Genomic DNA, 56,900 nt, shown 5'->3' on the forward strand with positions numbered 1-56,900 from the left:
AACTCGCGGCGTAGCAACCAACCGAGGAACTGTCCAAGATCCTTGACACAGCTCAGCGGTGGGTGTGCTGGTCGTTCCGGCCGTGCCGGCATATGCGGCGGCCTCGCAGCCGTTGGCCATCGGGCAGGCGGAGCCGGGCGACACCAACGTCCTCACGGTTGACGACACCGCGGCCGGCACCCCGGTGCTGGTACGGCCGTACCGGGTGGGCGTTGGCGCCGACGTGGCTAAACAGCGTTGGACATTCGAGGCGATACCGGCTGGCGGCAGTATCCCGCCGCTGACGTACCGGATCAGAAACGCCGCCGCCAACCGGTGCCTGGAGAAGCCGCTGTCGGAGGGCGATGTGGACGGCGCCGCGCTGGTGAGCTGAGCCTTGTCCTTGTGGGTGCCGAAAAACCCGTGCGGCCTGGTTACGCGCTTGTTGTTCTCACGGATGACGCGCCGAGTCGATCACGGCGGCGTACGCCGAGTCGGGCAAGTCGGCGCGGTCTATGCCCGCGTCGGGCAGCGGCCGCAGTGATCTGGCGTGGGAGAGTCGGCGGTGCGGTTAGTGGTCGTTCCAGCCGAGCGCCAGGTTCGGGGCTCGCCGTCTACTCTTTGGGGGTGCTGTCAGCGAAGCCGCTTCTGGCGCTCGTCGCGGCCGTGCTGCTCGCCGTCGTGGGCGCGTTGTTCGGGTCTGCCTGGGCGACCGGTATAGGCGGCGTCGTCGCGCTGGGCGTCGTCGCCCTTCATCCGGCGGTGGCCAGTCCCGCTGTGCCTCGGTCGACACGCCTGCTGCTGCGGGGCGGCCTGCTTTTGCTCACCCTTGCGGGCATTGTGGAATTGTGGGGATGGGTGGCGTTGCCGTTCGGCAACACACCACCGAGCGCGAACGACCTGATCGCGCTGGTGACCGACCCGGTAGGGCAGTGGGAGCAGTTCCTGCGACAGTTGGCTGTGGCCTGTTGCTTGGTCCTGAGTTGCTTCTGCTTCGGCGCAGTCATCGGCAGATTGCCTCGGGAGCAGCTGCGCCGGTTCGGCAGGGCCGCGCTGACTGTTATCCCGGCCACGCTGATCACCTTGGCGCTCGTCACCTTCCTCCCGTTGAGGCCGACCGTAGGGTTGACCGGCTCGTTTACCGATGTTGCCATGGCGACGTTGCTTGTGCTTGGCGGGTATGCCTGGGCATGCGCCGCGCGGCCCGGCGTTACGGCACCGCTACCTCGATCGCGGTGGTGGGCGCCACGATACTGGGCACGGCGGTCTGGTTCGCCGTGGACGCGGCGTGGCCGAGCTGGCCGCAGCCGCGCGACAGCGATGCCCTCTACAAGGCCAGCATCATTTCCGTGGCCGTCGACACGGGACCCGAGGTCGGGACCGGCTTGGCCGTCGCGGCACTGCTGCTCGGATCTGTCCTGACGGTGCTGGCATGCGCGAGGCTCAGCGCTGCCAACAACGAAACTTGCTGAGCTGGATCGGCCGGGGTGTCGAACCCGGGGCATCTGCATTGAGTTCAGCCACCACTTCCCATCCGTCCTTGCCACCGGTGTGCTGGCCGCGATTGGACAACCAATGGCCGGACGTGAACAGCCGGCGCAGGTAGGCGCAGTGTTTGTCGCTTTGGCCATGTCTTGAGATCCGGAGCGGTCTGGCGGCGAGGCTGCGGTTGAGCTAACGGCGCTCGGTTGGCAACGGCAGAAACCTAGCGATCTCCGATCGGTTCCGGCCAGCCTTAGTAACGTGATATTCCTTCCAAAACCAGGCAGAACGCGGGTACTCAGTTGGCCTCTGGCAGGGTGGTGGCCAGTTGTTCGACGCGCTGGCGCAGGGCGGTGTAGGCGGGATGCTCCAGCTTGCCGTCCTCGTACGCCTCATCGAGTTTCTCGCGGAAGTCGGCGGTCTTCTCGCCCGCCTTGTCCGCCTCATCTTTGTCGATCGCGCGCCGGATCTCGTCGAGCCGCCTGTCGAGCTCGCGGGCGGTCTTCGCGTCGAGCTGACCGTCGCGTCGCTGCGTGTCGAATTCAGCGGTGAGCGCGGCGAGAGCGTCCGGCGCGTCCAGCGCGTCGGTGGGGGACGCCACTGACGGTTCGGTCCGGCTGGGCACCGCGTGGGTGGGGCTACTGGTCGGCGGCACGGCCAGCTGTTTAGCGGGGTCCGGCCGGAGGGCGAGGAACAGCGCGAAGCTGATGGCCACGACCGCTGCGGCGGTGAGGGCGACGAGCGCCGCCCCGGCCGGCCCGATGCGCAAGCCGTCCGGTCGCTGGGCGGGGTCGGCCGCGGGCCGGAGGACCGGCATGGTCCGGGTGGGATGCGGCACGGTCGCGCTGGCGCGGATTGCCCGGGGCGCGAGGGGTGGGGCCGCGGTCGCGTGCGGGACGGAGGCGAGTCGGGCGAGGGTGGCGCGGACCTGGGTGGCCGTGGCCGGCCGGTCGGTGGGCTGCTTGGCGAGCAGCTGCGCCACGAGGGTGTCGACGGCGGGTGTCAGGCCCGGCCGCCGGCTTGACGGCGGTGGGGCGGTGTCGCGGACGTGTTGCACGGCCACGTGAAACGGGTTGTCGCCGGCGAATGGCGGGTCGCCGGTGAGCATGGCGTAGAGGACGCAGCCGAGGGCGTACAGGTCGGTGCGGGCGTCGACGGGTTCGCCGTTGATCTGTTCGGGCGCCATGTAGGCGCTGGTCCCGACTGTCTGCGCTGAGCCTGTCAGGTGTACCTGGTCGGCCGTCGTGATGCGGGCGATGCCGAAGTCGCACACCTTCACCTGGCCGTGCTCGGTGAGCAGGAGGTTGGCCGGCTTGATGTCGCGGTGGATGATGCCGGCGGCGTGTGCCGCGGTGAGCGCGTCGCAGATCTGTGTCGCGATGTCGATCGCGTGGGGTACCTCGATCGGGCCGGCGGCGAGCAGGTCGGCAACGCTCGGGCCGGTCACGAGCTCCATGACGAGGAACGGCGTCCCACTGTCCGCGCCGACGTCGTGTACGGCCACGATGTTGGGGTGGGACAGTCGTGCGACGATGCGCGCTTCGCGGTCGAATCGCGTCAGCGCGGACGGGTCGCGTAGGCCGGCGGGGTCCATCATCTTGACCGCGACCTCGCGATCGAGTCGGCGGTCGTACGCCGACCAGACCTCCGCCATACCGCCGCGGCCGAGGGCGGAGCGCAGCTCGTACCGGCTGGCCAGAATGCGTACGGTCACGCTGGACACCCTCACACACGGGTGGCCGGAGAACCACCTGGCTTCGAGGCGACCGTGCGGAGGACGGAAGTGAACGCGGACGGGTCGCCGCCTGAGCTCTGTTACGCGCTTTAAATGAATCCGCTGAACGCCGTAACAAACCGGCCGTTGATCAGGTATCCGAGCTAGTTACCTGGCTCACGATCGTTCCTCGGTGGCCGGGCCGCGACGCTACCTTTGGCCTTTCGGCCCTCGCGGCACGTCTCCTCCCCCCGAGGTAACCCCCCCGTGTCCCATCACGCCTCACCGGTCACCGCCCGGCGGCTGCGGCTGGTCCTCGCCCTCGTGGCGCTGGTCACGGCCGGCCTGGCCCTGCGGTTCGTGCCAGGCTCGCCGCTCGCCCCGGCGAGCGCGGCCGAGGTCACCCCGACACCGCCGGTCAGCGACGCTGCCGCCGCCTCGACGCCCGCCGAGAAGACCACCCCGCAGAAGACCAGCCCGAAGAAGGCCACCCCGAAGAAGGCCACCCCGGAGAAGACGACCGCGAAGAAGACCAGCCCGAGAAAGGCCAGCAAGCCCACGCCGACGACCGTGCGCGTCGGGACGGACGGGTTCTGGAGCTGGGCGCTGCTCGACCGCACCACCGGCAGGATCGTCGGTTCGGCCAACATCGCCGCGCAGAGCACCACCGCTTCGATGATCAAGGCGTGGCTCGCCTCGGACTACCTGCGCATGGCCGCCGCGCGGGGCGTGACGCCCAGCGAGAGCACGCTGCATGACCTGGAGATCATGATCCGGGACAGCGACAACGCCGCCGCCGCCAAGATTTTCGCGGCTAACGGCAGGACCGCCTCCATCCAGCGGCTGATCAGCGTCTGTGGGCTGACCGACTCGACCGTCGTGCCGAACGAGTGGGGCACCACGCGGGTCTCCGCCCGCGACGCGGTCCGGATGGGCAACTGCATCGCCACCGGCAAGGCCGCCGGCGCGCGGTGGACGCCGTGGGTGCTGAACATGATGCGCGAGGTGCGCGGCGACGGCGACTTCGGCATCCGCGACGCCCTGCCCGCCGCGACGGCCGCCAGGGTGGCTATCAAGAACGGCTGGCTGCTGCGCGACGAGGACAATCACTGGCACGTGTCGTGCCTGGCCATCGGCGACACCTGGGTGATGTCCGTGCTGCAGCGCTACCCGAGCACCGGCGATGCTGAAAGCGACTTCGCCCACACGCGGGATGTCTGCGAGCGGGTCGCCGACCAGGTCCTGCCATCAACCGGGGGTTGATCAGAACTCGGCCACGGCCGGGATGATGTCGCGGCCGATGATCTCCAGCGGGGTCAGCGTGTACGCGTCGCGGACCTGCCCGATGGCCATATCGATGCCGAGCTTGCCGAGCTGTTCCAGTTCGGCGACGATCGTGCCGGTCCGCTCGCCCGCGGTGCCGAGGTCGAAGCGGTAGTACACGGTCTTGTGGATCTCGTCGTAGTCGCGGCCCACCGCGTCGCAGTGCGCCCGCAGGACGTCGAGCTTGCGCTCCAGGTCGGGTCCGGGGAACAGGTTGCAGGCGTCCGCGTACTGGGCGACGAGCCGCAGGGTCTTCTTCTCCCCGCCGCCGCCAATCATGATCGGCGGGTACGGGCGGGTCAGCGGCAGCGGCCGGTTGAGCGGCCGATCGAGCTGGTAGTAGCGACCGGTGAACGGCGTCTCGTCGCCCAGGCACATCTGCTGGTAGATCCGCAGCGTCTCCTCCAGGCGCTCGAACCGCTCCGCGACCGGCGGGAAGGGGATGCCGAGGCCGCGCGACTCCTCCTCGTTCCAGGCGGCGCCGATGCCGAGCCACGCACGCCCGCCGGAGAGCACGTCCAGGGTGGTGACGGTCTTGGCGAGGATTCCCGGGTGCCGGTAGACCGTTCCGGTGACCAACGTCAGCAGGCAGGCCCGCGTCGTCACCGCGGCCACGTAGCCGAGGGTGGTGTAGGCCTCGAGCATGTCGTTCTCCGGCGGCCCGACCACGGAGATCTGGAAGAAGTGGTCCATCACGGCGATGGTGTCGAAGCCGGCCTCGTCGGCCGTGCGGGCGATGCGGGCCAGGTCGACGCCCAACGTGGCGGGCCCGCCGGGATAGGTGAAATCAGGGATCTGCACGCCTATCTTCATGCTGTCGACCCTACGCTTCAGGCCAAGCTCAGCACGGTCGCCAGCGTGAGCCGCCCACCCGGCGGGTCGCGCCGCACGGTGCCGTTGTGGTGCAGTTCCGTCGCGGCGCGGGTCACGTCGTCGGCCCGGTAGATGGTCGCCCCCAGCGCCCAGGTGCGCAGCGCGCCCAGCGTCAGCGGCCCCTCGCCGAGCCGCGCGCACACCGCCCGCCGCAGGGGTCCCAGGGCCGGGCGCAGCGAGATGTCGAGCGGCGTCCGTTCCGGATCGCCCGGGTCGACGTACCGGATCCCGGCGTACTCGTCCAGCGCCCACAGCTCGTCCTTGAACACCGTGAGCGCCCGCTCGTCGCCCGCGCCGAAGCTGACCGTCTCGACGGATCCCGTCCGGTCGACAAGGTCGACCGATGCCCACCACGCCCACGCGTCCAGCGCCACGGCGGGCCCGCGCACGAGCACCTCCAGGCCGCGACGCTCGCCGAGCGCGGCGAGGGTCGCGGCCGTGGGTGGTTCCTCCCCGCGGTGGTCCAGGTACGCGAACACGTTCGCGTTGTCATCGAGTACGGGCTGGGAGCGCGCCGACACGTCGATCGTCACGTCGGCGGGCGCCTCGGCGGCGAGCGCGGCCCGCACGCGCCCGGCGGTCGCGTCATCGGGGCAGGCGACACGCACGGTCATTGCCTGGCCCCGCGCCCGGTCGGCGAACTCCGCGAACACCCGCACGGCGGCAAGCGCGGCCCCGGCCGCGTCGTCGCCGGTCGCGCTGAGTTGCGCGTACGCGACGGCGCGGGCGCCGTGCAGCGCCCGCGCCGTCCACGCGTCCAGGTAGCGCACGAGTAACTCGTGCACCACCGTGGCGTGGAAGTCCGCCATACCTCGGTTGTACTCCGCCGTGCCGGTTCCCGCTCCGGAACGCGGGACGGTGAGCGTCAGACGGGGGTGGAGATGCCGACGCCGCCGCGGGTGTCCGCGCCGTAGCGGGCCTGCTCGCGGCGCAGGTCCAGCGGGCGGATCCGCTTGCGGTTGTCGCGGGCGGCGTCGTCGAGCAGGTCGGCCGGGATCAGCCAGACGATCTCGAACTCCAGCCCGTCGGGGTCCTTGCCGTAGAGGCTCTTGGTGGTGCCGTGGTCGGAGGTGCCGACGAGCGCGCCCGCCTCGGACAGGGCGAGCGCCGTGCGCTCGAGTTCGGCGAGTGTGTCGACCTCCCAGGCGAGGTGGTAGAGGCCGACCGTCCCGCGGCCGGCGCCGGAGGGCCCTGCGCCGGGGCCGATCTCGAACAGTCCGAGGTCGTGGTCGTTCGTGGAGTCGGGCGCCTGGAGGAACGCGGCACCGGCGAAGCCATCGGGCGTCATCGGGATGCGCCGGAAGCCCAGCACGTTGGTGTAGAAGTCGACGCTGCGGGCCAGGTCGGAGACGAACAGGACGGCGTGGTTGAGGCGGTGGATTCCCATGCCACTCACAACTTAATTGACTGGACAACTATTCCGGCGACGCAACGAACTTGCCGTCAAAAGAGCCAAGCGCGCAATGATTCGCGCATCAATTGCATGATCTGGCCCTGTCCGTTGCATCAGCGAGTGCCATAACGTTCGACGCATGAGCCGCCGTTACCTGATGTGCCGCCCAACCTTCTTCGCGGTCGACTACGCGATCAACCCGTGGATGGACCCGAGCGCGCCGGTCGACGCCGACCTGGCGGTCGCCCAGTGGACCCACCTGCGCGACACGTACCGCGAGCTGGGCCACACGGTCGACGAGATCGAGCCGATCCCGGGCCTGCCCGACATGGTCTTCGCCGCCAACGGCGCGACCGTGGTGGACGGCATCGCATACGGGGCTCAGTTCGCCTTCCCCGAGCGGGCCGCCGAGGGGCCCGCGTACCTCGACTGGCTGGCCGCGCACGGGTTCACCCCGCACGCCGCCAAGGAGATCAACGAGGGGGAGGGCGACATCCTGCTCGCCGGGCGGTTCGTGCTCGCCGGCACCGGGTTCCGCACGGCCCACGACGCGCACGCCGAGGCGCAGGAGCTCTTCGGCCGTCCCGTCGTCACGCTGCAGCTCGTCGACCCGCGCTTCTACCACCTGGACACCGCGCTGACCGTGCTCGCCGAGAACCAGATCGCGTACCTGCCGGAGGCCTTCAGCGAGGGCAGCCGGCGCGTGCTCGCGCGCCTGTTCCCGGACGCCCTGCTGGCGAGCGCCGAGGACGCCGCCGTGCTGGGACTCAACGCGGTCAGCGACGGCCGCCACGTGGTGCTGCCGACCCAGGCGGTCGGGCTGGCGTCCCAGCTGGCCGGGCGCGGCTTCCAACCCGTCCCCGTGGACCTGTCTGAGCTGCTCAAGGCCGGTGGCGGGCCGAAGTGCTGCACACTGGAACTGAGGAGCTGAGCCGATGACCTCGATCATGGAACACCTCGCCTCGACCGCCGCGATCGCGGAGGCGGAGCGGTGGACGGCGCACAACTACCACCCGCTGCCCGTGGTGATCGCCGAGGGCTCCGGGGCCTGGGTGACCGACATCGAGGGCAACCGGTACCTCGACTGCCTCGCCGGTTACTCCGCGCTGAACTTCGGCCACCGCCACCCCACGCTCATCTCCGCCGCCCAGGAGCAGCTCAACCGCGTCACGCTGACCAGCCGCGCGTTCCTGCACGACCAGTTCGGGCCCTTCTGTCGCGAGCTCGCCGAACTGTCCGGGCTGGGCGACGACGCCATGGTGCTGCCGATGAACACCGGCGCCGAGGCGGTCGAGACCGCGATCAAGGTCGCCCGCAAGTGGGGCTACAAGACCAAGGGCGTACCCCGCGACGAGGCCACCATCATCGTGGCCGCGAACAACTTCCACGGGCGTACGACCACGATCATCAGCTTCTCGACCGACCCGGAGGCGCGCGCGGACTTCGGCCCGTACACGCCGGGGTTCGTGATCGTGCCCTACGGCGACCTGGACGCGCTGACGGACGCCATCGACGCGAGCACGGTCGCGGTTCTTCTCGAACCCATTCAGGGCGAGGCCGGCGTGCTGGTGCCCCCGGACGGCTACCTCGCGGGCGTGCGCGAGGCGTGCACGCGCCACAACGTGCTGTTCATCGCCGACGAGATCCAGTCGGGGCTCGGCCGGACGGGCGCGACCTTCGCGGTGGAGCACGAGGGCGTCACCCCGGACATGTACCTGCTGGGCAAGGCGCTCGGTGGCGGCATCGTCCCGGTGAGCGCCGTGCTCGCGCGCTCGGACGTGCTCGGCGTACTGCGGCCGGGGGAGCACGGCTCCACCTTCGGTGGCAACCCGCTGGCCTGCGCGGTCGCGCGGGCGGTGGTCGGACTGCTGCGCACGGGCGAGTTCCAGCGTGCCGGTCGCGACCGCGGCGACGTGCTGCACCGGCGGCTGAACGGGCTCGTCGGGCACGGCGTGACCGCGGTGCGCGGCCGCGGCCTGTGGGCCGGCGTCGACATCGACCCGGCGCTGATGACCGGCCGCCAGGCGTGCGAGCGCCTGCTGCGCGCCGGGGTGCTGGTCAAGGACACGCACGGCTCGACGGTCCGCTTCGCGCCGCCGCTCGTCGTCTCCGACGACGACGTCAACTGGGCGGTCGACCGTTTCGCGGACGTGCTCGCTGGTTGACGCCGGCACCGGTTGATCCGCTGACGCCCGCCCGCCGGGAGGCCGAGTCGCCCCCGGCGGGCGGTTGCCGCAACGGGTCGACAACGCGTCCACAGCGGTTCCACAGATTGTCCACGCGGCCCGAGCGGGCCATCCCCGTCCGAGGGGTGGCCGGCCGGCGCGCCGACCGGCCGCAACCGCGCGCGGCCCGCGGCCGTTGTCCCGGTGCGGGGCGGAATCCGCCCGCAGACGGGAGTTCGGCGGATGCGCGCGCAACAGCTCGTGTTCAAGGTCGCCGCCGTGGCGATCCTCGCCGCGGCCGGCGCGGGCGCCGGCATGGCGCTCGGCGACCTGACCGACGCCGGGCAGCCGGCCATCGTGGTGGCGCCGTCGCCGATGGAACCGCCCGTTCCGCGTCCCGCGCCGGCGCCCGCGTCAGCCTTCCGGGCGCCGCTGTACTACCAGCCGCTCGGCTCCGATGTGGACCTCGTCGGCCGGGCCCTCGACGCCTCCGGGGCCCGCGACCTGATCCTGGCGTTCGTCCTCGACGCGGGCGGCTGCCGGCCCGCCTGGCAGGGCGATCCCGCCCGGCCGGTGGGCGCCGACGCCGCCGTGACCGCCACGATCGACAGCGTCCGGCGGCGCGGCGGCGACGTCGCCGTGTCGTTCGGCGGGGCCGCCGGCACGGAGCTGGGCGCGGGGTGCGCCAGCGAACGCGCGCTCGCCGACGCGTACCAGAAGGTGGTTGAGGCCTATGACCTCACGCGCATCGACCTGGACTACGAGGTCGACGACCTGGCCGTCGGCATCGGTCGGCGGATGCGCGCCGTGCGGCTGCTGCTCGACCGGGCCCGCGCGGCACACCGGCCACTGCGGATCAGCCTGACCCTGCCGGTCGCGCGCACCGGCCTGCCGCCCGAAGCGGTCGGCGCGCTCAAGGCCGCGCTGGACGCGGGCGTACGCCCCGACATCGTGAACCTGATGGCGTTCAACCTGGGCGCGGGCACCACGACAGCCGACATCCGGGGCGCCGTCGAGGCGGCCAGCGGGCAGGTGAAAGGGCTCACCGGCGGGACGGACGCGGACGTGTACGCGCGGCTGGGGCTGCAGCTGATGATCGGTCACGCGGACCTGCGGGGTGAGGAGCTGTCGCCGGCTCAGGCGCGCTCCCTCGTGGACTACGCGCGGTCGCGGCGGCTGGGCTGGGTGTCGTTCTGGTCGCTCAACCGCGACCGGGCGTGCCCGACGCCGGCGCTGGCGCAGTGGGCGGTGGCGACCTGCAGCGGCGTGGCCCAGCGGCCGTACGAGTTCGCCTCGATCGTGGCCGGATATGCCGGCTGAGCCAGCCCAGGAGCGGGCTCAGCCGGACGGGTGGACTAGCGGCGCAGGACGAGCGGGTCCCCAGCGTTGAGGGTGTACACCTGGCCGCGGACGTTGATGTCGAGGGGTTCGCCCTTGTCGAGGGTGTAGGTCTCCTCGTCGTGACGCAGGTGCAGCCGCAGCTGGCGGTCCTGGATGAGCAACGAGAACTCCAGGTCCGTCCAGATCTTCGGCAGGGCGGGCGAGAAGTACGGCGTCTCGTTGATGTTGCGGAAGCCGCCGAAGCCGCCCACGAGCGCCGCCCACACGCCGCCGGTCGAGGCGATGTGCACCCCGTTCTCGGCGTTGCCGGCCACGTCGGCGAGGTCCATCAGCAGCGCGTAGTTGAAGTAGCGCAGCGCGCGGGTCTGGTCCCCGATCTCCGCCGCGATGATCGACTGCACGCACGCCGACAGCGACGAGTCACCCGTGGTCAGCGGGTCGTAGTAGTCGAAGTTGCGCCGCTTCTGGTTCTCCGAGAACTCGTCGCCCAGCAGGTACATCGCCAGCACGATGTCGGCCTGCTTGATGACCTGGTACCGGTAGATGACCAGCGGGTGGTAGTGCAGCAGCAGCGGGAACTTGTCCTTCGGCGTGGTCTTGAGGTCCCAGACCTCGCGCTCCAGGAACGTGCTGTCCTGCGGATGGATGCCGCGGACCTCGTCGAACGGCACGTGCATCGCCGCGGCGGCCTGCTCCCAGGACTCCACCTCGTCCTTGCGCAGCCCCACGGCGTGCGCCAGCACGGTGTAGTCCTCGGGCTGCTCCTCCCGCAGCCGCCGCACGGTGGCCGCGGCGTAATTGAGGTTCAGCCGGGCCATCAGGTTCGTGTACGTGTTGTCGTTGACGACGGTCGTGTACTCGTCCGGCCCGGTCACGCCGTGGATGTGGAACTTGCCGTCGTCGCCGTAGAAGCCCAGGTCCTCCCAGAAGCGGGCGGTCTCCACGAGGATCTCCGCGCCCGTCTCCGCCAGCAGCTGGCGGTCGCCGGTCGCCTCGGCGTACTGGCGCACGGCGAACGCGATGTCGGCGTTGATGTGGTACTGCGCGGTGCCCGCCTGGAACATCGCGGACGCTTCCTCCCCGGTCAGCGTCCGCCACGGGAAGAGCGCACCCTTCTGGCTCATGTCGCGGGCACGCTCCCGCGCACGATCCAGGGTCGAGTGCCGGTGCCGCAGCAGGTTGGCCGCCAGGCGGGGGTGCGTGTACGCCAGGAACGGCAGGACGTAGATCTCGGTGTCCCAGAAGTAGTGGCCGTCGTAGGCCTGCCCCGTCAGGCCCTTGGCCGAGATGCCGGCGTTCTCCGCCCGCCAGGAGGCCTGCGCCAGCTGGAACAGGTTCCAGCGGATGGCCTGCTGGTAGCGGACCTCGTTGACGCCGCCGCGGACCCGGATGTCGGCCCGCTCCCAGAACAGCTCCAGCTGCTCGCGCTGTTCGGCCAGCAGGTTGTCGAAGCCGGCGCGGACGGCCCGGTCCAGGGTGCGCCGGCCACGGTCGGTGAGTTCCGAGGCCGGGATGCTGCGCGAGCCCTGGTAGGTCGCGTACTTCGTGATGCGGATCGGCACCCCCGGCTGGGCGTCGGCGGTGAGCAGCAGCTCGCCGCCGTCCCCGTCGGCCGAGACGGTCGTCTCGTACTCCGACTCCGCGTCGATCACGTGGTCGACGCCGACCGCCAGGGTCATCCGGCTGTTGGTGGTGACGTAGCCCAGGACCACCCGGTTGTCCTCGGCATCGATCACCCGGGCGTTGAGGACCCGGTCGGGCAGCACCCGCGACAGGCGCGGGTCGGTGGGTCGGTCCTCGGGCAGTTCGTCGGCCGGACGCGTGTCCTGCCGGTTGATGACCTGGGACGAGATGACGATGGGCGCCGCCTCGTCCAGGACGGTCACTTCGTATGTCATGGCCAACAGGTGCCGGTGACGCAGTGAGACCACCCGGGTCGAGCGGACGCGTACGCGGTTGCCGCTCGGCAGGATCCAGGTGAACTCACGGGTCAATGTGCCGGCGCGCATATCAAGAACGCGCCGGTAGTCCTGCACTCGGGCCGTGGCGAGAAATAGAGGCTCGTCGTCCACATAGAGTTTGAACACCGTGGCGTCGGGGACGTTGATGATCGTCTGACCGACCCGAGCCAGGGCATGCGCCTCTTCGGCGTGAACGATGGGCCACGTTTCATGAAAGCCGTTAACAAACGTACCCGGCAGCAGTGCCGGACGGCCCTCCTCGAACGTCCCACGGACACCCAGGAAGCCGTTGCTCAAGGCGAATACGGTCTCGGCTCGACCAAGGTACTCGTCTGAGTACCTTGTCTCGACGATGCGCCACTCATCGGGCACGTAGACGTGCGCCGGTGGCAGGACAATGTCACGTTGTAACACGATCGGAACAATATATGACGATCGGGTTATGCGGATCGGCTGGATGACGGAGTTGGGGGAACCAATATGGCGGACGAGGCCGGGGTGAAAGCCCTGCGGTACGAGGCCCTTCTTTTTGATCTCGACGGTGTGATCACGAAGACGGCGGACGTACACGCCCGCGCCTGGAAACAGCTGTTCGATCAGTTCCTGGACCGTTGGTCGCGGCAGACCGGACAGCCGCAGGAACCGTTCGAGATCGCCACCGACTATGTGCGGTATGTCGATGGTCGGCGCCGTTTTGAGGGGGTCGCCACTTTTCTCGAATCGCGTGGAATCTCGTTGCCCATGGGCGAGCCGGATGATCATGACGTGGACACGGTCTACGGCCTCGGCAACGCCAAGAACGGGTTCTTCCTGGCCGAACTCGAACGCAACGGGGTCGAGGTGTTCGAGGACGCGGTCGACCTGCTGAACGCCGCCCGCGACGCCGGCCGCCGGCTGGCGGTCGTCTCGGCCAGCGAGAACTGCGCGATGGTCCTGCGCCGGGTGAATCTCGACGGCTACTTCCAGGTCAGGGTCAGCGGCATCGAGGCCAAGGCCCTCAACCTGCCCGGCAAGCCCCGGCCGGACACGTTCCTGCGGGCGGCCGAGGAACTCGGTGTCGCCCCGGCCGACGCGGTCGTGCTGGAGGACGCCATCGCCGGCGTGCGGGCCGGCAGGGCCGGCGCGTTCGGCCTCGTCGTCGGGGTGGACCGCGGTGGCGAGGGCGAAGGGCTCGCCCAGAACGGCGCGGACGTGGTGACGGACGACCTCCGCACGCTGGTGTAGATACGCTCTGGCGCATGACTCAGCTCAACTTTCCCGACGGCTTCCGGTGGGGCGCCGCCACCGCGGCGTACCAGATCGAGGGCGCGGCGACCGAAGACGGCCGGACGCCCTCGATCTGGGACACGTTCAGCCACACCCCCGGCAAGGTGCGCGACGGCGACACCGGGGACGTGGCCTGCGACCACTACCACCGCTCGGCGGAGGACGTGGCGCTGCTGTCCGGGATGGGCCTGAACGCGTACCGGTTGTCGGTGGCGTGGCCCCGCGTGCAACCCGGCGGGCGGGGCCCGGTCAACCAGGTTGGGCTGGACTTCTACCGGCGCCTGGTGGACGACCTGCTCGGTCGGGACATCGAGCCGTGGGTCACCCTCTACCACTGGGACCTGCCGCAGGAGCTGGAGGACGCCGGGGGCTGGCCGGCCCGCGACACGGCCGCCCGCTTCGCCGAGTACGCCGCGCTGACCGAGGCGGCGCTCGGCGACCGGGTCAAGCACTGGATCACCCTGAACGAGCCCTGGTGCTCGGCCATGCTCGGCTACGGCACGGGCGAGCACGCCCCCGGCCACCAGGACAAGGTCGCGACCCTGCGGGCCGCGCACCACCTGCTGCTCGGCCACGGGCTCGCCGTCGAGGCGATGCGCGCGCAGCGTCCGGACAGCCAGTACGGCATCACGCTCAACCTGCACGCCTTCATCCCGGCCAGAGACGCGCCCGCCGACGCCGAGGCGGTGCGCCGCCTCGACGGTATCGGCAACCGGATCTTCCTGGACCCGCTGCTGCGCGGCGAGTTCCCGGCCGACCTGCGCGCCGATCTCGCGCCCGTCAGCGACCTGGCCCACATCCAGGACGGCGACCTGGCCACGATCGCCGCCCCGATCGACCTGCTCGGGCTCAACTACTACAGCCGCAACGCGGTCGCCGCCGCCAAGGGAGAGCCCCACGACCCGGCCATCCACTCGCCGTGGATCGGCAGCGAGCGGGTCCGCCAGATCAGCCGGGGCCTGCCGGTCACCGACATGGGCTGGTACGTCGACCCCGCCGGGCTCACCCAGCAGCTGCTCGACGTGCACCGGGTGTGCCCCGACCTGCCGCTCTACATCACCGAGAACGGCGCGGCGTATCCGGACAAGCCAGGCCCCGACGGCACCGTCGACGACCCCGACCGGGTCGCCTACTTCGACGCGCACCTGCGCGCCTGCCACGCCGCGCTGGCGGCCGGCGTCCCGCTGCGCGGGTACTTCGCGTGGTCGCTGCTCGACAACTTCGAGTGGGCACACGGCTACGCCAAGCGGTTCGGGCTGACCTATGTGGACTACGCGACCCAGGAGCGCATCCCGAAGACCAGTGCCCAGTGGTACGGGCAGGTCGCGCGCGCCAACGCCATACCCGCCGCCTGACCGGCGGGTTTGCCCGGGGCGACTAGCCTCGGCCACGTGACCGAACCCGTGATCGTCAGCGCCCCCATCGTCGCCGTGACGGTCTATCCCGACCGCGCCCGGATCACCCGGCGCGGTCGGGTGGACCTGGTCGCCGGCGAGCACAAGGTCGTCTTCGACGACCTGCCGTTGCAGCTCGTTACCGACTCGGTGCGGGTCGCTGGCACCGGCCCGGCGACCGTGCTGGGGGTCGACGTGGCCCGCCGCTACCGGCCCCGCACGACCGACGCGACCGCCGAGCGGCTCGAGGAGCAGCTGCGGGAGGCCCGCGGCGAGCTCGCCGCCCTGGCCGACGACGAGGCCATCGCCGACGAGCGGCTGGACTTCCTCAGCCGGCTCGGCCGCAGCGCCACCGGGGCCTTCGCCCGGGCGCTCGCGGCCGGCGAGCGGGACGCCTCGGCCGCCGTCGACCTCGGCGGCACGCTCGCCGCGCAGCAGGCCGAGGTGCGGCGGGAGCGCCGGGAACTGGTCGAGCGCCGCCGGCGCGTCGAGGAGCAGATCGCCGCGTACCAGCGCGGGCTGGAGGCGCGCAAGCGCCAGCGCGACCCCGACCGCCAGGCGGCGACCGTCGCCCTCGCGCTCACCCCGTCCGGGGAGACCGGACAGGTCGAGTTGGAGCTGTCGTACCTGGTGGACGGCGCGGGCTGGCACAGCGCGTACGACCTGCGGCTGACCGAGCGGACGCTGAACGTCACCTGGTTCGGGGTGATCACCCAGCGCACCGGCGAGGACTGGCCCGAGTGCGACCTGCGGCTGTCCACGGCCCGCCCGTCCGGGCAGGTGATCGTGCCCGAGCTGGACCCCTGGTACCTCGACCGGATCCGGCCCATGCCGCTTCCGCCGCCGGCCGCGCCGCGCGGCGGCCCGGTGCTGGCCATGGCCGCGCCGGGCGCGGCCCCGCCGATGCAGGCCTACGCCGCCGCCATGGACGCGGAGGCGGCCGCCCCGATCACCGGCGTCTCCGCCACGGTCGAGCAGGGCGTGACGGCCGCCACCTACCAGCCGGCCCGGCCGGTGGCCGTGCCCGCCGACGGCGGGGCGCACCGGGCCACCGTGGCCGTCATCGACCTGGAGGCCGCGCTGGACTACCTCACGGCCCCCGTACGCGCGGCGGAGGCGCACCTGCGCGCGGTCGTCACGAACTCCTCGGCGCACACCCTGCTGCCCGGCCTCGCGGCCGTGTTCCACGGCGGGGACTTCATCGGCAGCACCGCCCTGCAGACATGGGCGCCCGGCGAGGAGGTCGAGCTGGCGCTCGGCGTCGACGACCGGCTGCGCGTCGAGCGGGAGCTGGTGCGGCGCACGTCGAGCAAGGCGGTGCTCGGCTCGTCGCGGCGGCTGGAGACCGAGCACAAGATCATTGTGCGCAACCACACACCCCGCCCGGCACGGGTCACCGTCCTCGATCAGATCCCGGTGGCGAGGGATCCGGACATCACCGTGAAGGACGCGAAGATCGATCCCACGCCGTCCGAGCGCAGCGACCTCGGCGTACTCACGTGGGTTTTCGATCTAGAGCCGGGTGCGGTGCGCGAGATCCATCTCGGGGTGCGGGTGGAGCTGGGCCGCGGCGTGGAAGTGGCCGGCTGGCGGGAGTGAACCTGCGCCGTTTCCCGCGCGTCTATCGGGTTAGCCAAACCTTTTGCTTGGGTATCCCGAATAGCTTGGTGAGGCCGGTCACGGTAAGTGGTGCCCTGAGGTGCGCTCGTCACCCGAATGTGACGCAGACGACGCCGGGAACGGAATCATCGTGGCCCCGGCTCTGTTGTGTCAGGGGCACAGCCCAAGGGCACAACCCGGTAGGGGCGTGCGACGACGGGGAGGGACCCGAGCAGTGGTGAAGACTACGGTACTACGAACCGATGAGGTCGCCGAGGAGCGCGACCTGGTTGGTGTCTACCTGCACGAGATCTCGAAGACTCCGCTGCTCGACGCGGCCCAGGAGGTGGACCTCTCCCGGGCGATCGAGGCGGGGCTCTACGCCGAGTACCTATTGGACGAGGGAAAGATCCCCGAAGGGGCCACAGCGGACGAGCTACGTCGCCTGGTCGCCGACGGGGCCGACGCGAAGGACGTGTTCATCCGGGCCAATCTGCGCCTGGTGGTGTCGATCGCGCGGCGCTACGTGCGCTCCGGTATGCCGATGCTGGACCTGATCCAGGAGGGCAACACCGGCCTCGTGCGCGCCGTGGAGAAGTTCGACTACGTCCGCGGCTACAAGTTCTCGACATACGCGACCTGGTGGATCCGCCAGGCGATCAGCCGGGCCATCGCCCAGCAGGAGCGCACCGTGCGGCTGCCCGTCCACCTGGTGGAGGACGTCAACCGGATGCGCAACGTCGCCCGGCAGTACACCCGCGAGCACGGCGCCGAGCCGGAGCCCGAGCAGCTGGCCAAGGCCATGGGCGTGCCGCTGGAGCGGGTCACTGAGCTCAAGCGGTGGTCGCAGGACACCGTGTCGCTGGACACCCCGGTCGGCGACGACGGCGACACCAACCTGGGCGACCTGGTCTCCGACGCGGACGCGCCGTCGCCGGAGGAGCTGGTGCTCGCGGCCATGGAGCGCCAGCGCATCGAGGGCCTGCTCAACCACCTCGACGACCGCTCGGCCGGCATCATGCGGGCCCGCTACGGTCTGGAGGACGGGCGCGAGCACTCGCTGACCGAGGTCGCGTCGCGGTTCTCGCTCTCCCGGGAGCGGATCCGCCAGCTGGAGATCCAGGCGCTCGGCCGGCTGCGCGAGCTGGCCCGCTCGGAGGGCCTGCGCGCCGCGTAGGACAAAGGACAACGTGAAAGGGCCGGCCCGTCGAGGGCCGGCCCTTTCACGTCGCGAGGTCAGTCCGGGTCGCCGCAGACCCGCCAGGTGTCGCCCTCTTTGACCATGGGGATGATGTGGCGGACCTTGGTGCCGTCGGTGTTGGTGCGCTCGACGGTGACGTTGCCGTCCACCAGGCCGTTCTGGTTGGCCACGTTGAAGCCGACCACCGTGTAGCCGGTCAGCGGCCGGGCGCTCACCGCGGCGACGAACTGCGCCTGGCTGTACTGGTCGCGTACCCGCCCGCACAGGCGCCCGTACGCTGTTTCGTAGTTGTTGGCGCGCAGGTCGTCGAGGTAGCCCGTGGCGGCGTCGCGCATCGGCTGCGTCGCGTTGTCCACCGTGCGGACGATGAAGTAGATGCCCGTGCCGACCGCGCCGCCGCACAGGATCACGACGGCCACGATCGAGATGATGACGATCTTGAGAACGCTGCGCTTCTTCTTCGGCTGGGGCTGATACGGGTCCCAGCCCGGCGGTGGAGGCGACGACATGCGCCGAACCTTATCGGCCCAGCGCACGTCGTCGCCGTCCGTCACGCGACGCGGGCGTACCCGTAAATCGACATCATGTCGACCGAGGCGACCTTCACGACCTCGCCGAACGTCGGCGAGTGGATAACCTTGCCGTTGCCCACATAGATCGCCACGTGGCCCAGCCCGCTGTAGAAGACCAGGTCGCCGGCCCGCAGCTGGCTGCGGCTGATCTTCGGGAGCTGGTTGTACTGCATGGCGGCGTTGTGGGGCAGCGAGTAGCCCGCCGCCCGCCAGGCCGCCAGGGTCAGGCCCGAGCAGTCGTACCCGCCGGGGCCGTCGGCCGCCCACACGTACGGCTTGCCAAGGGCGCCGTAGGCGAAGCGCACCGCCACGCCCGCTTTGCCCGACACGCTCGGTGCCTGGGCGCTGGAGCCGCCCGAGTTCGAGTTCGTACTCGTCGTCTCCTGCGCCGACCCGTACGCCTGCCGGCGCAGGTCGTAGAGGTGATCCAGTTCCTTGGTGATGGTCTTGCGCTTGGCGGCCAGGTCATCGACCGTCTTCTGCTGGCTCTTGACCAGGTCGGCGAGCTTGGCGGCCCGGGCGTCCTTATCGCGGCGTGCCGCGTGGAAGGCGTCGATCTCCCGCTGGTTCGACGTGGCGATCCGGTCGATGGTGGTCAGCCGGTCCACGGCCGTCGCGGCCGACCCGCTCTCCAGCACCGAGCTCATCGCCGCGAAGTCGCCGCCCTTGTAGGCCCGCACCGCGATGGCGGTGACGCGCTCCTGCGCGGCGTCGATCTGCGCCTGCAGCGGCTTCATGCTCTTCTCGAGCGCGGCCGCCTCGGCCTTGCTCTTCTTCAGGTCCTCACGGGCCTTGTTGTACTGCTCGACGACCGCCTCAAGCTTGGTCGACTTGGCGGTGATCTGCTTGCGCAGATCCTCGACGGATGGCGTTGCGTGTGCGGCGCTCGGCGCGATGAACACGCCGGCGATCGCCGCCGCGATGAGCAGCGGTCGCAGCACGCGAGCCACCCGCAGCAGCCTGCGGGCTGGTGGCACGGGGGAACACTCCTTCTCCCACTACCGCCTACCGAGTTAGCTGACGGGTTCGGGCGGGAAGGAAGGTCGCCCTACCGTCCGCGGGCGGACGGATTCACCCCAGGGGAGCCGGAGCGTCGAGGTGACGTTCCGTAAGTGGGTCCCCGGTTCGGGGCCGGCCACACGCGCGGCCCGGGGGAATGGGCCGCGAGCAGGCGGCTTGCCGATTCGGCGGTGCCCGGTCGGGCCACCCGGGGGTGGGTGGCTGGGGCCGGCCAGGCCTAGCCACCGTACGTGAGCTGCCTGGGATTGGGTAGGCCAAGTTGTCGCGTTTGTCGTTCAAAGTCCAACTGATGTGTGAATTTGCTCTTTACTGTCCGTAACGATGCGCCCACGCGACCCAGCTGGGCGGACGCGGCGGTCATCGAAGTCCCAGGGGCACCTTGAGGTATCCCCGGACCCACCAACTGGCCCACAATGACATCAGGGCTCCGGACGCCACAGTGAAACGGTGGCGTCCCGCTGCCCGAACGCCGTCACTCCTGCTCAACCCGCGCGAACGAGTTGTAGGAGAACGATGTGAGCCATAGTCACGCCGACGCCCACCAAGCTGACCCTGAGCGTCCCGGGCCAAGGGAAACGTCATCTTCTCCGCGCTCGGGCGTAGTGCTAACGGAGGGCCGCCTGCACGTTCGCGGGGTCTGGCACCCCCTCAGCGACGTAACGCACCTGTCCGTCGCCAGAGGCCCGAGCCACCCCTCGGCACAGACCCTCTCAGTCACCGCCATCTGTATCGCGATCATCGGCCTTGCCGCCGTCATCGGCATGGACGACCTCCTCTGGCGCTGCGCCGTCGGCGGCGCCTCGGTCTGCCTGGTCGTCGCGCTGACCGGCGCGGCGGTCCACAGCTGGCACACCCGCCCGTACGAACTCTGGGTGCGGTGCCGGGGAGATTGGTTGCATATCTACGCCAGCCGCGACGCAGTCGAGTTCGGCAAGGTTCACCGCATGGTGTACCGGATCATCGACCAGCCGAGAGACGCCTCGGAGTAGGCGGTGTCTTGTCGAGACGTGCTAGCAATGATGTACGTCAACCGATCCTCAGGCGGGACGAATGGTGCACCGTAGATCGGATCACATCCGCGGCATCGCCGGTCGCGGGTTGCGGTGGGCGGTGGTCGCCACGATCGTGCTCAGCCTGGTAGTCGGAGTCCTGCTTTCGCCATTCGCGCTGACGTTGTTTCGCGGCGACATCAGCGAGTGGGAACGGCTCAGCTCCATTGGCGAGACGTACGGCGCCGCCGCGGCCGTTCTCTCGGCCATCGCCTTGCTCGGCGTCGGGATATCCGTCTTCCTGCAGGCCCGCCAGGCGCGGCACAGCCGGATTCTCGCGCAGCGCGAACAGCACGCGGGGCTCATCATGGCGGCCCTTGACGACCCGGTTCTCCTGGAGTGCTGGGGCCACCCGGCCGCAAGCGCAGTGGAAGCGCGCCGCATCACGTATGTGAATCTGATCATTTCGAGCTGGGAAACTTCGTGGCTGCTCGGCCAGATGACCGAGGTGGCCGTCACCGCCGCCGCCATGAGCCTGTTCTCCCGCACCCCAGGCCGTTCGTATTGGGAGAAACACGGTGAGGCGCGTAGGGCAGTTTCTGACCGGCGACTCCGGCGGTTTATCCGACTGGTCGATGACGCCTATGTCGAAGCCGTCAAGCTGCCGGCCCGGCTTGCCTGGGAAACCCCCGCCGAGCAGGACGAAGTGATGGTCAGCCCCCGTACGGAGCCATCGTCCAGGCGGTCCCGTCCCCACTCCGTGAGCTTCGCCGGTGGACTTCTTCTTGGGTATGTATTGTCCAGGAAGGTCGGTGAACGGCAGCCGCACCGGGCGTAGCAGGCGGCTCGCCTGAAGGCCAGCCAGGTTGGCGATGTCAACCAGACGTGACGACGGACCCGTGCGACAGGTGAGCAAGCGCCCGCCGCGAAGCCGGCGTCCCATGGGCTCCGCTCAGACGCGCAACGGCGACAACCGGCCGTCGTAACGTCACCTCGACGGTCAGGTCCCGGATCGCCACGACGCGGCGTACCGAGTCGAGCAGCGTGTCGTCCCCGACGAATGCGGCGACCGTCGTGGCGGTGCCATCCGCCAGCCGGAACGTCAGGCGCACCGGGCGCACCGGCACGCGTGCGTCGACCGCCGCCTGGAACACCGCCGGATAGAAGCGGCCCGCCGTGCGGCCGCACCAGGTGCTGCCCTCCGGGAAGGCGAGCACGCTGTGGCCCGACCGCAGGGCGTCGGCCACCTCGGCGACCGTGCGGGGCAGGCCGCGCAGGCGCGTACGGTCTATGAAGATCGCGCCCGCGCGGGCGGCGAGGGCGCCGACCACCGGCCAACCGCGAACGTCGCTCTTGGCCACGACCCGCAGCGTCCCCACGGCGAGCAGGGCCGGGATGTCCAACCAGGACACGTGGTTGGCGACCACGAGCGCGGGGGAGCGACCGAGCGGCACACCCCGGACCACGAGGCGCACGCCGGCGGCCCTCAGCAGTGCCCGGAACCAGCCGCGCACGGCCGCCCGCCGCACCGGGCCCGGCATCAGCGGCAGGGCGGCGCCGAGCGCCAGCGCGACCGGCAGGAGCAGGGCCATGCCGGCGTACCGGGCCGCGCGGCGCAGCGGCCCGGCGGCCGGCACCGCGCCGGCGCCGGGCAGGCAACCGGCGCCGCAGCCCGGCTGCGGACCGTAACCCACCCAGGCGCCGACCGTGACGTGCTCACCGAGCGGGTTCATCGACGTCGCCGAGGAAGTGGCGCAGGTAGCGTGGGTCGATCCGGTCCAGCGAGAGCAGGATGAAGAAGTCCGCGACCGCGAAGTCGGGGTCGTACGCGGGCGGCCCGCACACCCACGCGCCCAGGCGCAGGTAGCCGCGCAGCAGCGCGGGGGTCAGGGCCAGGGCAGCGGCGCGCGGCAGCGGGTCGTCCTGCTCCAGTGGGTACGGGTTGTGCGGGGTGACCCGCAGGCGGGGCGGGGCGAGGTGCTTCCCGCGGACCATGCCCCACACGGCGCGGGCGGCCACGCCGCCGTCGCCGACGGGCACCGAGGCGCAGCCGGTGAGCCAGCGCTTGCCCATCAGGTGCAGGTAGCGGGCGATGCCGGTCCACATGAGATTGATGACCGCGCCGGAGCGGTGGTCGGGGTGCACGCACGAGCGGCCCGTCTCGACGACGGCGTCGCGCAGCGGCGCGAGCAGGCGCAGGTCGAACTCGCCGTCGGCGTACCGGCGGCCGAGGGCGGCGGCCTTCGCCGGGGGCAGCATCCGGTAGGTGCCCACGGTCTCGCCGGTGTGCTCCTCGCGGACGACGAGATGGTCGCAGTGGTCGTCGAACTCGTCGACGTCCAGGCCCGGGACAGGGGAGCGCAGCCGGGCGCCGAGTTCCTCGGCGAAGCACCATGGTTCTTCGTGCCAATCGCGGATGAACACCGGGTACCCTGCGATTCATGATCGGACTCCCGCCCGGCTTCGTCTGGGGCGTCGCCACGTCCGCGTACCAGATCGAGGGGGCCGTCGACGAGGACGGGCGCGGTCCGTCGATCTGGGACACCTTCACCGCGGTCCCCGGCGCGGTGGCCGACGGCGCGAGCGGCGCGGTGGCCTGCGACCACTACCACCGCTGGGCCGAGGACCTCGACCTGATCGCGGGCCTGGGCGCGGGAGCGTACCGGTTCTCGATCGCGTGGCCGCGGGTGCAGCCGACCGGGCGCGGGCCTGCCAACGCCAAGGGCCTGGACTTCTACAAGCGGCTGCTCGACGGCATGGCCGAGCGCGGCATCGACGCGTGGGCCACTCTCTACCACTGGGACCTGCCACAGGCCCTGGAGGACGAGGGCGGCTGGCGCGCGCGGGACACGGCGCTGCGCTTCGCGGAGTACGCGGCGATCCTCGCCGACTCCCTCGGTGACCGGATCGGGCACTGGATCACGCTGAACGAGCCCTACTGCTCCTCGATCACCGGGTACGCGGAGGGGCGGCACGCGCCCGGCACCCGTGAGGGGCACGGAGCGCTCGCGGCGGCCCACCACCTCCTGCTGGGCCACGGCCTGGCGGTGCGCGAGCTGCGGCAGCGGGTGAGCGCCCCGGTCGGCGTCACGCTGAACATGTCGCCGGCCGTTGCGGCGACCGGCAGCCCGGCCGACCAGGCCGCCGCGCGCCGGCAGGATCTGCTGGTCAACCGCCTGTTCACCGAGCCGCTGCTCGGCGGACGCTATCCGGCGGACGCACCCGAGGTGTGGGGCGATCTGACCGACTTCTCGTTTCTCGTCGACGGCGATCTGGAGACCGTCGCCGCGCCGCTCGATTTCCTCGGCGTCAACTACTACTACCGGGTGCACGTCCGGGACTCGCCGCTGCCGGCCGAAGGCCGCGCGGCGCGAAGCGCGTACCAGATCGGGGTTGAGGCCTTTGTGCCCGAGGCGCCGCAGCGCACCGGGATCGGTTGGCCCATCGAGCCGGAGGGCCTCTACGCGACGCTGACCGGGCTGCGGGAGCGTTACCCGGCCCTGCCGCCGATCTACATCACCGAGAACGGATGCGCCTACCTGGACGAGGTCGGGCCGGACGGGCGGGTCGACGACGCGCCGCGCATCGGGTTCACCGAGGCGCACCTGGCCGCCGCGGCCCGGGCGATCGCCGACGGGGTGGACCTGCGCGGCTATTTCCACTGGTCGCTGCTGGACAACTTCGAGTGGGCCCGGGGCTACCCGCCGCGGTTCGGTCTGGTGCACGTCGACTACGACACCCAGGCGCGCACGCCGAAGGACAGCTACCACTGGCTGAAGGGCCTGATCAACGGCTGAAAACGCGCACGGCCCGGGGATTCGATCGGAACCCCGGGCCGTGGTCGTAGACGCCGGACGCGGGTTACGTGGCCGGTGCGTTCAATGTGAATCTAGCTCGCCTGCGGCCGATGGGCGGGCCCGGGCCGGCTTCCCGTGGTGGGCGTCACGCCGCCGCCGCTGTGGCCGACGCCACAGCCAGCAACTGGTCGGCCGACACAGCCAGCTTCTCGGCGAGCTTTGGGGTGATAGCCGACTCGTAGGCGCGTTGATCCACCTTGGTGCGCAGCAGCTCCAGACCATCGCGCACCTCGGCCGGGCCGCCCGCGCGCAGCGCGTTGTTGAGCACCTGCTGCAGGTCCTTGCCGACGTCGTCGCGGATGGCCCCGTTGGCCATGCCGTCGCGGACGAGCGTGCGGAACTCCTCCGCGGCCTGCTGCAGGGTGACCCGAGGGCTGGGGCGCGGGGTCGTAGGCGGCGGTGTGGTCGTGCGCGGCGGCGTGGCCGGCGGGGTGGTGCGCCGCGGCTTGCTGCTCGGCGACGGCGTGGCGGAATGCACGGCCGGCGAGGTGGCCTCGGACGTCGTCGGTAGGGGAAGCTGCGCGCCCTGGTCGGTCGGTTTGCCGCCGTCCTGGCTCAGCGCCACGAGGATCGCGCCGACCGCCACGACAGCCACCAGCATCCCGCCGCCCACCAGCGCCCGGCGGCCCCACGGGCTGGGCGGCGCGGCGTGCCCGGCCGTGGACGGCGCGGGCACCGTGCGGGGCACCGTCCGGTGCAGGTCGGCGCGGGGCGGCACGGGATGGCACGGGGTCGAGACGAAGTTGCGCAGCCGGTCGACCACCACGTTGGCGGAGGGTCGGCGGCTCGGGTTCGGGTCCAGGCAGCTCTGGCACAGGCGGGCCACGTCCAGCGGGAGGCCGGGCACGTTGCGCGGGCTGGGCGGCACGTCCGAGCGCTGGATGGCGGCCAGGTCGTCCCAGTTGTCCGCGCGGAACGGCGGCTCGCCCATGAGCATCTCGTAGAGCAGGACACCCAGGGCGTACACGTCCGTGGCGGCGTGCGCGGGGGCGCCGTCGAGCCGCTCCGGCGCCACATACTCCGGGGTGCCGAACGTCGTGCCGTCCTCGTCCTCGTCCGGGGCGCCGATGGTGGTCGCGATGCCGAAGTCGAGCACCTTGACGCCCGCGTTGGTCAGCATGATGTTGCCCGGCGTGATGTCGCGGTGCACGATGTCGAGCTCGTGCGCGGCGGCGACCGCCTCGGCGACCGACACGCAGATCTCCACGGCGGTCGTCCACGGCAAGGGGCCGCGCACCAGCCGGTTCTCCAGGGACTCGCCGTCGAGCAGCTCATAGACGACGAAGCCGAGCACGGACCCGTCGCCCGCGACCGCCTCGCCGTAGTCGTGCACCGCGGTGACGTGCGGATGGTCGAGCTGCGCGGTCGCGCGGGCCTCGTCGCGGACCATCGTGCGCCGGCGCCCGTCCGCCGCCATCTGCGGGGCCAGCACCTTGAGCGCCACCGTGCGACGCAGCACCTCATCGTATGAACGCCAGATAACGGACATACCGCCCGCGCCGAGCATGCCGAGCAGACGGTACCTGCCCGCTAGCAGGTGCCCGGGGAACAGCGGGAACTCGCTCATCGTGGCTCGCCCATGTCATACGGGGGACCGGTCCGCAGGGTGGTCTGCGACGGCGTCTGGACAGGTTGCGTGGCCGAGCCTACCCGTGTCAACAGCGCAGCTGAGGGCGCGATACCGAGGTGTTAAGGAAGGTCAGCTGTCCTGGGTTGTGATCCGTTCGGACCGGGTGCCGCGCCGGACATCGGATGCGCCCGCCACACAGCGGACAAGAGTCAGTCGCTTGCGGCTCCGACGGTGCGAAACGGCTGATTGACACCGAGGATGTCGCCTGTGTTAATGAGGCAGCAACACGCCCGGAGCACGCGCAATGATGCGAGGAGACGAAATGGGGTCAGGTCCGGCGGGTGTTCGGCGGCATGCCGCTCCCCGTCGAAGCCGGCGCCCCATGCTGGTCGGCCTCGTCGTGCTCGCCGTACTCGGGCCGCTGGCGTTCGTGGCCGTCCGGCAGTTCACCGGCGCCGGCGGCGCCACGATCAACGTGTTCTGGTGGGGCGGGCAGGCGCGCGCGGACCTGACGCACAAGGCGCTCGAGCTCTACAGCAGCCGTAACCCGCACGTGCGCTTCGTCGAGCGGTGGCAGGGCGACAGCGGATACTTCGACGAGCTCGCAGCCCTCGCCGCCGCGGGCAGTGCGCCCGACCTGTTCCAGATCGACGACAACTGGCTCGCCGAGTACCTCAGCCGTGGCGTGACCATGGACCTCAGCCCGTACATCGGGTCCACTATCGACACCTCCGGGTTCAGCAAGGGCCTCGCCGGTTCCGGCACGGTCAACGGGCGGGTCGGCGGGGTGGCCGCCGCGGGGAACACCCCAGCCATGATCTATGACAGGACCGTCGTCCAGCGGTACGGGCTGGTGGAGCCGAGCGCCGGGATGACCTGGGACGAGCTGATCGCCTGGGGGGTCGAGCTGAACCAGGCCAGCGGCGGCAAGGTCGCCGGCACGATGGACCCCAGCGCCGACTACCAGGCGCTGCAGGTCTGGCTGCGCCAGCAGAACAAGGACCTCTACGACGGTGCCCGGCTCGGCTTCACCCAGGCCGACCTCACCCGGTGGTTCCAGATGTGGGCCGACGCCCGCACGGCCGGTGCCACCCCGCCGCCGGACGTCGTCCGGTCCGCGAACGCGGGCGACATCACCAAGCAGCTCGTGGCGACGAAGGCGGCCGGCACGTCGTTCGTGTGGTCCAACCAGCTGGAGGAGCTGTCCGCGTACACCGACCATGAGCTGGGCATCGCCCCGTATCCCGGCGATCCGGTGGGCCAGTGGGCCCGCGCCTCGATGTACTGGGCGGCCTCGGCGGACACCGAGCACGCCGGGATCGTCGCTGATGTCATCAACTTCCTCGTCAACGACCCGGGGGCCGGCGTCATTCTCGGCGCGGAGCGCGGGCTCTCGCCGAACTTGAAGGTGCGCGAGCGCATCGCCGACACGCTCAGCCCGGCGATGCGTACGTCCGTGACGTTCGAGGCGCGGCTGTCCAGCCGGTTCGGGACCACTCCACCGCCGCCGCCCGCCGGACATTTACAGGTCAAGACCCAACTGACCCAGGCGGCGGAGAGCGTGCAGTTCGCCAGGGCGACGCCCGAGGCGGCGGCGAAGACCTTCTTCGCGCAGGTGACCCAGATCATGTACGGCTGAGGGCCGTTCCTTCGTAGGCCTCCAGCGCCTGCTGTCGGGGCGATCCAACCCAGCCGGCCGCGCCGCTAACCAGGCGGCATCCGCCGTCGTTTAGCGGTATATGCGCAGCTTACTGGGGGTGATCGCGGCGGCTGTCGCGCTCGGCGGCACGTTCGCGAGCGCTCCCGCACCCGCTCCGTCGCCCACGCCGCCCGGGTCGCGGGCGGCGGTGCCGCCCCGCGACAACCATCTGCTCGTGCGCGGCCCGACCTACGTCTACAACCGCGCGTACGCCGGCGCGCGCACCACGGTCGCCGCCTACGCGGGGCGGGGCGGCCGGGCCACGGTGGTGTTCGTCGTGACCGGCATGCCCCGGTCGACGTGGGGGCGGCGCTTCGGGGTGCACGTGCACACCAACCGCTGCGGGCGCGACCCGGCGGCGGCCGGGCCGCACTACGCCAACCCCCGCGCGCCGCGCGGCGCGACGCTGGCCGAACGCGAGATCTGGCTGGACGTCCGCGTACTGCCGGGCGGCATCGGCGTCTCCCGCCACACGTCGACCTATCCGCTGCCGAGCGACATCCAGGCCAACTCCGTGGTCCTGCATGCCCAGCCCACGAACACCGTCACCGGAGACGCCGGCGCCCGGGTCCTCTGCACGACGATCTCCCTGGCCAACATCCCGCGCCCGGCCGTCAGCCGGTCGCGGGGGTGAGGTTCGCCAGGGCGGTCGCCAGGGCGCCCACCTGCTCGGTGAGCTGAGCGGCATGGGCGCGGGCCGCGTCCGCCTCGCGCCGGGCCGCGGTCAGGGCCGCGTCGTGCGCCGCGACCTCCGCGTCGCGGGCGGCCAGGCGGGTACGCAGGTCGGCGGCCTCGCGGTCCGCCTCCCGGCGGGCGTCGAGCGCTTCGGCCAGGCGCCGGGCCAGCGCGTCCCGCTCCTCGGTGGCCGCGTCCCGCTCGGCGGCCAGCCGGTCCCGCTCGACCCGCAGCGCGTCGTGGTCGGAGGTCAGGCGTGCGTGGTCCGCCGAGAGGCGGTCGTGATCCGCCGCGAGGCGGTCGCGTTCGGTCGTGAGGCGACGGTGGTCGGCGGCCACCGTGTCGTGCTCGGCGGTCAGGCGTTCGTGCTCGGCGGTCAGCCGTTCGTGGTGGGCGGAAAGGCTCTTGTGGTCGGCGGCGAGTCGCTCGTGGTCAGCCGACAGCGCGTCATGTTCCGCGCGGAGTCGCTCGTGGTCCGAGGTCAGTCGGTCGTGGTCGCCGGTGAGGCGGTCGTGGGCGGCCGCCAGGCGGTCGTGGGCCGCCGTGGCGGTGGCCACGGCCGCGGTTGCCTCGTCGCGTACCCGGGCGGTTTCCGTTTCCGCCTGTTCGCGGCGCAGACGCTCCGCGGCCTCGGCGCGCACGGCGTCCTCGCGGCGGGCGGCGTGTTCGGCGGCCTGGGACTCGGCCGCCGCCTGCGCGAGCAGGGCGCGCTGTTCCGCCTCGGTCGCCGCGAGCGCCGCGCGGTCGGCCTCGGCGGCCCTCGCCAGGGCCGCCTCCAGGGCGCGGCGGGCCTCGTCGCGTTCGGCGTGGGCGGCGGCGACCTCGGCGGCGGCGCCGGCCCGGCCGGCCGCCAGCTGGGCGTCGACGCCGGCGGGCGACAGCTCGGTGTGCAGCGCCTCGCTCAGCGTCTCCACGGTCTTGTCGAGGCGGTCCACCAGCTCCTGCGCCTGGGCGAGCTGGCCGGCCAGGCCGGGGGCGTTGCGCTGACGCAGGCGGCTGTTGCGGGCCGCGCGCAGGCAGGCGTCGTCGTTGTCGCGGCAGTACCGGAAGGGACGTCCCGCGCCGTCGCGCTGGGGGACCGGCCGTCCACAGTGGGCACACGGTCGGGTGGCGGTCGTGGCGCTGCTGGTCACGGCCGCTGAGTCTAGTGCGTACGGCGCAGCGCGACGATGGCGATGTCGTCGTCCGGCGAGGCGGGGGCGACCTCGGCGAGCAGCCGGTCGCAGTACCGCTCGAGGTCGTCGTCGACGCGCGTGGCCGCCGCGGCCAGCGCGTCGAGGCCCACGTCGATGCCGCGCGTGCGGCGTTCGATCAGGCCGTCCGTGTAGAGGACGAGCACCGCGCCCGGCTCGAGAACGAACGTGCTCTCCGCGGCGCGAATGTGCGGCAGCCCGAGCAGCGGTGAGCGTTCGCGCAGGTAGCGCGCCTGCCCGTCGGCGATCAGCAGAGGAGGGGGGTGGCCGGCGTTGGCCAGGTGGATCACCCCCGTGGCGGGGATGAGGTCGAGCAGGCACATGGTGGCCATCTCGTCCGGGATGAGCCGCAGGAGCAGCTGGTTGAGCCGGTCCAGCACGGCCGCCGGTCGGTGACCCTCCGCCAGGTACGCCCGGGTGGCGTGCCGCAGCTCGGCCATGATCGTGGCTGCGTGCAGGGAGTGGCCGGCCACGTCGCCCACGGCCACGGCGATGCGGTCGTCCACCCCGCACAGCTCGTAGAAGTCGCCGCCGATCTCCGCGTCGTCGCTGGCGGGCACGTACCGCACGGCGGCCTCATAGCCCGGGATGACCGGCAGGCGCGGCGGCAGCAGGCTGCGCTGCAGTGTCAGGGCGAGCTGGTGCTCCTGGGTGTACGCCCGCGCGGATTCGATGGCCGCGACGATGCTCTGCCCCACCTGGGTGAGGACGGGTTCGGCGTCGTCCGAGAACGGCCCCGGCACGACCACGTAGACGGCCGGTCGGTCGGTGCGCGACCGCACGCCGAGCGTCCGTACGTCCTGCCCGCCCGGCCAGGCCACCCCCGGCCACGCGCCAGCAGCCTGATCGACCGGTCGGGACCCGACGCCCACCGGAAAGCCGTGGCCGGTCCAGGTGACGAAGCGCGGCTCGGCGCCCGGCCCGTCGACCGAGACGCACAGGCCCGGCTCGTCGTCCGGGGCGGTGCAGATCATCGCCGGGCCGTCGAAGATGTCGGCCGTGCCGGCCGCGGCGGCCTGGAGGAGCGGGCGCAGGTCGGTCTCGCTGTAGAGGGCGTCGGCGAGGCGGGCCAGCTTCGCGAGCCGGGTGGCCATGCGCTCGGCGCGCTGGCGCGCCCGCGCGTACCGCAGGACGGCCTGCACGGTGGCGAGCAGCTCGTCCGGGTCGATGGGCTCCACGAGGTACGCGTCCGCGCCGCGCGACAGGCCGTGCGTGCGGTCGACCACGTTCACGGCCGCGGCAGACACGTGCACGACCGGCGTGGCCGCGTGTGCCGGGGCGCTCTTGATCCGTTCGCACACGTCAAAGCCGGACATGTCCGGCAGCTTCACGTCGAGGATTACCACGTCGACCGGTTCGGACTCCAGCCTGGTCAGCGCCTCCGTGCCCGTCTCGGCCTCGACGATCGTGAAACCGGCCCGGCGCAGCCAGCTCGCCAGCACGTACCGCTTGGAGGGCGTGTCGTCGACGACGAGCGCTGTGCCCGTCTCGCTCACGTGGGCACCCGCACGGGAAGCGAGACCGTGAACGTACTGCCCTTGCCCTCGGTACTCGTCAGGGCGAGCTCGCCACCGAGGAGGGTGACCAGGCTGCGGGCATAGGGTAGCCCCAGGCCCGTGCCGACGACGCCACGGTGTGCGCCGCCACGGACCTGGTAGAACTCCTCGAACACGCGCTCCTGCTCGTCGGCCGGAATGCCGATGCCCGTGTCGGAGACCACGAGGTGCAGCCGGTCCCCGCCGGCGTTCCGGGCGACCAGGCGCACCTCGCCGCGGAGGGTGAACTTGATCCCGTTCGTCATCAGGTTGCGCAGCACCTGGGTCAGCATCACCTCGTCGGTGATCAGCGGAGGCAGCCCGACCGGCTCCTCCACGACGACCTCCACCTCGGGGCGGCTGACGAGCGAGCGCATCGTGCCGCGCAGGGCGCCGAACACCGCCGAAAGATCAACTTCTGTCGGTACGGGTTCGAGCCGGCCGGACTCCGCCTTGGCGAGGTCGAGCAGCTCGTTGACCCGGTGGAGCATGTCCTGCGCGGAGCCGCCGATCAGGTCCAGCTGAGTGCGTTGCTCGTCCGTGAGGGGATCGGACCCCGGGTCGGTGATGAGGCGCACCAGGCCGAGGATCGCGGTGACGGGCGCCCGCATCTCGTGGCTCACGTTGGCCAGGAAGCGGGTCTTCGCCTCGCTCGCGTCCCGCAGCTTCGCCGACCGGTCGTCCAGTTCGGCGTAGAGGGCGACGACCCCGCGGTTGGTCTCCTCCAGCTCGGCCGAGAGCTCGTTGTAGAGGGCCATGACGCCCCGGTTGGTCTCCTCGAGCTCCTCGTTGAGGCGCAGCAGCTGGTCGCGGTGCCCCTGGACCTCCTGCAGCGCGGCGAGCAGCTGCTGGTTCTGCAGGACGAACTCTTCCACCGGTTGGCTGGGCTGCAGCCGCTCGAGCTCGACGCGGAGTTCGGCAATGCGGTCGGCCGTGAGCGCCGGCGCGTTGGCGGGAAGTCCTCGGCTCATAACCACCGTTACCCGATCGGGCGCCTCATCGATCCTCCACGCCTCCATGAGGCGCCGGGCGCCGTCGATCTCGGTCAGCAACCGCTTCAGGACCTCCCCGTCGGCGGGGACGGGAGCGCTCGCCGACACCGCGAGGGAGTCGACCGGGTCGGTCACCGCTTCGAACGTCACCGCCACCGGGCCCAACCGGGCCAGCAGTTGCCGGCCCACCTCGCTCAGGGCGGTCGCGACGCGGATCTGGTCCTGCCCCTCCAGGCCGATGGCGGCGGCCACCTCCCGGCCGCGCTGGCGGACAGCGAACACATCGTGCTCAACGATGATCGCCGTCCGCAGCAGCTCGTTCATCGGGCCACCAGAACACCCGCGTCGTCGCGGCGCAGGCCAGCGTCGCGCAGCAGGGTGGCCGCGATGGTCAGCGGCTCACGCGTGAGCAGGCCCGGATAGTCGGCGAGGTTCCACCGGTCGGTCAACCCGTCCGTGTGCAGGACGACGACGTCCTCATCGTTGAGCGCGGTCGTGTACTCGCGGATGGTGCGTCGCTGCCGGTCGCCGAGGAACCCGGGCTGCGCCGCGAGACCGCGCCGTCGCTGATGCCCGACGACCCACCCCGCGATGTTCCCCACCGAGGCGCAGGACAGTACGCCCGCCGCGCGGTCCAGCTCGATCACGGCCCCGACGGCGCCCCGGGTGTGCGCGACCGCCCGGTGCAGATGCTCCAGGACGGCGGCCGGGCTGCCGGCGGGCGCGTCGCGGAACGCGGTCGCCGCGGTCTGGCTGGCCCGGGACGCGAGCGGGCCGTGGCCCAGTCCGTCGCTCAGGAAGGCCTGCCGGCGCCCGGACACCTCGCGGACCGAGTACGCGTCCCCGCTGACCGTCTCGCCCGCGATGGGCCGGGTCAGGCCGACGGCCCACGGCTCCGGTGGAGGCCGGCCGCCCCACACCGCGGCGACGAGCACGGTGCCGCGCCCCGGCTCGGAGAACACGTCCAACCGGGTCGCCTGCCGGCTGATCGCGCCCAGCCCGATGCCGAGAGTGCCGGCCGTGGAGTGCCCGTCGCGGCTCGACGCGACCAGGTCGGCCATGCCGGGGCCGGCGTCGATCGCGACCAGCTCCACGCCGGCGGGCCGGCCCGCGTCGTCACGCAGCGCCCGCAGGTGCACCGCGCCGTCGTTCGCGTGTTTGAGCAGGTTGCTGGTGACCTCGGCGGCGACGATGCCCAGGTCTGCCACGCGGCCGTCGGAAAGGCCCAGCTCGGTGCCCAGCGCCGTCGCCGCCCGCCGCACCGCGCCGACTGTGCTCTGCTCGGAAACCGACCACCAGCCCAGGTCCTCGACCAGGACGGTCATCGGGCCCACTTGATGATGGTAATCCGGGTGCCCGCGCCCGGCGCGGTATCGATGTCGAACTCGTCGACGAGGCGGCGCGTGCCGGACAGGCCCAGGCCCAGGCCCGACCCGCTCGTGTACCCGTCCGTCATGGCGAGGTCCAGGTCGGCGATGCCGGGGCCCTCGTCGGCGAAGTACAGTCGCACGCCCGCGTGCCGCTCGTTGCGTACGGTCGCGGCCTCCATGTGGCCGCCGTTGCCGTAGACGAGCGTGTTGCGGGCCAGCTCACTGGCGGCGGTGACGAGCTTGGTCTGGTCGACCAGGGAGAGCTTCGCCGACACGGCCAGCGTACGGACGAGTTGGCGCGCCCGGACCACGTCCTCGTCGGCGAGGATCGGCAGGATCTGCGGGTCCCCGTCCGTCACGGCGGTCATGTCAGTCCCGCACGGTGGCGGGCGTGGTGTCCGGCTCGGGCTGTTCGGGAGCTTCCCCATCGAGGGCGAACAGGGCCGGGCGCGCGTCGCGCAGGAGCCGCAGGCCGTGCTCCACGTTCAGCGCCGTACGGACACCGTTGAGCGACAGGCCCAGCTCGACCAGGGTGATGGCCACAGCGGGGCGCATGCCGACCACGACCGTCTCCGCGTCGAGCACCCGGGAGATGGAGGCGATCGTCGACAGCATCCGCCCGATGAACGAGTCGACGATGTCGAGCGCGCTGATGTCGATGATGACGCCGTGCGCGCCGGTCGCGACGATCCGGTTGGACAGGTCCTCCTGCAACCGCAGGGCGAGCTGGTCCTCAAGGTCGACCTGGATGGAGACCAGCAGGATGTCGCCCAGGGACAGGACGGGAATGTGTTCCATCAGGCCCGCCGTGCCGAGCGACGGCTGATCTCGAACCCGCCGGCCCGCAGGGCGTGCTGTAGCGCGTCGGAGAGGCTGGCCTTGGTCACGATGTCGCCGAACTCGATGCCGAGCGCCACGATCGTCTGCGCGATCTGGGGGCGGATGCCGGAGATGACGCAGTCGGCGCCCATCAGGCGGGCGGCCACCACGGTCTTGAGAATGTGCTGGGCGACCTGCGTGTCCACGGCCGGCACGCCCGTGATGTCGATGATCGCGTACGGCGAGCCCGTGTCGACCAGCGTCTGCAGCAGGCGCTCCATGACCACCTGGGCGCGGGCCGAGTCGAGCGTGCCGACCAGCGGGATGGCGACCACGCCCTCCCATAGTTTGATCACCGGCGTGGAGAGTTCCAGCAGCTGCTCGGCCTGATCGGCGATCAGCTCCTCGCGCGTGCGCGCGTATGCCTCGAAGGTGAACAGACCCATGCTGTCGAGGAACCGCGAGATCTCAACGAACGCCTTCAGGTCCTCGGTAGTTTCACCCAGCGCCGCACGCAGTGGCTCCTTGATCGAGAACACGCTGACGGCGGTCTCGGTCGAGGTGAAGCCGCGCCGGGCGCGCTGGCGGGACAGTTCCGTGAGCGAGCCCCGCAGCTCGGTCGCGGCCTCGTCGTCCAGCGTCAGCTCGCTGCCCGCGGTCAACGCGGCCTGCAGGCCCTGGTAGAGCTCGCGCAACTGGCGGGTGAGCTCGGCCTCGCCGAGCCGTCCGCGGGTCGACGCCGCGACCGCGGCGGTCCACTGCTTGATGATCTCGTCGCCACGCTCGTCCAGGAGGCGCGCGAGGCGGGTGGTGGTGCTGGCGTTCAAGGGGATCCTCCGGCCTGCCGGGGCGTCAGTCGCGGGCCGATCGACAGTACCACCGGCGTGAGCACGCTAAACCGGCTCGCGGGGTTAGCATCGGCGGGCCCGGGGCATTCATGTTGGCGCTCACGCGAGCCCCGGCCGGGGCGAAGGGGTTGGTGTCATGGCGTTCGCGGTTTCCGTCGCCGACGCGGCGTCCGTGTCCGTGTTGGCCGTCGAGGGCGAGCTCGACATGACCACCGCGCCGCAGCTGGCTGAGACGGCCGAGGCGTTGATGGCCGACGGTCATGGTCGGTTGGTTCTCGATCTCGGCGGGCTGACCTTCTGCGATTCGGCCGGCCTGGGCGCGATCGTGCGCATCTTCCGGCAGGCCGGTGACGTCGGCGGATCGCTCGCCATCGCACAGCCCACCCCCATCGTGAGGGCCGTCCTTGACCTGACTGGAATGTCCGAAGTAATCATGATTTATCCAAATGTACCTGAGGCGCGCGCGGCGGTGGGTTAGCGAAGCGTGAGCCGGGTACCAGATGGCATGGCGTACCTGGGGGTAGCGAGCCAGCGAGGGGGTCGAACTGTGAACGCCGACAGCGGCGCGCTACCCGTGGTCACACGGAGGGACGTGACGGTGGCGGAGCTCGAGTCGCTGCGCCGGCTTGTTCGCGGCATCGGCCGCGACGCCGGCCTCAGCCTTCAGCGCGCGGAGGAGCTGACACTCGCGGTCAACGAGGTCGTCACCAACGCGATCCAGCACGCCACCGGCCGGGCCGACGTGTCGATCAGCCGGGACGACGCCGCGCAGACTCTGGTGGTCGACGTCGTCGATGATGGCGACGGCATTCCGGCGAGCGTGACCGGCGAGCGTCCCGAGCCGGTGGCGATCGGTGGCCGCGGACTCTATCTCGTCCGTCTCCTGTGTGACCGGGTACATATCGACACCGGCGCGGAGGGCACCCGCGTGCGGCTGGTGATGGCGCTCGGCTGAGCGCCACCCTTTGACCAGGCGATTGCGCCTGGGTCCCCGGGCCGTGCCGCAGTGCGATCCGCGGCCCGCTGGACGCGCTACTCCGCGTCGACGACATCCTCCAGATCGCCCGCGCGTGACGTGCCTAGTCCGGCGCCGGGCTCCGGCGACGGGCGCGCTGTCGAGCGGTGGTCCGGCGCACCTGGTCCGTGTCCTCATGAACGGCGCGGACCCGGCTGGCCAGGCGCGCGTGGGAGCCGGCGAGGTGCTGGTGGGTGGCGGCCAGCAGCGGAAGCAGGTCGGCGGCGTCGCCATGGCCGAGGGCCTCGTGCAGGCGGTTGAGGCTTGCCTGGGCGGCCGGGCCGAGGTCGGTCAGAGCGGTGATCTGACCGGCGAGTTGCCGGAGGTCGGCGCCGTGCTCACGGGCCCACGCGCCGACGGCGCGGTCGCCGGCCCGGCGGTCGCGCTCGGCCCTTACGCGCCGGTCCTGAGTGGGGTGGTCGTCCGGGGCCGGCTCGCGTAGGCGCAGGTAACGGCGCTCGGCGGCCTGACGGCTGGCGACCCCCAGCGCCGGGGCGATGTCCGCCCAGCTGACCCCGGCGTCGCGGGCGGCCGCGATGAGGCGCGGTTCCCACACGTCGAGCAGGCGCCGCATCTCGTGAAGGGCGGCCAGGCGGGAGAGCACCTGCGCCCGGTCCGGCGCGTCGGCTCCGGCGAGATCGGCGAGCACCGCCAGAACGTTGGCCACCGGGTCGCGCCCAGTGTCGGAGGGGTCCACCGGTACTCCTGTCGTCTTTAGGATGACGTTCTGCTTGTCATCGTTACGACGACATGGTACAACGGAACCAGCGCATTGACGCGACATGAACGCAGCAGCAGGAGGTGGCAGACATGTTGATGCGCAGCGACCCGTTCCGCGAGTTCGACCGCCTCGCCCAGCAGATGTTCGGCGTGACCCAGCCGGGCACCTGGTCGCGGCCCGCCGCGATGCCGATCGACGCCTACCGGGTGGGTGACGAGTTCGTCGTCGCGTTCGATCTACCGGGCGTCGCCGAGGACGCTATCGAGGTCAACGTCGAGCGCAACGTGCTGACGGTGCGGGCCGAGCGCCGCCCGCTCAACCTCGGCGACAACGCCGAGGCGCAGGTCAGCGAGCGACCCCTCGGCGTGTTCGCCCGGCAGCTGTTCCTGTCCGACTCGCTGGACGCTGAACACATCAGGGCGGCCTACGACCAGGGCGTGCTCGTGGTCCGCATCCCCGTCGCGGAGAAGGCCAAGCCGCGCAAGATCGCCGTCACCGGCGGCAGGGCGCCGAGGGAAGTCACCGCACAGAGCGACGTCAAGACCATCGAGGCCTGACGCCCGCCGGTCGTCACCTGGTCGGGGAGGTATGCCGATGGCGGCCACGACTCCCACCCACCAGACCCGTGATGACTTCATCGACCTGATCCTCGACGACGCGGAGTTGCTGCGCCGGGAGTTCGACGACCTCGTCGCGGCGGCCTGGTCGACCCCGCCGCCCGCCGCGCCGCCGCCCAGCGGATCGGCACGGCGGCGGCGCGCGGGTGGCGGACAGCCCGCGCGGGCGCGGTGCGTGCCCCACGGTCGATCGGACGCCGTCCGGCCGGTACTCGAGCGGCAGCGGTCGCCTCCGGCGCGCGTACCCGGCGGAGCGTTCGCGAGCTGAGAGGACGGTGAGGTCCAGCGCGGATCATGGTGATAACGCGATGAGGGCGCGGCTGTCACGCCGCGCCCTCATCGGGAGTTCGGGGATAGTTCATATGCCCAGAGGGGCCTCTTCGGCAGCTCCTCCAAGGCCAAGCTCACCGAGCCTGCATGAAGGACCGGATCCAGGTCTGGGGCCTCGCCTGGCTCGCGCAAACCACTGTGGAACATCGCCGCCGTTCGGATCCCGCCGCCGTGCCATGGTTGGTGCTGGCAGTCGGAGGCGTACTGTCCGACGACCGCGAGTCGGAAGCGGTGAGCAGCATCGCGGTTGCTGTCATGGCCGCCACCGCTGCGTACCGAGGCATGGCCGTGTGGCTGTACGCGCTGGTAGAGACTGGTGCGCCCGGCAGGATTCGAACCTGCGACCTGCGGATTAGAAGTCCGATGCTCTATCCACTGAGCTACGAGCGCGCGCCGAGGTCTCGGCGGAAGACTACCGTTCGGTTACCGGAAGGACCTCTCTGGGATGACTAGCCGATCGACAAATCGACCATATGCCGCCCGATCCATTCGGGGGGTTTCGGAGTGGCCGCTCAGCCGCTAGTTTCGCACTCGTGCAGGTGACACGCGCCACTTTATTTCCCCTGCTCGCTCCGGCCGAAACGGAGAGTCGTGCCGACGCGGTAGTGAGGGACGAGTTCTGCGCTGACCTTGCGGTGGTCTACTCGTTCGGGCCGCCGTTCGGCCAGCGTCTCGTGACGCACGAGGACCTGCGCAAGCAGGACCTGAACGTGCGGGCCCTGCGGCGCACCGCGCAGGAGCAGCTCGAACAGCTCGCCGACCGCGCCCAGTTCCACGGCCGGCCCCCGGCGCTGATGCTGTCGTTCGACGGTCTCGAGTCGAGCCTGCTGCTGTCGGAACGTTTCTGGGCCAGGATGGCCGAGATCGTCCCCGGCGAGATCGTGGTGGGCGTGCCCGCCCGCGACGTGGTGATCGTGACCGGCTCCGAGTCGGCGCCCGGGTTGGAGAAGGCGCGCCGTGCCGTTGACCGGGTGCTGTTCGCCGGCGACGAGCACCCCCTGACCCAGCACCTGCTGGTCCGCCGCAACGGCGCGTGGCAGCCGTTCGAGGCCGCCCCGACCATGCCGGCTCCCGCCCCGGCCATCCGCCTCGACCCGCACGGTCCGAACCACCAGCCTCGGCAGTACCAGGACCACCCGTCCTGGCCCGAGCAGCGGATCCCGATCTCCGCCATGCCGGTCAGCCCCGGCGACCGCGCGGCCTCGCCGCGTCGCGCCCCGGCGCCCGTCATGCCGGCCGCCGCGCGCAGCAGCTCGGCGCGCCCGGCCGCCACGAGCGCCGGCGTCGGCCCGTACCCCGCGCAGCGGCCGCCGATGTCGCCCCAGCCCCGGGCCGTCACGCCCCCGGCTTCGCCGCCCGCGACGGCGCTGCCGTCCGCGACGGCGCTGCCGCCGGTGTCCGGACCCCGCCCGGCCGCGTCGCCCCTGCCGGCTTCCGGCCCCCTCACGGCGTCCTCCCTGCCGGCAGCGGGCGGGCCCCGCCCGGCGGCCGGGTCGCCCCTGCCGGAGGCGTCGCGGCCCCGTCCGGCCACCTCGTCGGTCTCGGCGGCGTTCGGGTCGCGCCCGCCTGCCACGCCCGTGCCGCAGCCCGCCGTGCCGCAGCCCGCCTCGTCGTCACCGCCAGTGGTGCCCGTACCCCGGCCGGCCGCGGCGGCGTTGCCCAACCGTCCGGTCTCCGCGCCGGCCGGGCCCGGTCCCGCCCGTTACGGTGCCGGCCGGCCGGCCGCCGACTACCCACACCCCGAGGCGCCCCGCCGCGGCCCGTCCAGCGGTGACCTCGACCGGTCGGCGTCGGAGCTTCCCGCCGGCGGTCGCCGGCGCGCCCCCGAGCCGGCGACCGGCGGCTTTACGGCACTGCCGTACTCGGTGCCGCCGGTCATGTCCGCTCCCCCCGGGATCAACGAGCCGCCGCGCGCGCTCAACAACGAGCTGCCCGACCGCCGCGCGTCCTACCCGGTCAGCGCGACGCCCGCGACGGACCGGCCACCGACGCGCCACCGGGCCGCGCCGCCCCAGGCTCACTCCGCCGAGTACGAGATGGTGAAACCTTCGTACGGCAGTGGCGCCTACCCGGTCAGCGCGCCCAGCGGCGCGGTCCGCCCCGAGCCGGACAGCTTCGGCCGCCACGTCGGCGACTCCGGCTACGACGATTCCGACTACGGCTTCCGGTCGCGCGGCACGCGCGTGCCTGAGCCGCCCGCGTCCCGGCACGCGCAACCTGCGGAGAGGACCGATTCCGACCCGCTGTCCGGGGCGTGGCCGCGGGTGCCCGCGCCGCGGACCTCCGCCGAGGGCGGCCCCATGCGCCGGCGGGTCAGCCAGGAGCGGCCGGCACCGTCGTACCCGGGTTCGTGGGGTCAGACCCCGCCCGAGCCGGTCGTGCCGGGCAGGCCCACCTGGGACTCGCGCACCGGGGCCAGGGCCCGCTTCGCCAGGTAGGCGGTCAACCAGCGGTCCAGTTCGTCGAGTACGCGTTCGCGCACCGGCTGCCGGGACAGCAGCAGGTCGTGCTTGGCGCCCTCGAAGCGCACGAGCGTGACGTGCCGGCCCACGTACGGGCTCCATCGGGCGATGTGTTCGACGTCGAGCACGACGTCCGCGTGGTGCGCCGCCTCGGCGAACGGGCCCCGAAACGACGCGGTCGAGCAGCCGACCAGCACGGGCACGTCGACCGCCAGCCCCGCGTGCAGCCGCCGGTGAGCGTCGCGGATCGCCCGCACCCAACCGGCCCGCACGGGGAAACTTTCCACGGGCTTCCAGGCCAGGTTGTACTCCCACTCGCCGTCGTGCTCGATGTGCAGACTTCGCCCGTACGTCATGGTGACGTTCTGCGGGATGAGCCGGTAGGGGCGCACGGCCCCGACCCGCTCGATGGCCGGGCCGGCCAGGCGGCGGGTGACCCACGGCACGTTGAAGTCGAAGAACGGGCTGTTGAGGAACATGGCCTGGACCAGGCCGGTGCCCCGGACCCGGTGGGCCCACAGCGCGGCGATGAGCCCGCCCGTGGAGTGCCCGTTGAGGACCACGGTGTCGTGGCCGTCCGTCTCGCGGATCAGGTGGACGGCGGCGTCGAGCTCGGGGAAGTACTCCGAGAGGCTGCGCGTGAAGTTCGGCGTCTGGTGGGCGAGCAGGCTGCGCCCGTACTTGCGTAGGTCGAGGGCGTAGAAGTCCCAGCCGCGTTCGATGTAGAAGTCGGCCAGGTGAGTCTGGAAGAAGTAGTCGACATAGCCGTGCAGGTAGAGCACGGCGCGGCCGGTGGGCTGCGGGGCACGGCGGCGCACGAGCGTCGCCACGACGTCGCCCTCGTCGTCGGCGTCCAACTCGATCGGCAGCTGCTCGTACGGCTCGCCAAGGATGTCGGTCGGCACGCCTTCGACGGTACTCCGCGCTGGTCACAGCCGGGTTGCGTCCGGCCGGACCTAGCAGATCCACGCGGTGTGCGCCCGTTGTCCACAGGCGCCCCGCCCGTCCACAGATCTTGGTCGCGTCGCTGACGGGCCGCCCGGTCGGCGGAAGGCTGTGGGCACCGGACGAGGACGTCCAGAGTGGATACGAAGAACGGGGTCAAAAGGATGTTCGACACGAACGTGACGATCGTCGGCAACGTGGTGACGAAGCCCGAGTGGCGGCGCACGGACCGGACGAAGTCACTGGTCGCCCACTTCAAGGTGGCGTCGACCGCACGCCGCTTCGACAAGGACAACAACCGCTGGGCCGACGGGAACAGCCTGCGCGTCCGCGTGACGTGCTGGCGGGGCCTCGCCGACGGGGTGTGCAAGTCCCTGGCGGTGGGCGACCCGATCGTCGTGGTCGGCCGCATGTACACCCGCGACTGGATCAGCGACGACCAGCAGCACCGGGTCAGCTACGAGCTGGAGGCGTACGCCGTGGGCCACGACCTGTCCCGGGGCACCGGCACGTTCACCCGCCGCAAGGCCGCGGCGACCGTGGCGGTGGAGGACGCCGAGGCGGAGGAGCGCATCGGCGGCGAGACGACGCACCCGGTGCCCTCCCTCAACACCACCCGGACCGAGCCGGAGGCCGACCCGTACGACTACCAGGACGACGTGGAGTCGTTCCCGCTGGGGGGACCGGCCGGCACGGACGAGGGCGGGGCGGTCGACGAGGCGACCCGCCTGGAGGCCATGGAGATCCTGCGCGGCGCCGGCCTGGACGCGCAGGCCATCGGCGGCGAGGACGACCAGGAGGAGCCCGCGCAGGAGTCCGAACCGGCCGAGTCGGCCGCGCGGGGCCGTCGCCGGGGCCGGCAGACCGTCGCGGCCTGAGCGTTTCTCCCTCCCCGATAGGTGGGGATGCGTGGCCCTGGTCGGCCACGCATCCCCACCGCACCTGAGGTGGGCAGCGCTAGGCTGCGGACGATGGTCCCCGGGGGCGAGGCGAACGGAGGCGGCGTGCGGCCCAAGGTCATAGTTGTCGGGCTCGGCACCATGGGCGCCGCCGCCGCGTGGCGGCTCGCCTCGCGCGGGGCGTCCGTACTGGGGCTGGACCGGTTCGCGCCGCCGCACGGGCGCGGCGCGCACGCGGGCGGCACGCGCATCATCCGCATGGTCTACATGGAGGGCGCGGACTACGTACCGCTCGTGCGCCGGGCGTACCCCATGTGGCGGGCCATCGAGGCGGCCACCGGTACGTCGCTGCTGACGCCGACCAGCGCGCTGATGCTGGGCCGGCCGGGCGCCGCCGCCGTGGCCGGGTCGGCGGCCGCGGCCCACGAGCACGACCTGGCGCACGAACTGCTCGACGCAGCCGAGGTGCGCCGCCGGTTCCCGGCGTTCACGCCGGCCGCCGACGAGGTGGGCGTGTACGAGCGGGCGGCCGGGATGCTGCGGCCCGAGGCGGCGATCGAGGCCATGCTCGGGCTCGCCCGCGACGCTGGCGCCGACCTGCGTACGGGCGTCGAGGTGACCGGCTGGCGGGCCGGCCCCGACGGGGTCACCGTGCGTACCGGCGAGGGCGAGCACCGCGCGGACCGGCTCGTCCTGGCACCGGGGGCCTGGGCCGGACGGCTCCTCGACGGCCTCGACGTACCCCTGCGCGTGGAGCGCCGGGTGCAGCACTACTGGCGCCCGGCCGGCCCCGACGCGTTCGCGCCGGACCGGTTCCCCGTCTGGATCTGGGACGCCCCGGACGGGTCCACGGGGTACGGCGTCGGGGCGGTCGACGGCGCCGTGAAGGCGGCCATGCACAGCGGCGCCGGCCTCGTCGACCCCGACCTGGGCGCCGACCCGGCCACGGCGGTCGAGGTGGCCGCCATGCGCGACTGGCTCGCGCCGCGGGTACCCGGCCTCGCGGCAGCCGGGTGGGCCGGCGCGGTCGAGTGCCTCTACACGCTCACGCCCGACACCCACTTCGTGCTCGGCCACCATCCCGGGCACACCAACGTGGCCGTGGCCTGCGGGTTCTCCGGGCACGGATTCAAGTTCGCGCCCGTGGTCGGCGACGTGCTCGCCGACCTGACCCTGACCGGCGGCACGGACGCGCCCGTCGCGCTGTTCGACCCGCGACGCTTCGGCCGGGCGGGCGTGACGCCGGTGGGCGCCGACCGATGAGCGGCCGGCGGGCGGCGGGCCCGATCGCGGACGCGGTGGGCGTACTGGCCGGGTTTCTGCTCGATCGGGCCGTGGGCGACTCGCGGCGCTGGCACCCCGTGGCCGGGTTCGGCCGCGCGGCGGGGGCGCTGGAACGGCGGGTGTACGCGGACAGCCGCGCGGCCGGGGCCCGGTTCGCGGCCGTGGCCGTCGGGGCGCCCGTCGCGGTGGCGGCGGTGGCCGCGTACGCGACCCGGCGACGGCCCGTGGCCCGGGCGGCGCTCGTCGCGGCGACCACGTGGGCCGTGCTCGGCGGGGAGTCGCTGCGCCGGGAGGCCGGCGTCATGGCCGGTGCCCTCGAACGCGACGACCTGCCGGCGGCGCGCCGGCGCCTGCCGCACCTGTGCGGGCGTGACCCCGCCGGCCTGGACGCCGCCGGGCTCGCCCGCGCCACTGTCGAATCCGTCGCGGAGAACACCTCCGACGCCGTGGTCGCCCCGCTCGTGTGGGGCGCGCTGGCCGGCCTGCCCGGGCTGGTCGGCTACCGGGCGGTCAACACCCTTGACGCGATGGTGGGACACCGGGGCCCCCGGTACGGGCGCTTCGGGACCGCCTCGGCGCGCGCCGATGACGCGGCGAACCTGCTGCCGTCCCGGCTCACGGCCGCGCTCACGGTCGTCGCCGCGCCCGGCGTGGCCGGCTCGCCGGCCGCCGCCGCCCGCGTCTGGCGCCGCGACGGGCACCGCCACCCCAGCCCCAACTCCGGCCACTGCGAGGCGGCCGCAGCCGGTGCGCTCGGCGTGCGGCTCGGCGGGCGCAACGTGTACGACGGCCGGGTGGAGGAGCGGCCCACGCTCGGCGACGGGCCGCCGCCCGGGGTGGCCGACATCCGCCGGGCGGCGCGCCTGTCCGGCCTGGTCGGCGCCGGCGCGGCGGCCGTCGCCGTGGCGGCGCTGCTGGCCCGGGGGTGGCGGCGGTGAGCGGGCTCCTGGTCGCCGGCACCACCTCCGACGCAGGCAAGAGCGTGGTCACCGCCGGCATCTGCCGGTGGCTGCGCCGGCGCGGCGTTCGGGTGGCGCCGTTCAAGGCGCAGAACATGTCGAACAACTCCGCGATCGCGATCTCGCCGGACGGGCGGGGCGGCGAGATCGGCCGCGCGCAGGCGCTGCAGGCCGCCGCGTGCGGGCTCGCGCCGGACGTCCGGTTCAACCCCGTGCTGCTCAAGCCGGGCTCCGACCAGTCGAGCCAGGTCATCGTGCTCGGCGAGGCCGTCGGGAACATCGACGCGGCGAACTTCCACGACCTCAAGCCGCGGCTCGCCGGTACGGCGTTCGACACCCTCGCGGCGCTGCGTCGCGAGGTCGACGTGGTCATCTGCGAGGGCGCCGGGAGCCCGACCGAGATCAACCTGCGCGAGGGCGACTTCGTCAACATGGGCCTCGCCCGTGCCGCGAACCTGCCCGTCATCGTCGTCGGCGACATCGACCGGGGTGGGGTCTTCGCGGCCCTGTTCGGCACGCTCGCCCTGCTCGACGCCGAGGACCAGCGGCACATCGCCGGGTTCCTCATCAACAAGTTCCGGGGCGACGCCGGCCTGCTCGACCCGGCGCTGAAGAAGCTCTACGCCCTCACCCGCCGGCCCGTGCTCGGGGTGCTGCCCTGGCAGGTCGACCTCTGGCTCGACGCCGAGGACGCCCTCGCGTACGGGCAGGTGCTCGGCCGGCCCGATCCGCCCGTCGGCGCGCAGTGGCTGCGCGTCGCCGTCGTCCGGCTGCCCCGCATCTCCAACGCCACCGACGCGGAGGCGCTGGCCACCGAACCGGGCGTGCGGGTGCGGCTCACCGTCGAGCCCGCCGAGATCGACGACGCCGACCTCGTCATCCTGCCCGGCAGCAAGTCCACCGTGGACGATCTGGCGTGGCTGCGCGAAACCGGCCTGGCCGAGGCGGTGCAGCGCCACGCCAACCGGGGCAAGCCCGTGCTCGGCATCTGCGGCGGCTTCCAGATGCTCGCCGAGCGCATCCACGACCAGGTGGAGAGCCGTGCCGGCACGGTCGCCGGCCTGGGCCTGCTCCCCGTCGAGATCACGTTCCGGCCGGAGAAGGTGGTCGGGCACTCGGGGGGCACCGCGTTCGGATCCCTGCCCGTCAGCGGCTACGAGATCCACCACGGGTACGTGTCGGCGGCGCGCGCCACCCGCCAGCCCTTCCTCTACTACCCGGACGGCACCGTCGAGGGCGCCGTGCTCGGGCACGTGTTCGGCACCCACCTGCACGGCACGTTCGAGTCCGACGACTTCCGTCGCGCCTTCCTCACCCGCGTGGCCGGGCTCGCCGGCCGGCACGGCTTCACGGTCGCCACGAACAACCGGTTCGGCGCCGCCCGCGAGCGCACCCTCGACCTGCTCGCCGACCTCATCGAGGAGCATGTCGACACGACCGAGCTGTGGCGGATCATCGTCGAGGGCGTGCCGGGCAGCCAGCCGGCCGTCGGCCCCGCCGCGCTGCCCACCCGTACGCCCTGGGTGAGCCGGTGACGGACCTCGTCAAGCGGGTCCTTGAGGGGCCTGCCCGGCTCGGCGCGGTGCGCCTCGTGGTCATCGACGGCCCCAGCGGGGCGGGCAAGACGGTGCTCGCCGGGCAGCTCGTCGCCGCGCTGCGGGCGGCCGGTGCCCAGGTCGCGCTGGTGAGCACGGACGACCTGCTGGACGGCTGGCTCGACACGGTCACGTTCTGGCCGCGCCTCGAATCGGCGGTGCTGGCGCCGCTGCGGGCCGGGCGGCCGGGCGGGTACCGGCCCTACGACTGGGCGGCCGGGGCGTTCGGGGCGCGCTTCGTGCCCGTACCCGTGCCTGATGTCCTGGTCGTCGAAGGGGTGAGCGCGGCGCGGGCGGTGAGTCGCGCGCAGGCCACGCTGTCCGTGTTCGTCACCGCGCCGCCCGACGTCTGCCTCGCGCGCGCCCTCGCCCGCGACGGGGCGGGCATCCGGGACGAGCTGCTCGCGTGGCGGGAACGGGAGGCGGCCTTCTTCGCCGCCGACGGCACCCGGGCCGGGGTCGATGTGGTGCTCGACGGTTCCGGCGAGCGCCTACGATCTGCAGGCATGACGACCGAAGCAGAGCTGCGGGCCGCCGTCGCGGCGAACATGCCCGGCGTACGCGCCGACCTTGAGGCCCTTGTCCGTATCCCCGGCATCGCCTTCGACGGGTTCGACTTCGCGCCGCTCGCCCGCTCCGCCGAGGCGGTCGCCGAACTCCTGCGCGGGGCCGGGCTGCCCGAGGTGACCATCGAGCGGATCGGCGACGGCCACCCGGCCGTCATCGGGCGCCGGCCCGCCCCGCCCGGGGCGCCGACCGTGATGCTCTACGCCCACCACGACGTGCAACCCGTCGGCGACCGCGCCGCGTGGCAGTCCGAGCCGTTCGAACCCGTCGAGCGCGACGGTCGCCTCTACGGGCGCGGGGCGGCCGACGACAAGGCCGGCATCATGGCCCACGTCGCCGCGCTGCGCGCCTTCGGCAACGACCTGCCCGTCGGCGTGGTCGTGTTCGTCGAGGGCGAGGAGGAGTTCGGCTCGGCGTCGCTGGAGGAACTGCTGCGCCGCCACCACGAACGGCTCGCCGCCGACGTGATCGTCATCGCCGACTCCGGCAACTGGGCCGTCGGACAGCCCGCCCTCACGACCTCGCTGCGCGGCATCGTCAACGCCTTCATCGACGTCCGTACGCTCGACCACGCCGTGCACAGCGGCATGTTCGGCGGCGCCGTGCCCGACGCGCTCACCACGCTGGTGCGGCTGCTCGCCACGCTGCACGACGACAACGGCGACGTGGTCGTCGACGGCCTCGTCAGCCGGCCCGCCGCGCCGCTGGACTACCCCGAGGAGCGCTTCCGTGAGGAGGCCGGCCTGCTCGACGGCGTCCAGCTCATGGGCACCGGGCGGATCGTGGAGCGCATCTGGACCCGGCCCGCCATCGCCGTCCTCGGCATCGACGCGCCGCCCACCGCCGAGGCGCCCAACGCCCTCGTACCGTCGGCCCGGGCGAAGGTCTCCGTCCGGCTCGCGCCCGGCGACGACCCGGCCAACGCGTTCCGCAACCTGCGCGCCCACCTGGAGAAGCACGCACCGTTCGGCGCCCGCGTCTCCCTCACCCTCGAACACGACGGCGCGCCCAGCGTCATCGACGCGACCGGCCCGGCGTTCGACGCGGCCCGGGCGGCGTTCACGGCGGCCTGGGACGGTACAGCGCCCGTGGACATCGGGGTGGGCGGCTCGATCCCGTTCATCGCGACGTTCCAGGAGATGTTCCCGCACGCGGCGATCCTGGTCACCGGCGTGGAGGACCCGGACTCGCGGGCCCACGGGCCGAACGAGAGCCTGCACCTGGGCGAGTTCGCGCGCGTCTGCCTCGCGGAGACCCTGCTGCTGGCGAAGGTCGCGGAACTCGTGAAGCCCGCGGGCTGACACCGCGGCGCGCGGGTCGCGACACGAGGTGCGGAAAGGGGCGCGCAGCGCTTGCGGGGCAGGAAGGGCGCGGTAGACTATCGAACATGAGTACGAACCGGGTCCCTGAACTGCCCACCGACACCCTGGCGGCGCTCGTGCTGAGCACCTGTCCGCGGGCTGCCCGGCCGCCCGTCCCGGTCGATCCGATGGAGCAGTTGTGCGCCTCGGTGGCCGCGCTGGCGGAGGTCGACGTGGCCGCCATGCCCGACGCGGTCCTGAGCGACGACATCGACCGGTTGTCGCTGATCCTGATCCAGCTCGATGGGTTCCTCAGCAGCGTGGCCGAGAACGTCCGCGCCCGGGGCTTCCACATCGATGAGGAGTCGAGTGTTCCCCAGCGGCGGGCTGGGGCGCACTCGATGCCCGACCGCGCCGCCGCCTGACGTCCCCGGGCGGCGAGCGGCCGGCTGGCCGCCATCGCATAAACGGCCGTGCGATGGCGGGCCCGTGTCCGGTCCGGCGCGGCGGGCGCCGGACCGGACAGGCCGAGCAGCCAAGGCGGCGGCGAATGTCGGGGGTGCCCGGCAGGATGGAGGCGTGTTGTTCGCCTCCGTCGCCGCCACCTCGGCTGCCGTGACCGCCAGTTCGGGTCGCCGCGCCAAGGTCGGCCTGCTCGCGTCCACCCTGCGCGAGCTGGCCGACGGCGGCGACCCGGACGAGATCGCCGCCGGGGCGGCCTACCTGGCGGGCGAGTTGCGACAGCGCCAGATCGGCGTGGGGTGGGCCAGCCTGCGTGAGCTGCCGGAGCCCGCCGAGGCGGCCACGCTGACCGTGCGGGGCGTCGACGCCCGGCTCGCCGAGATCGCCGCCTGCGCCGGCCCGGGTTCCCAACTGCGCCGCCGGGCGCTCGTCACGACCCTCTTCGGCGAGGCGACCGCGGGCGAGCAGCAGGTGCTGGCCGGCCTCATCATGGGCGAGCTGCGACAGGGTGCCCAGGCGGGCCTGCTCACGGACGCCATCGCGGCCGCCGCCGCGGTCGATCCCGGGGCGGTGCGCCGGGCGCTGCTGCTCTCCGGAGACTTCAAGACCGTGGCGATCGCCGCGCTCACCGGCGGCGCCGCCGCGCTCGACGCGTTCCGGCTCACGGTGGGCCGGCCGCTCGCCCCCATGCTCGCGCAGTCGGCCCCCACGGTGGACGAGGCGCTGACGGCCACCGGATCGCCGGCCAGCGTGGACGCCAAGCTCGACGGGATCCGCATCCAGGTGCACCGCGACGGCGACGACATCGCCGTGTTCAGCCGCAGCCTCGACGACCTCACCGCCCGCATGCCCGAGGTCGTGTCGGCCGCCGCCGCGTTGCCGCTGCGCAGCGTCGTGCTCGACGGGGAGGCCCTCGCGGTCGACGCCGCCGGGCGGCCCCGACCCTTCCAGGAGACCTCCGGCCGGGCGGCCCGCCAGGCGACCGGGTCGCTGACGGCGTACTTCTTCGACGTGCTGCACCTCGACGGCACGGACCTCGTCGACGAGCCCGGCACCGCACGGTGGGCGGCCCTCGACGCCGCCGTGCCGGCCGAGCGGCGCGTCCAACGGGTCCTCGCCGCCACCCCCGACGAGGCGCGGGCCGCGTACGACGCGGCGCTCGCCGCCGGCCAGGAAGGCGTCGTGATCAAGGCGGCGGACGCGCCGTACGACGTGGGGCGCCGGGGCAACGCCTGGATCAAGGTCAAGCCCCGGCACACGCTCGACCTGGTCGTCCTCGCGGCCGAATGGGGCCACGGCCGCCGCCAGGGCCGGCTGTCGAACCTGCACCTGGGCGCGCGCGACCCGGCCGGCGGGTTCGTCATGCTCGGCAAGACGTTCAAGGGCCTCACGGACGCACTGCTCGCCTGGCAGACCGAGCAACTGCTCGCCCGGGCCGTCGACCGGGGCGACTGGGTCGTCACGGTCCGTCCCGAGCTGGTCGTCGAGGTCGCCTTCGACGGGGTGCAGGCCAGCACCCGCTACCCGGGCGGGGTCACCCTGCGCTTCGCCCGGGTGCTGCGCTACCGCGACGACAAGCCGGCCGCCGAGGCCGACACGATAGACGCGGTCCGCGCCCTGCACCGGCCCTGATCAAGCCCGCCCGGCTCGATCACACGCCCGGGTCGATCACACGGCCGGCTCGATCACGCGCCCGGCTCGATCACACGGCCGGGTCGCCCCGGCGTACGTTCGACTCGATCTCCGCCGCGGCGTACTCCAGCAGCTCATGGGCGAGGTTGGACAGCGCGCGGGCGCCGGCCACCTCCTCGCCGATGCGGGCCACCGGGCGATCGACCGGGTTGCGCCGGGCTGAGCCGTGACCGCGCAGCTCCTCGCCGCTGGCCGTACGCACCATCGCCATCGCGTGACAGTGGTCGGCGTCCTCCTCGAAGCGCATCTCCACGGTCCACGTCTTCGTCATCATCGCAGTGGTCATGGTCGGCCCCCTCCCGTTCGGACCCATTGTCCGCCGGGGGAAGGGCGCCGGTCAGGCGCTTCGGGCAGCTGCCTCGGCCTCGTCGGCCAGGGTCAACCGGTCGACCTCGCCGCGGGCCCGCGACCGCGGGTCGGCGTCCGCCCGGGCCCGGGCCTCCCGGCGGGCCAGGTAGCCGAAGCCGACCAGGGTGAGGACCGCGAAGATCCACCACTGGCCGGCGTACGCGGCGTTGAGGGTGGCGTTCTGGCGCGCCGGCTTGATCGCCACGAACCCGTCGGCGGGCGGGTCCATGGTCACGTAGACGGGTTCGACCGGGTACGGCAGGACGGTGCCGATGCGCTCCGGCGCGATCCGGCGCACCTCCCACGGCCCGGACCCCCGGGTCGGTGCGCTCGACCGGCTCTCCGGGGCGTGCACCCGCCCCGTCACGGTCACCTCGCCCGCCGGCGCGGCCGGTACGGCCGGCAGCGCGGCGGCGCCGCCCGTCGTCGGCGCCGGTACCCACCCGCGGTCGATGAGAACGGCCGTGCCGTCGGCCCGGACCAGCGGCGTGACCACCTCGAAGCCCACCTTGCCGTCGACCGTGCGGCCGCGGGCGAGGACCTCGTTGGCGGTGTCGTACCGCCCGGTGACCGTGACCCGCGTCCACGACGGCTGGGGCGGGGACGCCAGGGCAACCGGGGTGGCCCGGCCGCCGGCGTCGATCGAGTCGTTGATCGCGCTGCGTTGCTCGTACCGGCTGAGCTGCCACTGGCCCAGGCCGACCATGACCGCGGCGGCGAGCAGCATCGCGGCCGCGATGCCGAGCCAGCGGGGGGTCAGCAGAAACCGGTACACGTTTCCGCACGCTACCCGCCCCGCTGTCAGCGCCGGCGGGGGGCCCGTTCCGTGATGCGCGGGCGGTTCCAGCCGGGCCCCGCGCTGCCCCAGATGATGCGCCCCGACGGCGGGGTGAAGTACTGCGTCGCCATCGTGCCCAGGCCGTCGCGCAGGGTGACCGCGACGGTCTGGATGGGCTTCCACGAGTTCCAGTCGCCCGCCTTGTGGTTCACGTAGTCCGGGTCGGCGATGAAGCTCGCCGCCGCCAGGCCCGGCGTCATGCCGACGAACCAGGCGGCCCGGGTGTCGTCCGTGGTGCCGGTCTTGCCGGCGACCGGCCGCCCGACGATGCCGTGCACCTGCGGCGCCGTCGACCAGTCGCCGCACGGCCCGGTGGCCGCCTTGTACCCGGTGACGCAGCGGGCCGCGTCGACGGCCGCGCGGGCCGCCTGCACCGAGACCGCCTGGCGGCAGTCCGGGGTGGAGGCCTCCGTCAGCTCCTTGCCGGACAGGTCCGTGATCGACCGTACGGGGATGGGCGTGCAGTAGCGGCCGTCCGCCGCGATCGTGGCGTACGCGTTGGCCATCTCCAGCGGCGTGGTGTCCGCCACGCCGAGGGTGAACGAGCCCCAGCCGCTCGCGCGGGCGGGCGAGGCCTGCCAGCGGTCCACGTCCGTGCGCCAGCGCAGGCCCAGCCGCTCGGCCATGCGTACCGCCCGGTCGGCGCCGATGCGCTGCTCAAGCTGGACGAAGTACGTGTTGACGGACTTACCGAAGCCCGACCACATGGTCTGCCGGCCGGTCATGCCCTTGCTGGCGTTCTGCGGGCACCAACGGTCGCCGCACTTGCGCGGGTCGTTCCAGTCGGCCGGGTAGATCGACTTGAGCCGCATGGGCGAGTAGAACGAGGTGGTCAGCGGCAGGCCCTGGTCCAGGGCCGCGACCATCGTGAAGATCTTGAAGGTGGAGCCGGCCTGGTAGCCGGGCATGTCGCCGCCGCCGAGCAGCGGGTTGACCGTGTTGGGGTAGTTGCTCGGTACGACGCCGCGCTTGCGTGGGTCGGAGTGGCTCCCGTTGTGCTTCTGGTTGAGGCTGTAGACCCGGTTCACGGCCGCCGCCACGATCCGCCCGGTGCCGGGCTGCAGGGCCACGACGCCGTGCGCGAACGACGTACCGATCTTCTGCTGCTTCTTCACTTCGCGGAACGCGACCTGCTGGATGCGCGGCATGAGCGAGCTGACGATGCGGTAGCCGCCCCGGCGCAGGTTCTCCTCGCGCTCGCTGGGCGAGTCGCCGAAGGCCCGTTGCTGGCGCCACCAGTTCTTGAACATGTCGCAGAAGTAGCCCCAGTTGTTGTGCTTGGGGTTGACCCCGACGCAGTCGTTGGGCGGGGTGCTCAGGCGCAGCCCGAGCCCCTGGCGGGTCAGTTTCGCCGCCTGCGCGGCCGGCACGTACCCGAGCTCGACCATCCGCCCGATCACGTAGTCGCGCCGCTCGCGCGCGGCCCGCCCGTCGCGCGCCGGGTCGTACGCCGACGGCGCCTTGACCAGGCCGGCGAGCATGGCCGCCTCGGGCACGGTGAGCTGGCGGGGGCGCTTGGAGAAGTACACCTCGGCGGCCGCGTAGATCCCGTAGGCCCGGTGGCCGAAGTAGGCGACGTTGAGGTACCCCTCGAGGATCTGCTGCTTGGTCATCCGCTGCTCGATCGCGACCGCGAGTTTGATCTCCTCCAGCTTGCGCCGGTGGGTCTGGGCGGTCGCCGCGATGATCTCGTCCGGGGACTCGGCGGAGTCCCGGCGGATGTTGCGCACGTACTGCATGGTCAGCGTGGAGGCGCCCTGGGCGACCTCGCCGGCGCGCTGGTTGGCCACGAAGGCGCGCACCACGCCCTTCACGTCGACGCCGTCGTGCTCGTAGAACCGGCTGTCCTCGCTCGCCACGATCGCGTTGACCATGTTCGGCGAGATCTGGCCGTACGGCGTGAACTTGCGGTACTCCTCGTAGAACTGGGTGATCAACGTCCGCCCGTCGGCCGCGTACAGGTACGAGGTCTGGGCGGGCGGCACCATGCGCACCTCGGCCGGGAGCGACTCGACGAAGCCGGCGGCCGTCTTCGCGCCGATCGTGCCGACGGCGGCGAGCGGGAAGGCGATCGCGGCGACCGCGATACCGGCGATGATGCCGACACGGATCAGGGGTGCCGACCGGGCTACGGCGTTCAGTACAGGGGTCCTCACCACCTCAAGGTAGGTGAATAGCGCGCATATGTGTTGAGTATGGACAAAGAGGCCCGCGTGAGTCTCCGCGCCATTCATGCGGGATGATCAGCTGGATGGAACTGTTGCGGCTGCACGGTGATAGCGAGCTGGCGCCGGGCCTGACGGACCTCGCGGTGAACGTCCGTCACGCGCCCCGTCCGCCCTGGCTCGCCGGACCCATCGCCGACGCGCTGGCCGACCTTGGCCGCTACCCCGACCCGGCCGCCGCGCGCGGCGCCGTCGCCCACCGGCACGCCCGCCCGCCGGAGGAGGTCCTGCTCACCGCCGGCGCCGACCAGGCCTTCGTGGCGCTCGCCCACGGGCTGCGCCCGCGCCGCCCGGTGGTGATCCACCCGCAGTTCACCGAGCCGGAGGCCGCCCTGCGCGCCGCCGGCCACCACGTCGAGCGCGTGATCCTCGACGAGCGCGACGACTTCCGGCTCGACCCGGCCCTCGTCCCCGAGGACGCCGACCTCGTCGTGGTGGGCAACCCCACCAACCCGACCTCGGTCGCCCACCCGGCGGCGACCGTCGCGGCGCTCGCCCGGCCCGGCCGGGTCCTGCTCGTGGACGAGGCGTTCGCCGACACCCTCTACCGCGTGGGCGGGGGCCCCGAGCCGGAGTCGCTGTCGCGCCGGCGCGACCTGCCCGGCCTCGTGGTCGTGCGCAGCCTCACCAAGACCTGGGCGTTGGCCGGCCTGCGTATCGGCTATCTGCTCGCGGACGCGCGGCTGGTCGCGCGCCTGACCGACGCGCTGCCGCGCTGGCCCGTCTCGACGCCCGCCCTGGCCGCCGCGGTCGCCTGCGCCTCGCCCCGCGCGGTCGCGGAGGAGGCCGTCCTGGCCGGCGAGCTCGCCGCCGACCGCGCCCACCTGGTCGCGGGGCTGCGCGCCGTGGCGGGGGTGCGGGTGGTCGGGTCGCCCGCCAGCTCGTTCGTCCTGATCAAGGTGGGCGGCGGCGCGGCCGTCCGTGAGGGCCTCAGATCCCGGGGGTACGCCGTGCGGCGCGGCGACACGTTCCCCGGCCTGGGCCCGGACTGGTTGCGGATCGCCGTGCGCGACCCCGACACCAGCGACGCCTTCGTCGCCGCGCTGCGCGAATGCGTGGCGTCACAAGGACGCACAGCAACTGTCGACCAGTTGTGAGTAGTTCGCGTGGCAACGTCGTGGTTGCCTACACTGCACCGGGATGTGGAGAGCGCCATGCAGCTGAGCAGCACGATCGCCGGAATCGGTCCGCTGGACGCGGACGCGATGGCCGCCGCCCGCGCCCGCCAGGCCAACCTGACCAAGCCGCCCGGCTCGCTGGGCGAGCTGGAGGAACTCGGCGTACGCCTGGCCGGCCTGGCCGGGCGGTGCCCGCCGCCGGTGCCCACCCGCCCGGCCGTCGCCGTCTTCGCCGGTGACCACGGCGTCTACGCCCAGGGCGTCACCCCGTGGCCCCAGGAGGTCACGGTCCAGATGGTCGCGAACTTCCTCGCCGGCGGCGCGGTGATCAACGTGTTCGCCCGCCAGGCGGGCGCCGAGGTCGTCGTCGTCGACGTGGGTGTCGCCGGCGACCTGGACCCGCACCCGGCGCTGCGCTCCCACAAGATCCGCCGGGGTACCCGCGACCTGTCCGTGGAGGCCGCGCTCACCCGCGACGAGGCGCTCGCCGCGATCGAGGTCGGCATCGCCACGGCCGTCGACCTGGTCGACGCCGGCGCCGACTGCCTGCTCACCGGCGACATGGGCATCGCCAACACCACGGCGGCGGCCGCGCTGGTGGCCGCGTTCACCGGCAGCGCCCCGGCGCGCGTCACCGGGCGGGGCACCGGCATCGACGACGACACCCTGGCCCGCAAGACGGCCGTGGTCGAGGCGGCGCTGGGCCGGCTCGACCGGTCGGCCGACCCGGTCGGCGTACTCGCCGAGGTGGGCGGGCTGGAGCACGCCGCGCTCGCCGGGTTCGTGCTCGGCGGCGCGCTGCGACGCGTACCCGTGATTCTGGACGGGGTGATCGCGGACGCCGGGGCGCTGGTGGCGACCGCGCTGTGCGCGGACGCCGCGGGGGCTCTTGTGGCCGGGCACCGGTCGGCCGAGCCGGGTGGGCGGGTGGCGCTCGACCACCTCGGCCTGGTCCCCCTGCTCGACCTGGGACTGCGGCTCGGCGAGGGCAGCGGCGCGGTGCTGGCGCAGCCGCTGGTGGCCGCGGCCGCCCGGGTGCTCGGCGAGGTCGCCACCTTCGACTCTGCGGGCGTGGCGCGCAAGTGAACCCGTACCCCCTTGGTCTGATCCTCAGCGGCCGACGCGTGCTCGTGGTCGGCGGCGGACAGGTCGCCTCGCGGCGGGTGCCCGCCCTGCTCGACGCGGGCGCCGACGTCGACCTCGTCGCGCCGGACATCACGCCCGCGCTGCGCGCGCTGGCCGACGCCGGCCGGCTGCGCTGGACCCCGCGCGTGGCCGTGCCGTCCGATGTGGACGGCGCATGGCTCGTGCACGTCGCGATCGACGACCCGGAGGCGGCCGCCATGATCAGCGCGGTGGCGGCCGAGCAGCGGGTGTTCTGCGTCCGCGCGGACGACCGGACCGCGGCCACCGCCTGGACGCCCGCGGTCACCCGGCACGGGTCCATCACCGTGGCCGTCACCGCCGGGGGCGACCCGCACCGCGCGGTCGCCGTGCGCGACGCGGTCGCCACCCTGCTCGCCAGCGCCGACGCGGCGAGCCGGCAGCGCGCCGTCGACGCCGAGACGCCCGCGCCCGGGGCCGGCTCCGGCCGGCGCGGCACGGTGGCCCTCGTCGGCGGCGGGCCCGGCGACCCCGAACTGATCACCGTGCGGGGCCGCCGGCTGCTCCTGGCGGCCGACGTGGTCGTGGCCGACCGGCTCGTCCCCGGCCTGCTGCTGGACGAGCTGCGCGCCGACGCCGAGCTGATCGACGCCTCGAAGATCCCCTACGGCCCGGCGGCGGCGCAGGAGGAGATCAACCGGCTGATCGTGTCGCACGCCCGTTCCGGGCGGTTCGTGGTGCGGCTCAAGGGCGGCGACCCGTTCGTGTTCGGCCGCGGCGGCGAGGAGGCCGTCGCGTGCGCGCAGGCGGGCATCCCCGTCCTCGTCGTGCCGGGGGTGAGCAGCTCGATCGCCGCGCCGGGGGTGGCGGGCATCCCGGTGACGCACCGCGGCGTCGCGCACGAGTTCACGGTCGTCTCCGGGCACCTGGCCCCCGACCACCCGCAGTCCCTTGTGGAGTGGCCGGCGCTGGCCCGGCTGCGCGGCACGCTCGTCATCCTCATGGGGATGCGCAACCTGCCCGCGATCGCCGCGACCCTGATCGGCAACGGCCGCTCCGGCGACACGCCCGTGGCGGTCGTCGCGGACGGTACGACCGGGGAACAGCGGGTCGTCCGCGCCACCCTCGCGACCGCCGCCGACACCGTGACCAGGGCCGGCATCCGACCGCCGGCCGTGGTCGTCGTCGGTGACGTGGTCGGCGCGCTCGACGACGTCCTCGCCGCCGGCGTGTGGTCGAACGGTCACCCTGCGCGCCCGAAGCCTGAGACCGGACGGCCATCGCCGGCCGAAGGTCCTACCATGGGTCGCTGACCGGGGGAGCCGCCACCCGCCGTCCGCCCCGGCCTGGACACGAAGTGAGGAGCCCACGCCGTGACCTCGCCGAGCCACCCCGCAACGCCGGTCTCACCGATCGGGCCGCCGCCGTCAACAGCCCTGCAACTGAGCACGCCGACCGGTCAGCAGGTGGTCGTACCAGCGCAGGCGGCGCCCATGGGCACCCTGAGCCCGGCCGAGGTGCAGGCGTTCGCCGACGTGGCGTCCCGGCTCACGAACAACATCTCGTCGGTCGTGCTCGGCAAGCCCGA

53 protein-coding genes, 1 tRNA gene and 1 riboswitch (1 of these 55 running past the window's edge) are annotated in these 56,900 nt (G+C 72.5%); of the genes, 31 read left to right on the forward strand and 23 right to left on the reverse strand.

Annotation, left to right across the window (positions count from 1 at the left end; genetic code table 11):
* The first annotated feature begins 58 nt into the window (after positions 1-58).
* Positions 59-373 carry an RICIN domain-containing protein gene (locus tag ABD191_RS22405; protein WP_344085475.1) on the forward strand — a complete coding sequence of 105 codons (315 nt, stop codon included), beginning with the start codon at positions 59-61 and terminating at the stop codon, positions 371-373.
* A 796-nt stretch (positions 374-1,169) separates the two neighbouring features.
* A complete protein-coding gene (locus ABD191_RS22410) occupies positions 1,170-1,451 on the forward strand; it encodes a hypothetical protein (protein ID WP_344085478.1) in 282 nt (93 codons plus the stop codon).
* A 308-nt stretch (positions 1,452-1,759) separates the two neighbouring features.
* Here the strand turns inward: ABD191_RS22410 and ABD191_RS22415 are convergent, their stop codons facing one another.
* Positions 1,760-3,175: a protein kinase domain-containing protein gene (locus tag ABD191_RS22415; protein ID WP_344085481.1), complete on the reverse strand. Its 1,416-nt coding sequence runs from the start codon at positions 3,173-3,175 to the stop codon at positions 1,760-1,762.
* A gap of 267 nt (positions 3,176-3,442) precedes the next feature.
* Here ABD191_RS22415 and ABD191_RS22420 point away from each other — a divergent pair, with 267 nt between their 5' ends.
* Positions 3,443-4,438 carry a serine hydrolase gene (locus ABD191_RS22420; RefSeq protein WP_344085484.1) on the forward strand — a complete coding sequence of 332 codons (996 nt, stop codon included), beginning with the start codon at positions 3,443-3,445 and terminating at the stop codon, positions 4,436-4,438.
* Here the strand turns inward: ABD191_RS22420 and ABD191_RS22425 are convergent, their stop codons facing one another.
* From ABD191_RS22425 to ABD191_RS22435, 3 genes are read right to left on the reverse strand one after another with little or no spacing between them, the layout of a single operon-like run.
* Positions 4,439-5,311: an LLM class F420-dependent oxidoreductase gene (locus ABD191_RS22425; protein ID WP_344085487.1), complete on the reverse strand. Its 873-nt coding sequence runs from the start codon at positions 5,309-5,311 to the stop codon at positions 4,439-4,441. It lies immediately after the preceding gene.
* 17 nt (positions 5,312-5,328) lie between these two features.
* Positions 5,329-6,180: a hypothetical protein gene (locus ABD191_RS22430; protein ID WP_344085490.1), complete on the reverse strand. Its 852-nt coding sequence runs from the start codon at positions 6,178-6,180 to the stop codon at positions 5,329-5,331.
* Positions 6,181-6,236: 56 nt separating this feature from the next.
* Positions 6,237-6,758 (reverse strand): VOC family protein, encoded by a 522-nt coding sequence (locus ABD191_RS22435; RefSeq protein ID WP_344085492.1) that lies wholly within the window; start codon positions 6,756-6,758, stop codon positions 6,237-6,239.
* A gap of 145 nt (positions 6,759-6,903) precedes the next feature.
* Between ABD191_RS22435 and ddaH the strand changes: the two genes are divergently transcribed.
* The 3 genes from ddaH (at position 6,904) to ABD191_RS22450 (ending at position 10,249) form a co-directional block, all read left to right on the forward strand.
* A complete protein-coding gene (gene ddaH, locus ABD191_RS22440; protein ID WP_344085495.1) occupies positions 6,904-7,695 on the forward strand; it encodes a dimethylargininase in 792 nt (263 codons plus the stop codon).
* 4 nt (positions 7,696-7,699) lie between these two features.
* The gene (gene rocD / locus ABD191_RS22445; protein ID WP_344085497.1) at positions 7,700-8,929 is read left to right on the forward strand and encodes an ornithine--oxo-acid transaminase; all 1,230 of its coding nucleotides are present in this window, start codon (positions 7,700-7,702) and stop codon (positions 8,927-8,929) included.
* A gap of 243 nt (positions 8,930-9,172) precedes the next feature.
* Positions 9,173-10,249 (forward strand): glycoside hydrolase family 18 protein, encoded by a 1,077-nt coding sequence (locus ABD191_RS22450; RefSeq protein WP_344085499.1) that lies wholly within the window; start codon positions 9,173-9,175, stop codon positions 10,247-10,249.
* A gap of 35 nt (positions 10,250-10,284) precedes the next feature.
* On the opposite strand, the gene ABD191_RS22455 is transcribed toward ABD191_RS22450, so the two are convergent.
* Positions 10,285-12,801: a glycoside hydrolase family 65 protein gene (locus ABD191_RS22455; RefSeq protein WP_344085502.1), complete on the reverse strand. Its 2,517-nt coding sequence runs from the start codon at positions 12,799-12,801 to the stop codon at positions 10,285-10,287.
* Here ABD191_RS22455 and ABD191_RS22460 point away from each other — a divergent pair.
* From ABD191_RS22460 to ABD191_RS22475, 4 genes are all read left to right on the forward strand, one after another.
* The gene (locus tag ABD191_RS22460; protein WP_344085505.1) at positions 12,712-13,455 is read left to right on the forward strand and encodes an HAD family hydrolase; all 744 of its coding nucleotides are present in this window, start codon (positions 12,712-12,714) and stop codon (positions 13,453-13,455) included. The two genes, ABD191_RS22455 and ABD191_RS22460, sit on opposite strands and share 90 nt — an antisense overlap.
* 14 nt (positions 13,456-13,469) lie before the next feature.
* Complete coding sequence (locus ABD191_RS22465; protein WP_344085507.1) at positions 13,470-14,852, forward strand: GH1 family beta-glucosidase; 1,383 nt, start codon at positions 13,470-13,472, stop codon at positions 14,850-14,852.
* Positions 14,853-14,888: 36 nt separating this feature from the next.
* A complete protein-coding gene (locus tag ABD191_RS22470; protein ID WP_344085509.1) occupies positions 14,889-16,490 on the forward strand; it encodes a mucoidy inhibitor MuiA family protein in 1,602 nt (533 codons plus the stop codon).
* A 235-nt stretch (positions 16,491-16,725) separates the two neighbouring features.
* Positions 16,726-17,667, forward strand: a complete 942-nt coding sequence (locus tag ABD191_RS22475; RefSeq protein WP_344085511.1) for a sigma-70 family RNA polymerase sigma factor — start codon at positions 16,726-16,728, stop codon at positions 17,665-17,667.
* 59 nt (positions 17,668-17,726) lie between these two features.
* On the opposite strand, the gene ABD191_RS22480 is transcribed toward ABD191_RS22475, so the two are convergent.
* A complete protein-coding gene (locus tag ABD191_RS22480; protein ID WP_344085513.1) occupies positions 17,727-18,200 on the reverse strand; it encodes an Rv0361 family membrane protein in 474 nt (157 codons plus the stop codon).
* A 41-nt stretch (positions 18,201-18,241) separates the two neighbouring features.
* On the reverse strand, positions 18,242-19,240 hold the full coding sequence (locus ABD191_RS22485) for a C40 family peptidase (protein ID WP_344085516.1): 999 nt from the start codon (positions 19,238-19,240) through the stop codon (positions 18,242-18,244).
* Between the two features lie 10 nt (positions 19,241-19,250).
* Positions 19,251-19,422: riboswitch (cyclic di-AMP (ydaO/yuaA leader) on the reverse strand.
* Between the two features lie 463 nt (positions 19,423-19,885).
* Between ABD191_RS22485 and ABD191_RS22490 the strand changes: the two genes are divergently transcribed.
* Together ABD191_RS22490 and ABD191_RS22495 are read left to right on the forward strand one after the other, a co-directional pair.
* Positions 19,886-20,272, forward strand: a complete 387-nt coding sequence (locus ABD191_RS22490; RefSeq protein WP_344085519.1) for a DUF6232 family protein — start codon at positions 19,886-19,888, stop codon at positions 20,270-20,272.
* 121 nt (positions 20,273-20,393) lie between these two features.
* A complete protein-coding gene (locus ABD191_RS22495; RefSeq protein ID WP_344085522.1) occupies positions 20,394-21,110 on the forward strand; it encodes a DUF6082 family protein in 717 nt (238 codons plus the stop codon).
* 37 nt (positions 21,111-21,147) lie between these two features.
* On the opposite strand, the gene ABD191_RS22500 is transcribed toward ABD191_RS22495, so the two are convergent.
* Both ABD191_RS22500 and ABD191_RS22505 read right to left on the reverse strand, forming a co-directional pair.
* Positions 21,148-22,005, reverse strand: coding sequence for a lysophospholipid acyltransferase family protein (locus ABD191_RS22500; RefSeq protein WP_344085525.1), 858 nt, complete (start codon positions 22,003-22,005; stop codon positions 21,148-21,150).
* Positions 21,989-22,696: a GNAT family N-acetyltransferase gene (locus ABD191_RS22505; RefSeq protein WP_344085528.1), complete on the reverse strand. Its 708-nt coding sequence runs from the start codon at positions 22,694-22,696 to the stop codon at positions 21,989-21,991. The genes ABD191_RS22500 and ABD191_RS22505 overlap by 17 nt, the downstream gene beginning before the upstream one ends.
* Before the next feature lie 17 nt (positions 22,697-22,713).
* Between ABD191_RS22505 and ABD191_RS22510 the strand changes: the two genes are divergently transcribed.
* Positions 22,714-24,069 (forward strand): GH1 family beta-glucosidase, encoded by a 1,356-nt coding sequence (locus ABD191_RS22510; RefSeq protein WP_344085530.1) that lies wholly within the window; start codon positions 22,714-22,716, stop codon positions 24,067-24,069.
* Positions 24,070-24,214: 145 nt separating this feature from the next.
* Here ABD191_RS22510 and ABD191_RS22515 read toward each other — a convergent pair whose 3' ends face one another.
* On the reverse strand, positions 24,215-25,696 hold the full coding sequence (locus ABD191_RS22515) for a serine/threonine-protein kinase (protein ID WP_344085533.1): 1,482 nt from the start codon (positions 25,694-25,696) through the stop codon (positions 24,215-24,217).
* 385 nt (positions 25,697-26,081) lie between these two features.
* On the opposite strand from ABD191_RS22515, the gene ABD191_RS22520 reads away from it, so the two are divergent.
* Positions 26,082-27,338 (forward strand): ABC transporter substrate-binding protein, encoded by a 1,257-nt coding sequence (locus ABD191_RS22520; protein ID WP_344085536.1) that lies wholly within the window; start codon positions 26,082-26,084, stop codon positions 27,336-27,338.
* Between the two features lie 118 nt (positions 27,339-27,456).
* Positions 27,457-28,032: a hypothetical protein gene (locus ABD191_RS22525; RefSeq protein WP_344085539.1), complete on the forward strand. Its 576-nt coding sequence runs from the start codon at positions 27,457-27,459 to the stop codon at positions 28,030-28,032.
* Here the strand turns inward: ABD191_RS22525 and ABD191_RS22530 are convergent.
* Genes ABD191_RS22530 through ABD191_RS22560 form a run of 7 tightly spaced genes read right to left on the reverse strand, consistent with a single transcriptional unit; the run spans position 28,013 to position 34,815 of the window.
* Entirely contained in the window at positions 28,013-29,206 is a 1,194-nt protein-coding gene (locus ABD191_RS22530) for a coiled-coil domain-containing protein (RefSeq protein ID WP_344085542.1), read from the reverse strand. The two genes, ABD191_RS22525 and ABD191_RS22530, sit on opposite strands and share 20 nt — an antisense overlap.
* An 11-nt stretch (positions 29,207-29,217) precedes the next feature.
* A complete protein-coding gene (locus tag ABD191_RS22535; RefSeq protein ID WP_344085545.1) occupies positions 29,218-30,762 on the reverse strand; it encodes a SpoIIE family protein phosphatase in 1,545 nt (514 codons plus the stop codon).
* Positions 30,759-32,117, reverse strand: coding sequence for an ATP-binding protein (locus ABD191_RS22540; RefSeq protein ID WP_344085547.1), 1,359 nt, complete (start codon positions 32,115-32,117; stop codon positions 30,759-30,761). The genes ABD191_RS22535 and ABD191_RS22540 overlap by 4 nt, the downstream gene beginning before the upstream one ends.
* Positions 32,114-33,118: a SpoIIE family protein phosphatase gene (locus tag ABD191_RS22545; protein ID WP_344085716.1), complete on the reverse strand. Its 1,005-nt coding sequence runs from the start codon at positions 33,116-33,118 to the stop codon at positions 32,114-32,116. Before ABD191_RS22545 ends, ABD191_RS22540 begins: the two co-directional genes overlap by 4 nt.
* Positions 33,115-33,531 carry an anti-sigma regulatory factor gene (locus tag ABD191_RS22550; protein WP_344085550.1) on the reverse strand — a complete coding sequence of 139 codons (417 nt, stop codon included), beginning with the start codon at positions 33,529-33,531 and terminating at the stop codon, positions 33,115-33,117. Before ABD191_RS22550 ends, ABD191_RS22545 begins: the two co-directional genes overlap by 4 nt.
* 1 nt (position 33,532) lies before the next feature.
* Positions 33,533-33,961: an STAS domain-containing protein gene (locus ABD191_RS22555; RefSeq protein WP_344085553.1), complete on the reverse strand. Its 429-nt coding sequence runs from the start codon at positions 33,959-33,961 to the stop codon at positions 33,533-33,535.
* Entirely contained in the window at positions 33,961-34,815 is an 855-nt protein-coding gene (locus ABD191_RS22560; RefSeq protein WP_344085719.1) for an STAS domain-containing protein, read from the reverse strand. Before ABD191_RS22560 ends, ABD191_RS22555 begins: the two co-directional genes overlap by 1 nt.
* A 151-nt stretch (positions 34,816-34,966) precedes the next feature.
* On the opposite strand from ABD191_RS22560, the gene ABD191_RS22565 reads away from it, so the two are divergent.
* Positions 34,967-35,308 (forward strand): STAS domain-containing protein, encoded by a 342-nt coding sequence (locus ABD191_RS22565; RefSeq protein WP_344085556.1) that lies wholly within the window; start codon positions 34,967-34,969, stop codon positions 35,306-35,308.
* A gap of 114 nt (positions 35,309-35,422) precedes the next feature.
* Entirely contained in the window at positions 35,423-35,785 is a 363-nt protein-coding gene (locus ABD191_RS22570; RefSeq protein WP_344085559.1) for an ATP-binding protein, read from the forward strand.
* Positions 35,786-35,909: 124 nt separating this feature from the next.
* On the opposite strand, the gene ABD191_RS22575 is transcribed toward ABD191_RS22570, so the two are convergent.
* Positions 35,910-36,542, reverse strand: a complete 633-nt coding sequence (locus ABD191_RS22575; protein ID WP_344085562.1) for a hypothetical protein — start codon at positions 36,540-36,542, stop codon at positions 35,910-35,912.
* A 113-nt stretch (positions 36,543-36,655) separates the two neighbouring features.
* Between ABD191_RS22575 and ABD191_RS22580 the strand changes: the two genes are divergently transcribed.
* The gene (locus ABD191_RS22580; protein ID WP_344085565.1) at positions 36,656-37,123 is read left to right on the forward strand and encodes an Hsp20/alpha crystallin family protein; all 468 of its coding nucleotides are present in this window, start codon (positions 36,656-36,658) and stop codon (positions 37,121-37,123) included.
* 37 nt (positions 37,124-37,160) lie between these two features.
* Positions 37,161-37,451 carry a hypothetical protein gene (locus ABD191_RS22585; protein WP_344085568.1) on the forward strand — a complete coding sequence of 97 codons (291 nt, stop codon included), beginning with the start codon at positions 37,161-37,163 and terminating at the stop codon, positions 37,449-37,451.
* A gap of 376 nt (positions 37,452-37,827) precedes the next feature.
* Here the strand turns inward: ABD191_RS22585 and ABD191_RS22590 are convergent.
* Positions 37,828-37,903: transfer RNA gene (locus tag ABD191_RS22590), tRNA-Arg, on the reverse strand.
* Positions 37,904-38,046: 143 nt separating this feature from the next.
* Here ABD191_RS22590 and ABD191_RS22595 point away from each other — a divergent pair.
* Positions 38,047-39,951, forward strand: coding sequence for a DUF1444 family protein (locus ABD191_RS22595; protein WP_344085571.1), 1,905 nt, complete (start codon positions 38,047-38,049; stop codon positions 39,949-39,951).
* Here the strand turns inward: ABD191_RS22595 and ABD191_RS22600 are convergent.
* The gene (locus tag ABD191_RS22600) at positions 39,870-40,880 is read right to left on the reverse strand and encodes an alpha/beta hydrolase (protein ID WP_344085574.1); all 1,011 of its coding nucleotides are present in this window, start codon (positions 40,878-40,880) and stop codon (positions 39,870-39,872) included. The genes ABD191_RS22595 and ABD191_RS22600 overlap by 82 nt on opposite strands.
* Positions 40,881-41,057: 177 nt before the next feature.
* On the opposite strand from ABD191_RS22600, the gene ABD191_RS22605 reads away from it, so the two are divergent.
* From ABD191_RS22605 to ABD191_RS22635, 7 genes are all read left to right on the forward strand, one after another.
* Entirely contained in the window at positions 41,058-41,798 is a 741-nt protein-coding gene (locus ABD191_RS22605; RefSeq protein WP_425560813.1) for a single-stranded DNA-binding protein, read from the forward strand.
* Between the two features lie 126 nt (positions 41,799-41,924).
* The gene (gene solA / locus ABD191_RS22610) at positions 41,925-43,082 is read left to right on the forward strand and encodes an N-methyl-L-tryptophan oxidase (RefSeq protein WP_344085577.1); all 1,158 of its coding nucleotides are present in this window, start codon (positions 41,925-41,927) and stop codon (positions 43,080-43,082) included.
* Positions 43,079-44,041: a cobalamin biosynthesis protein gene (locus ABD191_RS22615; protein ID WP_344085580.1), complete on the forward strand. Its 963-nt coding sequence runs from the start codon at positions 43,079-43,081 to the stop codon at positions 44,039-44,041. Before solA ends, ABD191_RS22615 begins: the two co-directional genes overlap by 4 nt.
* Positions 44,029-45,597 carry a cobyric acid synthase gene (locus tag ABD191_RS22620; RefSeq protein WP_344085583.1) on the forward strand — a complete coding sequence of 523 codons (1,569 nt, stop codon included), beginning with the start codon at positions 44,029-44,031 and terminating at the stop codon, positions 45,595-45,597. Before ABD191_RS22615 ends, ABD191_RS22620 begins: the two co-directional genes overlap by 13 nt.
* Positions 45,598-46,163: 566 nt before the next feature.
* Positions 46,164-47,525 (forward strand): dipeptidase, encoded by a 1,362-nt coding sequence (locus ABD191_RS22625; RefSeq protein ID WP_344085726.1) that lies wholly within the window; start codon positions 46,164-46,166, stop codon positions 47,523-47,525.
* 86 nt (positions 47,526-47,611) lie between these two features.
* A complete protein-coding gene (locus ABD191_RS22630) occupies positions 47,612-47,950 on the forward strand; it encodes a hypothetical protein (RefSeq protein WP_344085586.1) in 339 nt (112 codons plus the stop codon).
* 154 nt (positions 47,951-48,104) lie between these two features.
* Complete coding sequence (locus ABD191_RS22635; protein WP_344085589.1) at positions 48,105-49,619, forward strand: ATP-dependent DNA ligase; 1,515 nt, start codon at positions 48,105-48,107, stop codon at positions 49,617-49,619.
* Positions 49,620-49,689: 70 nt separating this feature from the next.
* On the opposite strand, the gene ABD191_RS22640 is transcribed toward ABD191_RS22635, so the two are convergent.
* The 3 genes from ABD191_RS22640 to ABD191_RS22650 are packed head-to-tail and all read right to left on the reverse strand — an operon-like array spanning position 49,690 to position 53,021.
* Positions 49,690-49,965, reverse strand: coding sequence for a DUF1876 domain-containing protein (locus ABD191_RS22640; RefSeq protein WP_344085592.1), 276 nt, complete (start codon positions 49,963-49,965; stop codon positions 49,690-49,692).
* 51 nt (positions 49,966-50,016) lie between these two features.
* On the reverse strand, positions 50,017-50,802 hold the full coding sequence (locus ABD191_RS22645; RefSeq protein WP_486341497.1) for an SURF1 family cytochrome oxidase biogenesis protein: 786 nt from the start codon (positions 50,800-50,802) through the stop codon (positions 50,017-50,019).
* 26 nt (positions 50,803-50,828) lie between these two features.
* Complete coding sequence (locus ABD191_RS22650; RefSeq protein ID WP_344085595.1) at positions 50,829-53,021, reverse strand: transglycosylase domain-containing protein; 2,193 nt, start codon at positions 53,019-53,021, stop codon at positions 50,829-50,831.
* A gap of 95 nt (positions 53,022-53,116) precedes the next feature.
* Here ABD191_RS22650 and cobC point away from each other — a divergent pair, with 95 nt between their 5' ends.
* The 4 genes from cobC to ABD191_RS22670 all read left to right on the forward strand — a co-directional run.
* On the forward strand, positions 53,117-54,187 hold the full coding sequence (gene cobC, locus ABD191_RS22655) for an Rv2231c family histidinol phosphate aminotransferase CobC (RefSeq protein WP_344085598.1): 1,071 nt from the start codon (positions 53,117-53,119) through the stop codon (positions 54,185-54,187).
* A gap of 57 nt (positions 54,188-54,244) precedes the next feature.
* A complete protein-coding gene (gene cobT / locus ABD191_RS22660; protein WP_344085601.1) occupies positions 54,245-55,294 on the forward strand; it encodes a nicotinate-nucleotide--dimethylbenzimidazole phosphoribosyltransferase in 1,050 nt (349 codons plus the stop codon).
* Entirely contained in the window at positions 55,291-56,625 is a 1,335-nt protein-coding gene (gene cobA, locus ABD191_RS22665; protein ID WP_344085604.1) for a uroporphyrinogen-III C-methyltransferase, read from the forward strand. The genes cobT and cobA overlap by 4 nt, the downstream gene beginning before the upstream one ends.
* Before the next feature lie 180 nt (positions 56,626-56,805).
* Positions 56,806-56,900, forward strand: partial view of an AAA family ATPase gene (locus ABD191_RS22670; RefSeq protein WP_344085732.1) — the 5' portion only. The gene runs 877 nt beyond the window's last position; 95 of the gene's 972 nt are visible here — the first part of the coding sequence; it begins with the start codon at positions 56,806-56,808; its stop codon lies off the right edge, out of view.

Origin of the sequence: Luedemannella helvata (assembly GCF_039528415.1) — a bacterium.
Classification (GTDB): Bacteria; Actinomycetota; Actinomycetes; order Mycobacteriales; family Micromonosporaceae; genus Luedemannella; species Luedemannella helvata.

Coding starts and splice junctions, on each gene's coding strand:
- ABD191_RS22410 (WP_344085478.1), top strand. CDS start 1,170: ATGCGCCGCGCGGCCCGGCGTTACGGCACCGCTACCTCGATCGCGGTG.
- ABD191_RS22425 (WP_344085487.1), bottom strand. CDS start 5,311: ATGAAGATAGGCGTGCAGATCCCTGATTTCACCTATCCCGGCGGGCCC.
- ABD191_RS22430 (WP_344085490.1), bottom strand. CDS start 6,180: ATGGCGGACTTCCACGCCACGGTGGTGCACGAGTTACTCGTGCGCTAC.
- ABD191_RS22435 (WP_344085492.1), bottom strand. CDS start 6,758: ATGGGAATCCACCGCCTCAACCACGCCGTCCTGTTCGTCTCCGACCTG.
- ddaH (WP_344085495.1), top strand. CDS start 6,904: ATGAGCCGCCGTTACCTGATGTGCCGCCCAACCTTCTTCGCGGTCGAC.
- rocD (WP_344085497.1), top strand. CDS start 7,700: ATGACCTCGATCATGGAACACCTCGCCTCGACCGCCGCGATCGCGGAG.
- ABD191_RS22450 (WP_344085499.1), top strand. CDS start 9,173: ATGCGCGCGCAACAGCTCGTGTTCAAGGTCGCCGCCGTGGCGATCCTC.
- ABD191_RS22460 (WP_344085505.1), top strand. CDS start 12,712: ATGGCGGACGAGGCCGGGGTGAAAGCCCTGCGGTACGAGGCCCTTCTT.
- ABD191_RS22465 (WP_344085507.1), top strand. CDS start 13,470: ATGACTCAGCTCAACTTTCCCGACGGCTTCCGGTGGGGCGCCGCCACC.
- ABD191_RS22480 (WP_344085513.1), bottom strand. CDS start 18,200: ATGTCGTCGCCTCCACCGCCGGGCTGGGACCCGTATCAGCCCCAGCCG.
- ABD191_RS22500 (WP_344085525.1), bottom strand. CDS start 22,005: ATGAACCCGCTCGGTGAGCACGTCACGGTCGGCGCCTGGGTGGGTTAC.
- ABD191_RS22510 (WP_344085530.1), top strand. CDS start 22,714: ATGATCGGACTCCCGCCCGGCTTCGTCTGGGGCGTCGCCACGTCCGCG.
- ABD191_RS22515 (WP_344085533.1), bottom strand. CDS start 25,696: ATGAGCGAGTTCCCGCTGTTCCCCGGGCACCTGCTAGCGGGCAGGTAC.
- ABD191_RS22520 (WP_344085536.1), top strand. CDS start 26,082: ATGCTGGTCGGCCTCGTCGTGCTCGCCGTACTCGGGCCGCTGGCGTTC.
- ABD191_RS22540 (WP_344085547.1), bottom strand. CDS start 32,117: ATGAACGAGCTGCTGCGGACGGCGATCATCGTTGAGCACGATGTGTTC.
- ABD191_RS22545 (WP_344085716.1), bottom strand. CDS start 33,118: ATGACCGTCCTGGTCGAGGACCTGGGCTGGTGGTCGGTTTCCGAGCAG.
- ABD191_RS22550 (WP_344085550.1), bottom strand. CDS start 33,531: ATGACCGCCGTGACGGACGGGGACCCGCAGATCCTGCCGATCCTCGCC.
- ABD191_RS22555 (WP_344085553.1), bottom strand. CDS start 33,961: ATGGAACACATTCCCGTCCTGTCCCTGGGCGACATCCTGCTGGTCTCC.
- ABD191_RS22565 (WP_344085556.1), top strand. CDS start 34,967: ATGGCGTTCGCGGTTTCCGTCGCCGACGCGGCGTCCGTGTCCGTGTTG.
- ABD191_RS22580 (WP_344085565.1), top strand. CDS start 36,656: ATGTTGATGCGCAGCGACCCGTTCCGCGAGTTCGACCGCCTCGCCCAG.
- ABD191_RS22585 (WP_344085568.1), top strand. CDS start 37,161: ATGGCGGCCACGACTCCCACCCACCAGACCCGTGATGACTTCATCGAC.
- ABD191_RS22615 (WP_344085580.1), top strand. CDS start 43,079: ATGAGCGGCCGGCGGGCGGCGGGCCCGATCGCGGACGCGGTGGGCGTA.
- ABD191_RS22625 (WP_344085726.1), top strand. CDS start 46,164: ATGACGACCGAAGCAGAGCTGCGGGCCGCCGTCGCGGCGAACATGCCC.
- ABD191_RS22630 (WP_344085586.1), top strand. CDS start 47,612: ATGAGTACGAACCGGGTCCCTGAACTGCCCACCGACACCCTGGCGGCG.
- ABD191_RS22640 (WP_344085592.1), bottom strand. CDS start 49,965: ATGACCACTGCGATGATGACGAAGACGTGGACCGTGGAGATGCGCTTC.
- cobC (WP_344085598.1), top strand. CDS start 53,117: ATGGAACTGTTGCGGCTGCACGGTGATAGCGAGCTGGCGCCGGGCCTG.
- cobT (WP_344085601.1), top strand. CDS start 54,245: ATGCAGCTGAGCAGCACGATCGCCGGAATCGGTCCGCTGGACGCGGAC.